This is a genomic window from Alteromonas sp. S005 (genome assembly GCF_036864475.1).
Lineage (GTDB): Bacteria > Pseudomonadota > Gammaproteobacteria > Enterobacterales > Alteromonadaceae > Alteromonas.
In genome coordinates, this window is sequence record NZ_JAZETN010000003.1 from 288,358 (window position 1) to 334,524 (window position 46,167).

The window sequence follows — 46,167 nt, forward strand, 5'->3', positions numbered from 1 at the left end:
CAAGTAGTCCGACCACTGCGTCTTCCATAGCAGTGACCAAATGACGTACGCCTAGTTTACGGCGCTTTATGTTAAGCATTAGATAAATGACTTGCTGGCCTGGGCCGTGATAGGTGACTTGACCGCCACGGTCAACCTGAACAACAGGAATATCACCAGGCATTAAAATATGCTCAGCTTTACCCGCTTGCCCTTGTGTAAATACCGCATCATGCTCTACAAGCCATATTTCATCTGGCGTATTCTGGTCGCGCTCATCAGTAAAGCGTTTCATCGCTTCAAATATTGGGGCATAAGGCTGACGACCTAGTTGGCGTACAATAACGCCATCTACGGTAGTCACTGTCGACTGCTCATTCACTTAAAGTACAACCCTTACAAGCTCTAACTTAGCTAATTCAGTGTAAATGGTTTCCATATGCTCTTTACTGGTAACTCGTACGCTCACAGACACCGAGTGGTAAGTACCTTTACTGCTTGGTTTTACTGTGGGTGAATAGTCGCCAGGCGCATGCTGCTGAAGACAGCCCACTACCTGTTGTGGTAGGTCTTCGTGGGCAACGCCCATTACTTTAAAGGTTTGGTTCGTTGGAAAATCTAGTAGTTCGTCGAAACGGGTATCCATGCGATATCCTTGGTACTTAAAATATCATATAAAAAAACGGCCAGATTGTAACAAATCTGGCCGCTTCACAACTAGCTTTTTAACGTTTTCAGTATAGTAACTTACTCGTCGTCAAAACCTAGCTGAAGCATAATGTAGTCTTTAGCGCGGTTAAAGAAGCTGCCTTCTTTGACTTCTTGAAGTGTTACCAACGGGTAACTTGCTACATCTTCACCATCTAGTTGTAGGTAGAGTTTCCCAACAACTTGTCCTTTTGCAAGTGGTGCTTCTAGCTTATCGTCAAGCTCAAAGTTAGCTTCTAAGTTTGCCGCCTGACCGCGTGGAATAGTAATGGGGGTAGATTGGTTGATTCCAAGGTCTACAGTTTCTCTATCGCCCATGTAGATACGATGTGCCACAAAACTATGGCCAGCTTCATATGGAGTAAGTGTTTCGTAAAAACGGAAGCCGTATTTAAGCAGCTTTTTGTTTTCAACTTTACGTGCACGTTCGCTGTCAGTACCCATAACTACAGAGATAAGGCGCATTCCGCCTTGCTCCGCTGATGTGATAAGGCTGTAACCTGCGTCTGACGTATGGCCAGTCTTGATGCCGTCAACGTTCAAGCTTTTATCCCATAACAGGCTATTGCGGTTGTATTGCTTGATGCCGTTATAAGTAAACTCTTTTTCGCTGTAAATTTTGTACATTTCTGGTGTCTCAGCAATAAGCGCGCGAGACAAAATGGCCATGTCACGTGGTGTAGTGTAGTGATCTGGGTCGTGCAAGCCGTGGGCGTTTACCCAGTTTGAACTTGTCATACCGAGTGACGCTGAGTGAGCATTCATCATGCTAGCAAACGCAGACTCTGAGCCCGCTACGTGTTCAGCCATTGCTACACAGGCATCGTTACCTGACTGTACGACGATTCCACGAAGCAAGTCACTTACAGAAACCTGTGTACCTACTTCAATGAACATTTTTGATGAATCTGGGAATTTTTTTGCCCATGCATTCTCAGAAATAGTAACTTCATCGTCCAGACTAATGTTGCCTGCTTGAAGCTCTTTACCAATGACATAAATAGTCATGATTTTGGTTAAGCTTGCTGGCGCAAGCTGCATATCTGCGTTTTTTGAAGCAATAACGTTACCGGTTTCATAGTCGGTAAGTAAAAAACCTTCTGCAGCTACAGTGGGGGCCGGAGGAGTAATTACTGCAGCGTTAGCCGTTTGTAGTAATGTCCCCATCACCACAAAGGCAAATGATAGTATTGACGGTTTAGCGCGTTGAATTATTCTGAGCATGGTTCTAATTTCTTTGACCGTTTTTCCGTGTAAGTTAAAGCTTACCCTGTTATTGCGATAACCGCGAAGCGAATACCCCAAAACATGGCTACCCAATTTTAGCTTTTATCCAGTTCGTAACCGAACTCTGACTATTTACCCATATCTTTGTGGGGCAATACGAGATCTTAACGAAAGGCTGTCTATAAGACTAGGTTTTATCAAAAAAGTTTACGGGATAGTAGGGATAAGACGAAGAAACCGTGATATTGCCTGCTGAATGACACAAAGCTGCCACAATATCGCTGATTTTATAAGCGGGTAATCAGATAAAGTTAATTAACCCCTGTTGTAAGTATTGTCGTGAGAAACATCTTGTGGGCTTGAATAAAGACAGATAAAACGGACTGGGTTATTAATAATTGCTACCGAAACTTATAGCGTTTGAGTAATCGCATAAGCGTTAGGGTAACCGTTTTGCTTTAATTGCTCGAGTACCTCAGCCACGACGGCTTCATCGTGAATAGGCCCAAGCTGGAGCTTGTAAATATTATTAGTTACCGGCAGGTGAGCGGGAACTTGATACAAAGCTGACAGTACGTTAGATATAGATTTTGCTTTTTCGGCATTTGAGAGCGCTGCAACTTGTATATAGACAGCATCGGAAACGGTATTGCTGCTCGGTTTAGTTGCTGTTTTATCAGCTGACGCTGGGTCAAGAGGAGGCTTAGGCGACGTACTGGCTATCTCAGGAGAAGGATTTACAGCTATGCCTAAGTATTCATCGTAGGTCACCGTTGGGTTATTACCTACGGTGACATTGTTTTGTTCGTCAAAATGGATAACTTCCAATTTAACTTTTGCAGTGCCTTTACTGTGATAGCCAAGTTTCACGGCGGCAGCGTAAGATAAGTCTATGATTCGGTTATCGTGAAATGGGCCGCGATCGTTAACGCGAACTATGGCTTGTTTATTGTTTTCCAAATTAGTAACACGTACGTAAGAGGGCAGCGGCAACGTTTTATGAGCGGCGCTCATAGCGAACATGTTATAAGTTTCACCATTTGAGGTTAAATGGCCATGAAACTTTTGACCGTACCAACTGGCATAACCTACTTCCTCGTAGCCTTTGCCGCTGTTCATAGGCGTATAATGTTTCCCCAATACTTTATATGGCCTGCTGTTGAACATACGGTAGGCTTCGTATTTCGGAACCGCGTCTAATGTTTCAGGCTTTTTTGCAACGTGTCTTGGTGCAGAATCTTGCTGTTGAGTGTATCGGCTAGATTGAGATGGTGCGCTTTGACATCCTGCTAGAACGAAGATGAAGAAAGCAGCCGTAGCGTAACCAAGTATGCGTTGGCTTGGGAAACTTGCGTTCGCCAAGCTCACTTTAGAAAAGCTCTCATAAACAAAATCAAATGTAGAAAAAAGGCGCTGCAACATACAAGTTATCGAGACATCAAACGTTTTTGAGTAGCAATGGCCATAAGAATGCCAAAACCTGCCATTAATGTCACCATAGAAGTGCCACCAAAACTGATTAATGGCAAGGGGACGCCAACTACAGGGAGCAACCCTGACACCATGCCCATATTAACAAACACATAAACAAAAAAGGTCAGCGTGATACTGCCGCCTAGTAATTTGGCGTAGGCGTCTTGTGCACGGCTAGAGATAATAAGTCCGCGTAAGATGATAAAGATGTAAATAGCCATAAGGCACATCACACCGTTAAGGCCAAACTCTTCACTGAAAACAGAAAAGATGAAATCTGTGTGTCGCTCTGGCAAAAACTCCAGCTGCGACTGGGTACCCTGCAGCCAGCCTTTACCGTCGACACCACCGGAACCAATGGCAATTTTAGATTGGATAATGTGGTAGCCAGAACCGAGGGGATCGCTTTCTGGGTTCAAAAAGGTAAGAACTCGTTGTTTTTGATAATCTTTCATTAAGAAAAACCACATGACAGGTGCGAATGCGCCAATAAGCCCGCCTACTATTGAAATAAGTCGCCAGCTCATACCTGCTAGAAATATGGCAAAGATTCCCGAACTCGCAATGAGCAGTGAAGTGCCTAAATCGGGCTGTTTAGCAATAAGAATGGTAGGCACCACCACTAGGCCAAATCCAACAATAATGTGAGTCGTGCGAGGTGGCATAGTGAATTTACCGATATACCACGCTACCATCATAGGTACGGCAAGCTTCATTAATTCAGAAGGCTGAAATCGAATAAACCCTAAATCGAGCCAGCGCTGTGCGCCTTTACCCATATCACCAAATAGCAATACGGCAACAAGCATGAGCAGACCTGCTCCGAATGCATAGGTCGAGAAAAACCTGAACACGCCCAAGGGAACTTGGGCTAAACCGAACATAACGATAAAGCTAAACCCCAGTCTGATAAACTGACGCTCCATTTGCTCCATGTCTTGGCCGGATGCTGAATATAACGTAAACAGTCCAACACAACTCAATACAAGTAAGCCGACGAACAGCCAGCCGTCAATATGAATGCGTTGAAGAAAACTCGTTTTATTAGGGTTTATCGTGGTTCGCTTCACTCGTTTGTCCCTAAATCATTACTGTTTGATGATGTGTCAGCTTTGACAGTTTCGAATACCCGGTCTCTAAAGTAAAAATCCATGATCTGACGGGCTACAGGGGCAGCGTTTTTACTTCCACCTCCTACATTTTCAAGAACAACGGTTACCGATATCTCTGGGTCGTCAAAAGGGGCAAAGCCCACATACATAGCGTTATCGCGAAGGCGTTCATCTATCTTACTGGCATCGTATTTTTCATTTTGCCCAACAGTAAATAGCTGTGCGGTTCCTGTTTTACCCGCAGAATCGTATGGCGTATCGGCAAACGCGTGACGCGCTCCACCTTCTTCGCCGCTTACCACATCACGCATAGCGTTCAACACGACATCCAAATTGTCTCGGTTTTTAATTTCTATGGGCCGAAGTGATTTTAGCGGGATCAAGTCGACAGAACTATCCGGGTTCATATAGCCGCGAATTATCTGCGGTATATAGCGTTCGCCAGCATTAATGAGAGTGTTGACTGATGTGTTTAACTGCACTGGGGTAGTCGTCCAATAACTTTGGCCTATACCAACAGGTATGGTGTCGCCAATGTACCAGGGTTGATTAAACCGAGCGCGTTTCCAGCCGCGGCTTGGCATATTTGCGTCAGACTCTTCGTACAAATCGATGCCGGTAAAATCGCCGAAGCCAAATTCATACATGGACTCGCTAATTTTATCGATGCCTAATTTATAAGCCAATTCGTAATAGTAGGTGTCACAAGAAACTTCTATGGCTTTTGATACATTGACTTTGCCGTGACCCCATCGACGCCAATCACGCCACACATGGGAAACATTAGGCAGTTTATAGCGCCCTGTGTCGTTTATCGTGTAGTCTTTCGTGATGACGCCTTCTTCGAGACCGACCAAACCTAAGTGGGGTTTAACGGTAGAGGCCGGGGGATACTGTCCTTGAGTTGCGCGGTTAATGAGTGGCCGGTCTGGAGAGTTCAAAAGCGCAGAGTAATTTTTACTGCTGATCCCGTGCACGAATAAATTTGGGTCATAGCTAGGGTTAGAATATAGGGCAAGAACACCACCGGTTTTTACATCGGTTACTACTACTGCGCCGCGCATGCCTTCTATTATTCGCTGAGCCTCTAATTGCAGCTCTAAATCTAGGTTTAGCACTATATCTTTGCCTGGTGTTGGTGGTTCAACACTCAATACACGAATAATACGGCCCTGATTATTCACTTCCACCTGCTGATAACCGACTTCACCGTGAAGCAGTTCTTCGTGATACTTCTCAATACCCAGCTTGCCAATATCGTGAGTGGCAGCGTAATTATCTTCTTGACCTGCTTCGACAAGCTTTTGCAAGTCGCGTTTATTGATACGTGCTACGTAACCGAGCGCGTGAGTAAGGGTTTCTTTGTACGGGTAGTGCCTAGCCAGACGGGCTTCAATTTGTACGCCTGGAAATTTATGCTTACTGGCAGAAAAAAGTGCTACTTCCTCTTCACTTAATTGTGTGCGAAGGGCAACGGGTTTAAATCTGCGGGTACCCTTAAGCGTGGATTGAAAGCGTTCTAACTCATCGCTTGTGATATCCATCAATTCAGTAAGGTCTGCAAGAGTTTGGTCGATATCATCGACCTGTTCGGGAATGACTTCTAGGCTAAAAACTGGACGGTTTTCAGCTAAAAGTACGCCATTTCGGTCGTAAATAAGACCACGGTTAGGCGCTATGGGTAAAACTTTTATTCGATTACCATTAGACCGAGTTTGGTAAGCGTCGAATTGGGTAACCTGCAAAGAATAGAGGTTGTTTAGTACAATGCCCAAAATGGCTACAACGATAATGAAAGCGATAGTCGCGCGGCGAGCGAACAAGTTCGCCTCAGCTGAATGATCGCGAATTGCTTGTCGTTTTCGTGGCATTGACATCCTTTGCATTAATGCAGCGATAATTTATTCACGGTGGTACGGGTGATTTTGCGTCACCGACCAAGCGCGATATAGGCTTTCTGTAAGAATAATTCGAACAAGAGGGTGGGGAAGCGTTAGCGCTGATAAGGACCATTTTTGTTCCGAAGCAGCAATGCACTCTGGCGCCAACCCTTCTGGGCCTCCAATGAGAAGGCTTACATCGCGTCCGTCCATTTTCCAATTGTCGAGTTGTTTAGCAAGCGTAGGGGTGTCCCAAGGCTTACCCGTCACCTCTAGTGTAACAATGCGGTTTCCTTTGGGAATAGCGGCCAGCATCAGCTCACCTTCCTTCTCTAAAATGCGCTTGATATCAGCGTTCTTACCACGTTTGCCGGCGGGTATTTCAGTAAATGACACAGGCATATCGCTGGGAAAGCGACGAATAAATTCTTCAACGCCTGTATTTACCCAGCTTGGCATCTTCGTCCCGACCGCGATAATTTGTATACGCACTTATTTTACCCTTACCGCTGGAATTATTATTTTGTTTATCTTATGAAGGCCATACGCTTAATAGGTATGGCCTTTGTCGACCGTATAGCGATGTATTTTTAGCCGGCGCTTAAATTATTGCGCCCAAAGTTTTTCTAACTGATAGAAATCACGGGTTTCATCCTGCATTACGTGCAAGATAACATCACCAAAATCCACAAGAACCCATTCGCCTGTTTCCTTACCTTCCACACTGCCAGGAGCGTGTCCTGCGTTTTTTGCTTCGACCATTACGTTTTCAGCAATAGAAGATACGTGGCGCTTAGAGTTACCCGAACAAATAATCATGGTATCTGTAATCGTTGATTTGCCGCGAACGTCTAATTCTATGACATCACGGCCTTTCATATCGTCAATTTTGTCTTTAACAAACTGTTTGAGCTGTTGACTCTCCAAGAGCTTTCCTCACTTACTTAACTTTTATATAACTGATGTTCGTTTATGTAGGCTAATACGCTTTCTTCTAACCAAGACTCGGCAGAAGTAGCTTTTGAAGCGTTTGGCGCATTCACTTTTTTAGACGTATCTGCACTTGCTAATACGTCACGAATTTCAGTAGATGAAACACTATACAGTGGCGTGCTAGTCAACACTACATGGCCTGAAGGCTTTGTGTGAATAACATTTTTATCGTTAGTCACATGACAATCTAACCAGGCTTGTATCGCAGGGGGAGGAGAAAATTTCTCGTCGTCTCTGCGCATAACCACTAAGTGACAATAATCGAGTAGGTCTTCCCACTCGTACCATTTGTCCAGATTATACAGTGAATCTGCGCCAATGAAAAAACAGATTGTATCATCGCTCTTCTCTTTTAACGCGCGCAGGGTTTTAACTGTATAAGAGGGTGATGGAAGCGCCAGTTCAATTAACTCTGGAATAAGTCTGTCATTGTTTTGGGCACAAAGTTCAATCATTCTTACCCGGTGGGTTTCTGAAACGCCTACCGATTTATGGGGGGCTAATTTACAGGGCATTAAATGAACATGCTCAATACCTACCTCATCAGCAGCTTTCAAAGCCGCACCAATGTGCCCTTTATGAGGAGGATTAAACGTGCCGCCAAGAATAGCCTTTACATGTTGGCTTGATTGAGAAGAACGTGATTGACTCACTTGTTTATTTACCTTGTCCGTGCCTTGTCCGTACTCTTATTTGGGGCTTTAAGCTTGCAACAGCGGAATGTCGCGAAGATCTATGCCCATGAACATCATGCAAAGGTGACACATTTCCACATAGGGCCGAGCGATTACATTCTGTTTAAATGCATGGTCAGCTTGCGTAAGTGCTTTTTGTATATCTTCGAGTTGCGCTAGGCTTAAACGATTTAACGCGCTTTGATAAAAGCCTTGTCTGTTACGCCATATACCAAACTTTTGCCACTGGATAGGTGTGCCGCTTTGTTGTGCCAGTTTTAGCTTCCACAACTGCTCCCATTCACGTACAAGCGCCCAAATAACAATGTTTGGCTCTAGACCTTCGCTTTCTAATCGATAAAGCATCTTGATACAGCGAGTACTGTCACCGCTAAGCATTACGTCAACCAGTTGGAACACGTTAAAGCGCGATTGGTCCACCATAGCCTGCTCAATTTGCTCATCTGATATAGATTGCTGCGGATAGAGCAGCGCGAGCTTGTCAATCTCTTGCTTGGCGGCCAGCATGTTGCCTTCACAGAAATCGGCAATCATTTTGGCGCCTGACGCGGTCACGGTAATCTGGTGAGCATTAAGCTGTTGATTTAACCATGCGCTTAGTTGCTTACCTTCCAATGGGTAGCACAAAACCGACACGCCAAGTTCATCTAGCACTTTAAACCACTTGCCGCGCTGTACGTCTTTACCTATTTTGGGGCCATGTACTAGTAATAAAATATCAGGGTTTAGCGACGCCGCTACTTCTTGCAGTATTTTACTGCCTTCAATACCGGGCTTTCCTGTGGGTAGCTCTAACTCAATAAACTGCTGGCTAGAAAAAAGCGACATGCTTTGTGTGGCTTCAATTAACTGGTTCCAGTTAAAGCCTGTTTCCGCAACAAGCACAGTGCGTTCTTCAAAACCATTGGCTTTTGCTTTAGCGCGAACTTGTTCAATAACATCAAACTTTTGCTGAGGTTCGTCTCCAAACACCAAATAGCATGGCCTTAATGCCTTCGAAATGTCTTGGCTAAATTGGTTTGGATAAATTTGCATTAAAAATTCTGATATCTATTGGGTTTATATTGATGAAGTGTTTGGCGCAGCCGCTGCCTGACTAGAAAGACGTCGAATCATAATATCGGCTGCCTCGTCGCGCATTTCGCTTAACATTAACTCAAGTTCACGAGACTTTGCCAGCACTTGGTCTGGGTCGTCTTGATAGTCTCGTACCACTTCAAATTGGGCTATTACCGCTTCTTTACCGGGAAATTGAACACGATAACGAACGACATATATAAGCTCGTACTCGGCAACTTGTCCCGAAGGGTAAACTGATAGCAATTGACGCTCTAATTTCTCAGGTAGCAAGTAAATATTTACGTGTTTATTGGAGCGGGTTGTTTTATCCACATTAACACTGGATAAACCATAAACGTTAAGGCGTTTATCGAGCGCACGCGCAAGGGGCGCGTGTGCTCGGGCACTTTCAATGGCAACCGTGTTAATGTCGTCAGGTAGGCTAGGGCTGCTCCGCAAGTGAAAACCACAGCCTGTTACCCAAACGGTAGCCAACACAGCGACTACAAATTGTAAGTGCTTTTTCATCACCATCTGACCTAGTTAGCTACAATGTTGACAAGCTTGCCAGGAACAACAATCACTTTGCGAATGGTTTTACCTTCGATAAATTGTTGAACGTTAGGCTGCTCTTTCGCTGACGCTTCAATTGTTTCTTTGCTTGCATCAGCAGCAATCGTCATTTTCGCGCGAACTTTACCGTTCACCTGAACAATAATCAGCTTCTCGTCTTCAACCAAAGCCGCTTTATCTGCCTGTGGCCATGGTGCTGAATCGATATCTTCACTGTGGCCTAGTACTTTCCAAAGCTCGTGAGCGATGTGCGGAGTAATAGGGTTAAGCAGCAATAAGATAGACTCACAGGCTTCGCGCATAATAGCGATGTCCTGAGCGTTTTCTTGTGGCGCTTTTTGCAGGTGGTTCAGTAGCTCCATCACTGCAGCAACCGCAGTATTGAAGGTTTGGCGACGACCCAAGTCATCAGACACTTTTTCAATAGTCTTGTGAACTTCACGGCGAAGTGCCTGCTGGTCTTTCGACAGTGACTTAACGTCAATAGCTTCTGGCGTGCCTTTTTCCACATGCTCTGTAACAAGCTTCCAAATACGACGTAGGAAACGGTTTGCACCTTCAACGCCAGAATCAACCCACTCTAGGGTTTGCTCTGGTGGCGCTGCAAACATAGTAAATAGACGAACTGTATCGGCACCGTATAGGTCAATAACTTCTTGCGGATCGATACCGTTATTCTTCGACTTAGACATTTTAGTCATGCCACCATGAATAACTTCTTCGCCATCGGCTGTAAGCCATGCTTTAACAATACGGCCCTTATCGTCTTTCTCTGTGCTTACTACAGTAGGCGAGAACCAGGTTTTTTTACCAGACGCGTCTTCACGGTAGTAAGAGTCGGCTAATACCATGCCCTGACACAATAAGCGCTTAAACGGCTCGTCAGAGTTCACCAAGCCTTCGTCGCGTAGCAATTTGTGGAAGAAACGCGAGTAAAGCAAGTGCAAGATGGCGTGCTCGATACCACCGATATATTGATCTACCGGTAGCCAGTAGTTGGCTGAAGTCGGGTCAAGCATGGCGTCGTTATTGGTGGCACTTGCATATCGCGCGTAGTACCAAGATGACTCCATAAAGGTATCGAAGGTGTCAGTTTCACGTAACGCAGCTTCACCGTTATATGTGGTTTTAGCCCACTCAGGGTCAGCTTTAATAGGCGAGGTTACGCCGTTCATTTCTACGTCTTCCGGCAACACAACCGGCAGTTGGTCAGCAGGAACCGGAACCGATTCACCATTTTCCAAATTCAGCATTGGAATAGGCGCGCCCCAGTAGCGCTGTCGGCTTACGCCCCAGTCGCGTAGGCGATAATTTACTTTGCGCTTACCACAGCCCTTGCTTTCAAGTTCATCAGCAATACCGTTAAACGCGGCATCGAATTCAAGCCCGTCGAATTTATCTGAATTGATCAAGCTGCCTTTTTCAGTAAATGCTGAGGCGGTAAGGTCGCACTTATCTTCATCACCCGCGTTCGGTGCAATAACTTGCTGAATAGGCAAGTCGTACTTTGTGGCAAACTCCCAGTCGCGCTGGTCGTGACCTGGTACTGCCATAACTGCGCCTGAACCGTAGTCCATCAAAACAAAGTTAGCGACCCAAATTGGAAGCTTTTCACCGGTTAGTGGATGGATAACTTCAAAGCCAGTGGCAAAGCCTTTCTTCTCCATAGTCGCTAATTCAGCTTCTGCAACCTTGGTGTTCTTACACTCTTCAATAAAGGCCGCTAAATCTGGGTTCGATTTTGCTGCGAATTCGGCAAGAGGGTGCTGCGCAGCCACTGCAACGTAAGTAACGCCGTAAAAGGTGTCCGGGCGCGTGGTGTATACCGTTAAATCGGCAATGTCGTTAACCGCTGATGCTAGGTCAAACGTAATTTCCACACCTTCAGAACGGCCAATCCAGTTTGCTTGCATGGCGCGTACTTGATCCGGCCATTCTTCAAGCTGTTCTAAATCTTGTAAAAGCTCTTCAGCGTAGTCAGTAATTTTAATAAACCACTGTGGGATCTCTTTTTGCTCAACCAGTGCACCAGAGCGCCATCCACGACCGTCTATTACCTGCTCGTTAGCTAAAACAGTTTGGTCTACCGGGTCCCAGTTGACAGTAGAGTTTTTCTTGTAAACAAGACCTTTTTCGTAAAGGCGTGTGAAGAACCATTGCTCCCAGCGATAGTAATCAGACTTACATGTTGTTACTTCGCGATCCCAGTCGTAACCAAAACCCAACGAGCGAAGCTGGTTTTTCATGTAATCAATATTTGAGTATGTCCATTTAGCCGGTGCAGTGTTGTTGTTAATTGCTGCATTTTCAGCCGGAAGACCAAAAGCATCCCAACCCATAGGCTGCAATACATTTTTACCCTGCATGCGCTGGAAACGGCTGATTACGTCACCAATGGTGTAGTTGCGCACGTGACCCATGTGAAGTCGGCCACTAGGATATGGAAACATCGACAGGCAGTAGAATTTTTCTTTATCTACATCGTCGTTTGCTTTAAAAGATTGGTTATCTTCCCAGTATTGCTGAACGCGTTGTTCAATGTCTTTCGGATTGTACTGATTATCGGCCATGAAACTTAGGCTTCCGCATTAAAAGTTAAAACGTTTATGGGGCGGCATAAGGCAAACGAGCTGCAAGAGTGTTTGTAATTTTTCTTGCATTATTGCCATTTAACCGCACGTGGGATGTTCCCACTTTACATACATATAGCCCAATAGAATAACCCAGCGCTAAGCCATGCCTCAATAGCTTAACACTGAACTAGGCAATATTTATTTCTGCTTGCATGAAAAGTGAGCATTAATGAAACAGTTTGAGCTAGATGACAATGATGAACTGCCTAAACTCTCGCGTAAAATATACATAGTGACCTATCTTAGGTCATCTCTATCATCGCTTGGCATTGTCTTTTGCCATTTCATTAAGCTGTCTGTCACTAAAAGCGGTTAATGCATTTAGCTGCTGTGCCTGCACTTTGTCGACGACCTTAACCAAATTGGCTGCGTCCTCGCTAGATGCTCTTTTACCGTTAAAGTGGATATTTCCAGAGGCGTGATAGGTAAGGGTAACTTTTGTCTTCGGTGAGAATTCGCGTTTTGTATTTTCATTTTCGGACTCACTTTCTTCTAACGCGCTGAATTCCCAAGTGAGCGCACCCGTTAAGCCCATTTCTTGAAGCGGTCCTAATCCGCCTGTCATTACTACTTTTTCGTTAGGCACAACATAGCTTATTTGCATGTGTGCTGCACTTGCTGCTCCTTTGACTTCGCAAAAGCAACCTCCGGCTTGTTCATCAATGCTAAGCGTACCCTTCCACCAGGTATGATCTTTTGGCCACCACATATCAACGCGTTGAACAAAGTGGGAATATACTGCTTCGATAGGGGCCGCGCTTTCACTTTCGTTAGTGATAGAAAACCCAGAATTGTCTGCATAGTTTATCTTAGCGAGACAAGATGGAGAAAATATAGCGCCCACCAGACTCGAAAAAAGAACGGCTTTACTAGCTCTCGTTATTGTCGTCATTGTTCTAACCTTTGGTTTTTATTATTCGTGTTGGCTGCTTGGTAATTTTAATTTCACTATTTATCGCACTTACTGCCATTAAAAAGCTACACCTTGTTTCCCCATGTATCAATATGATTAGAAGCCTAAGCGGTTGCTCGTTATGTGCTAATTAATACATTAAGACGCCAAGCTGGTTGTTTGTTGTGCAATTAACAGCGTAAAGCTAGGTTATAAGAGTTAACCGTTTGACAGTGCTGTTAATTAGGGTTTCACTTAAGTAAAGAAACGAAAATAGAACAAGCATGTCTGTAGACACTAATATTTATGCGTTAAATGTAGACGCGCTATCACCCACCATAAATCGCCGTGCGATAAATAGTGCCTTGAAAGACAGTGAAGCGCTAAATGCGACTTTTATTGGGCAAGAGCGAGCACGGGAAGCGCTCACATTTGGTTTAGGAATTAACACAAAAGGTTATAACCTATACGTGATGGGTGAACCTGCCACAGGCCGGTTTACTCTGGTAAAAGATTACATTGAGCGACAAGTTGCACAGCTTTGTGCACCCGACGATTGGTGTTATATCAATAATTTCGACGATGAACGCCAACCCGTAGCGCTAAAATTTCCGCCAAGTGGTGGCAAGGCATTTCAAAAAGATATGGCTGCACTTATCGATGATGTCTTGGATTCACTGCCTATCGCATTTGACAACCCTGGCTACCAGCGCCGCCGTACCTCTATCTCCAGAGAGTTTGAGCAAAAGTACGATGCAGCTATTGATGCTGTAGAGCGTTATGCGCAAGCCAACGACGTTGCGCTTTATGAAGAGGGTGGCTCAATTTCGTTTTCACCTATCATTAACGGCAAGCCAATTAGAGATACTGATTTTGCATCGCTCACAGATGAGCAACGTGAAGGCTTCTACACGCTTATCGACGATTTAGAAAACAGGCTGAGTGAAAGTTTGTTGAGTTTACCTACATGGAAGCGCGAAAACTCAGAGCGTCTGCGTGAGCTTGACAAAATGACCGCAGAGCACGTTATTAAGCCACTTATTAAAGTACTTGAGCATAAATATGCCTCTGAGCTTGGAGTCATTAAATATCTAAAGCAGCTTAAACCGGCTTTGGTAAACGCTATCTTGGTTATTCGTGGCGAAGAGCAGAAAGAGGAAAAGAGTGACGATTTTGATAAAAAGATATTCTTAGAAGAGCAGTTTCTTCCTAATGTCCTTGTATCGAACAAACTGGACGATGCGGCCCCCGTTATCTACGAACCAAACCCTACCTACCAAAACTTATTTGGTAAAATCGAATACACCAACGTTCACGGAAGCGTTTTTACTAATTACCGAATGATACAATCCGGTGCGCTGCACCGTGCAAATGGTGGCTACCTTTTATTAGATGTAGACCAGTTAATAGAACAGCCGTTCGTGTGGGATACTCTGAAGCTTGCTATTAAATCTCAGCGCTTACGTATGGACTTACCGCAGCAAGACGTGGGTATGGTAAATAACATCACGCTAAACCCGCAGCCTATCGACTTAAATGTGAAAATCGTTTTGTTAGGTTCGCGCGATTTATATTACACGCTGCAAGATTATGATGATGAGTTTGACGAACTGTTTAGAGTTTTGGTTGATTTTGACTTAGAAATTCCCGTTACCCGGCAGGCGCTTTTTGATTTTGTAGGCAAGGTGCGAGCGCATCTTATTACATTAGGGCTTGAAGGGGTAACGGCTAATGCCATGTGCAGACTTGTTGAGTATTCGCTTAGAATGGCCGAGCACAAAGAAAAGCTCTCGGCGCATTTTGCTGAAGTTATCGAGCTGGTTAATGAAGCCTACTATTTTTGTCAGAAGTCGAGTGCCGACACGCTAGAACTTGACCACTTAAAAACCGCGCTAAGTGCCAAAAAACGCCGCACAGGCCGTGTTAGTCAAACCCTTTTAAATGATATTAAAGAAGGGCATGTGCTTATTGCCACTGAAGGTAAAGCGGTAGGTAAGGTAAACGGGCTAACGGTATTGGACATTGGTGATACCGCATTTGGTACACCCGCACGTATTACTTCTACTGTGTTTGCTGGGGCTAGTGGGGTAGTGGATATCGAGCGTGAAGTAGAGCTTGGACAGCCTATTCACTCAAAGGGGGTTATGCTGCTGAACGGCTATTTAGGTAATAAATACGCTCAGCATTTCCCGTTAACACTATCTGCAAACATCGCATTAGAACAGTCATACGGCCACATAGACGGCGACAGTGCATCCCTTGGAGAACTCGTTGCGCTTATATCTGCTCTTACTGAAATCCCTTGCTTACAAACCTTGGCTATTACAGGTTCAATAAACCAATATGGTGAAGTGCAAGCGGTGGGCGGTGTGAACGAGAAGATAGAAGGCTTCTTTGACTTGTGCCAGCATCGCGGCCTCACTGGAACCCAGGGTGTGATTATTCCTAAATCGAATGCGATTAATTTGGTGTTAGACGCCACTGTTATCGATGCTGTGAAAAAAGGGCTGTTTCACATTTACACCGTTGAAACCGTCGATGACGCGCTAACTATTTTGATGGAGCAAGAAGCCGGTAAAATCAGCAGCAAGGGGCGTTATCCTAAAAACTCTATCAACTACCATGCAGTGAATCGTTTATACAATATCGCGCTTATTGTGAATGGTGGTGATGGCGAATAACTGTAATCGATAGTAGCGAGTACAAAAATCGACTCAAAAGAGAAAACCGCCTGAAGGCGGTTTTTTTGACTAAAGCGTTATTGTATTTATTTACTACTTAGGCGGCATGCGCAGCCCGCCGTCTAAACGGATTGTCTCACCATTTAGGTAGCTATTATTCGCCATATGAATAACTAATTTAGCAAATTCTTCAGGCAGGCCAAGGCGCTTAGGAAACTGAACGTTAGCGGAAAGGGCGTCTTGCACCTTTTCTGGCATAGCAAGCAGCATTGGCGTCCCCATTACACCAGGCGCTATGGTATTAACACGAATGCCCAGCGGTGCTAAATCTCGCGCCATTGGTAAAGTAAGGCCAATGATCCCACCTTTACTAGCGGCATAGGCAGTTTGACCTATTTGACCTTCATAGCCTGCGACTGAAGCGGTATTTATAATAAGGCCACGTTCGCCTTCTTCATTTATCGGCGACTGTTTAGCCATAGTGGCAGCAGCTAAACGACAAACGTTAAAGCTTCCCACTAAGTTGATATCGATAGTTTTCTGAAAATCGCCAAGTGGGGCAGGGTTGCCTTCTCTATCAAGTAAGCGCTTTGCCGGAGCAATACCGGCGCAGTTTACTACCAGCGAAATTGCACCAAATTTGTTAGTAGTAGCATCGATAGCGGCTTGTACTGAGGCCTCATCACGAACATCGGTTTTGGTGAAAAGTGTACTGTTACTACCTAGTTCTTCAACGCGTTGCGCGCCAAGTTCGTCGTTTAGGTCGAAAAGACTGACGTTGGCACCCGCTTCGCGAAGCCCAATCGCGGTAGCATGACCAAGTCCAGAGCAACCACCAGTAACAATGGCGGTAAGATTGTGTAGCGTCATAGTTTTTCCCTTAAACCCTATTTGTTCACTGTTATTAACGTGATGTTAACGGGAAGTAAGGAGAAAGACTATGGTGCCGAAAGGGATCGGCACCTTTAATTCAGTTATTTTGGCAACTGAATTTTACAGTCTTCGCTTTGGCGATAAATAATAAGCGTGTGGCCAATTACCTGAAGCTTAACTGAGTTGGTTTCGCGAACAATGGCGTCCATGATAAGCGCTTTTTCTTCGCGATCATCGGTTGGCACCTTAACTTTAATTAATTCATGGTGACTAAGTGCGTTGTCGATTTCTGCAACTACACCTTCCGTCAGGCCGTTCCCACCTAGCTGCACAACAGGTTTTAACGGGTGTGCAAGACCTTTAAGGAATTGTTTCTGTTTATTTGAAAGTTTCATTTAGTAATATTTCTTACAATTAATCTGTTAGTTTAAGCTTGAAATAACGTATTCTAACGCCATCTTCTCTACAATCCTAATGACATTGTACTGGAATGACAAAAAAGAAACACTCCGCCAGCAGTAAACGCTGGCTACAAGAACACGTCAACGACCATTATGTGCAAAAAGCAAATAAGGAAGGTTGGCGCTCGCGAGCTATCTATAAACTGGAAGAAATTCAGAAAAAAGATAAGCTTATTAAACCAGGAATGACACTTGTAGACCTTGGTGCTGCACCGGGGGGCTGGTCACAGCTAGCTGCACAGCTTGTTGGCGACAATGGTCAAGTTATCGCGTGCGATATTTTGCCCATGGACCCAATCGTGGGCGTAGACTTTTTACAAGGTGATTTCAGAGAGGACGCTGTTCTCGACGCACTATTGAACAGAATCGGTGGGAACACCGTAGATATTGTGTTGTCTGATATGGCACCGAACCTTGCAGGTAATGCTTCGGTCGACCAATCTCGCTCTATGTACCTTTGCGAACTAGCGTTAGATATGTGTCACCAAGTTTTAAAGCCAGGAGGGTCTTTTGTCATTAAGGTGTTCCAAGGTGAAGGTTTTGTTGAGTTCATGAACGCACTTAAACAATCTTTCACAACCATAAAGACACGTAAGCCTGACTCGTCCAGATCACGTTCTCGTGAGGTGTATTTGGTGGCTTGTGGGTATAAAGTGTAGTACGCTTTGGGTTAAGCGGTTTTCGTTGCGAGTTGTGGCGTTTATTCAATAAACAACTTGTTGAATATACAAGCAATTCGGGTTTATAGAGGTTAGTAGCATTGAGCGATATGGCAAAAAATTTAATCTTATGGTTAGTCATCGCCGTTGTTTTAATGTCGGTTTTTCAGAGCTTTTCACCGAGTGAATCGTCTCGTTCACAAACTGACTACACAACGTTTTTGAGAGAAGCAGAACAGGGAAATATTCGTGAAGTTCGCATTAATAATAGTGGCGAAATTCGCGGTACAAAGCGTTCAGGCGAAACTTTCCAAACATTCGTACCTTACTTCGATGACAAGTTAGTATCTGACTTAGTTAAGAACGATGTAAGAGTTTACGGCGAACCACCAGAAGAGCAGTCTCTTCTAACGTCAATTTTCATTTCATGGTTCCCCATGTTGTTGCTTATCGGTGTGTGGATATTCTTCATGCGTCAAATGCAAGGTGGTGGCGGCCGTGGCGCTATGTCTTTTGGTAAGAGCAAAGCTCGATTACTTGGTGAAGACCAAATCAAGACAACATTTGCTGACGTAGCAGGCTGTGATGAAGCTAAAGAAGACGTGTCTGAGTTGGTAGACTTCCTTCGCGACCCATCTAAGTTCCAGAAACTTGGTGGTAAGATCCCGAAGGGCGTACTAATGGTAGGTCCTCCAGGTACAGGTAAAACACTATTAGCGAAGGCGATTGCCGGCGAAGCAAAAGTGCCGTTTTTTACCATATCGGGTTCTGACTTCGTTGAAATGTTTGTGGGTGTGGGTGCATCGCGTGTTCGTGACATGTTCGAACAGGCCAAGAAAGCAGCGCCGTGCATCATCTTTATCGACGAAATTGACGCGGTAGGCCGTCAACGTGGCGCAGGTTTAGGTGGTGGTCACGATGAGCGTGAACAAACACTTAACCAAATGCTAGTTGAAATGGACGGTTTTGAAGGTCATGAAGGTATCATCGTTATTGCGGCAACTAACCGCCCTGACGTACTAGACCCTGCGCTACTTCGTCCAGGTCGCTTTGACCGTCAAGTAGTGGTTGGACTTCCTGACATCCGCGGTCGTGAACAAATTCTTAAGGTTCACATTCGCAAAGTACCTGTTGCCGACAACGTAGAGCCATCAGTTATTGCTCGTGGTACACCAGGTTTCTCAGGTGCTGACCTAGCTAACCTAGTTAACGAAGCTGCACTGTTCGCTGCTCGCGGCAACAAGCGACTTGTTTCAATGGAAGAGTTTGAAAAAGCGAAAGACAAAATCATGATGGGCTCTGAGCGTAAGTCAATGGTGATGTCTGAGCCTGAAAAAGAAATGACAGCATACCACGAAGCCGGTCACGCCATCGTGGGGCGCTTAGTACCAGAGCACGATCCGGTTTACAAAGTATCGATCATTCCACGTGGTCGCGCGTTGGGTGTAACCATGTACTTGCCGGAACAAGACCGTGTAAGTCATTCTAAACAACACTTAGAAAGCATGATTTCTAGTTTGTTCGGTGGGCGTATTGCTGAAGCCATCATTTACGGCGATGACAAAGTAACAACGGGCGCGTCTAACGACATCGAACGTGCAACTGAAATTGCGCGTAAGATGGTAACTCAGTGGGGCTTGTCGAGCAAAATGGGTCCAATGCTATATGCTGAAGACGAAGGTGAAGTGTTCCTAGGTAAGTCGATGTCTAAGGCAACGAATATGTCTGACGACACAGCACGTGCTATTGATGCAGAAATCAAATCATTGATTGACAGCAACTATGAACGCGCTCAAAAGATCCTTGAAGACAACATCGATATCTTACACTCAATGAAAGATGCACTGATGAAGTATGAAACCATTGATGCTAAGCAAATTGATGATCTAATGAACCGCACTGACGTTCGTCCTCCTGCAGATTGGGATGACAGCAAGCCGTCTGGTGGCGATAAGCCAAGCGGTGGTGCACCAGTTCGCGAAGGTGAAATTAAAAACGATGGTGTTGATAAACCGTCGGTAGGCAAGCCGGGTGATATTCCAAGCTAAGCCTTTACACTAATTAAAAAACGCCAGTTCAGCTGGCGTTTTTTGTTAGAGCAGGTTGATTTTAATCTAACGTTTATTTCTATCTCTGTGGGTTAAAACCAGTTTGCTTTATAGCTTCATCTTTAAAGAACAGTAATGCGAGTAATTCATGCAGTTTGGAAAGCACTTCATCGATTTATCACAGTCACATGTGATGGGCATTTTAAATGTAACACCTGACTCTTTCTCTGACGGCGGCAAACATGCCAGTGTGACGCAAGCCGTTGAACACGCCCTTCGTATGCTTGAAGAGGGCGCAACCTTTATCGACATCGGCGGTGAATCAACGCGACCTGGCGCCCCGGATGTGTCACTGCAAGAAGAGCTTGACCGTACAATACCTGTTATTGAAGCTGTCGCTAAAAGGAGCGAGTGCGTAATATCCATTGATACCAGTAAAGCAGAGGTAATGCGCGAAGCGGTAAAAGCCGGAGCAGGTTTGATAAACGATGTACGTGCTTTGCAAGAGCCCGGTGCACTCGAGGCGGCCGCCAGTACTAATGTCCCTGTGTGCTTAATGCATATGAAAGGACAGCCCCGAACTATGCAAAACAACCCTGAGTATAACGATGTAATTAAGGAAGTAGGTCACTTCTTAATGGAACGCGCTAGGGCATGTGAGCAGGCCGGCATTCCTCAAGAAACCATATTGTTCGACCCAGGCTACGGATTTGGTAAATCACTAGAGCACAATTATGCCTTGGTTAAACATCTTCCACGTATCATGTCGTTGGGCTATCCCGTGTTGGTTGGAATGTCGCGTAAATCGATGATAGGAAATTTGCTTAACAGAAAAGTCGATGAGCGCTTGGCGGGAAGCATAAGCCTCGCTACAATTGTCGCACAAATGGGCGCACAGATTATTCGCGTTCACGACGTTAAAGAAACAGCGGATGCTGTCAATATCGTGAAAATGCTGAATACGATTAAATAAGGAATAATAATGACCCAGCGCAAATATTTTGGTACCGATGGTATACGTGGAAAAGTCGGCGAAAGTAATATCAACCCTGAGTTTGTAACCAAGTTAGGTTGGGCAGCGGGTAAAGTACTGGCGGGCCGTGGCACGAATAAGGTACTTATTGGTAAGGACACACGAATTTCTGGCTACATGTTAGAGTCCTCTCTAGAAGCAGGTTTATCGGCAGCAGGCATCAATATTGGCTTGTTAGGTCCTATGCCTACACCAGCAATTGCGTATCTAACTAAAACGTTTCGCTCTGAAGCGGGTATCGTAATCAGTGCCTCCCATAATCCTTTTTACGATAACGGCATCAAATTCTTCTCTGCTCAAGGCTTTAAGCTAGATGACGACATTGAGCTAGCTATTGAGGACATGTTAGAGCGCCCAATGACTTGCGTAGCGTCTGACAAGCTAGGTAAGGCAACCAGAATTGATGATGCTGCTGGCCGTTACATTGAATTTTGTAAAGGCACATTCCCGTCAGAGTTATCGTTAACGGGTATTAAAATAGTAGTAGATTGCGCACACGGTGCTACGTACCACATAGCGCCAAACGTACTTCGCGAGTTAGGAGCAACAGTAGTTGAGCTGGGTACCACGCCGAACGGTTTAAATATCAATGACGGTGTTGGCGCAACCTCAATGGATGCGATAGTCAATAAAGTTAAAGAAACTGGCGCTGACCTTGGCTTTGCGCTAGATGGCGACGGCGATCGCATTATGATGGTAGACCACCTTGGTAATGTTTTAGACGGAGACCAGATTGTTTACATTATTGCTCGAGACGCGCTTAAAAATGGCAAGATGCAGGGCGGCGTAGTGGGTACATTGATGAGTAATCTTGGCCTTGAAAACGCACTATCGAAATTGGGCGTTCCATTTGCTAGAAGTAACGTCGGTGACCGATACGTAATGGAACTTCTTCAGCAAAAAGGCTGGTCTATTGGCGGTGAAAATTCAGGGCACGTTCTTAACCTAAATATGAGCTCTACTGGAGATGGTATAGTAGCCGGACTTCAGGTGCTTGCCGCAATGCTGCGTTCGCATATGGATCTGCATGATTTATCCAGCGGTTTTGATATGTATCCACAAACACTGGTTAACGTGCGTTACGCCAACCAAGAGGTGGATTACCTCTCACACCAAGACGTACAAAACGCCAAGAAAGAAGCAGAGTCTGCGTTGGGCAAGACGGGTAGGGTACTTCTGCGTAAGAGTGGCACTGAACCGTTAATTCGAGTAATGGTAGAGTCCAACGACGACGCACAATCTCACAAATGGGCAGAGCACATTGCAGAAACTGTTCGCAAACTCGCCAATTAGTTGGCGTAGCAGGAAATTTTGCTTTTTGTGCTTGTATCTTTTCAATTAAATAGTTAATATCACGCCCGCTTTAAAGACAGGGCTAAGGTCTGCGTTGTGAGTGAAAATGTAAGAAAGCCATTCGTGGCTGGCAATTGGAAAATGAATGGAAATTTGGCATTAGTTGCCGAATTTAATCAGAAACTCGCTGATGTGAAAGCTGAGTCGGAAATAGTAATTTGTGCTCCTTCTTTACTTTTACACGCATTTGAAACTCGTTCATTTGCTATCGGCACTCAAAACGTAAGTCATTTAGAGAATGGCGCTCACACAGGTGAGCTATCAGTCCAAATGCTTAAAGAAGCAGGTTGCGGTTACGCAATAGTTGGGCATTCTGAAAGACGCGAAGATCAAGGCGAGTCGAGTGAGCTTGTAGCGCTAAAGGCTAAGCAGTGTGTCGCATCTGGTATAGTTCCTATCATTTGCGTAGGTGAACCCCTAGATGTGAGAGATGCTGATAACGTAGAGTCGTTTGTCGGTGAACAACTAGACGCACTTGTTAATGCGATGTCTATAGACGAACTAAGCAATACGGTTATAGCGTACGAGCCAATTTGGGCTATAGGTACAGGTAAAACTGCAAGCCCAGAGCAAGCACAAGACGTTCACGAATTTATCCGTGGCTACTTTAGTAAGGTAGACACCGAACTGGCTCAGGGCCTACGTATCTTATACGGTGGTAGCGTTAAGCCAGATAATGCCGGCACCTTATTTGCGCAGAAAGACGTAGATGGTGGTTTAATTGGCGGTGCCAGTTTAAAGGCTGAAGATTTTATTTCAATTTGCCAAGCGGCAAACTGACGAGGTATTTATGATTTACGAAGTGCTATTAGTAGCATACCTAATTGTAGCGCTTTTACTTATTGGTTTCGTTTTGATCCAACAGGGTAAAGGTGCAGATATGGGCGCTTCATTTGGCTCAGGTGGTTCAAATACAGTATTTGGTTCATCGGGTTCAGGTAACTTTATGACGCGTACAACCGGTATTTTAGCTGGTCTGTTTTTCTTTATTAGCCTCAGCTTAGGCGCAATGACTGCAAATCGTGAAAGTGCTGAAGACGAGTGGAACAACCTAGAAGTTCCAGCGGCGGTTGAAGAGCCAGTACAGCTTCCGGCTGACCAAGATGTTCCAGTTATTGAAGATGCAGCACAAGGTGACGTGCCAGCTGGTGAAGTAGGTTCATCTGATGTGCCAGTAGCAGATGGTACTGATGTTCCTGTAGCTGATGGCTCTGAAGGTTCAAACTAAGCATATAAAAAGTTTCGCGGAAGTGGTGGAATTGGTAGACACGCCATCTTGAGGGGGTGGTGAGCATAGCTCGTGCGGGTTCAAGTCCCGCTTTCCGCACCAACTAGTAATAAAAGCCAGCGCTACGCTGGCTTTTTTTTTACGCCGTCTTCCTGTCTTGCTAGCTAAGGCTTAGCGAATATGTGTCGAGTGCAGAGTATTTGTAACAAAGCGTTAAAATCTAAAATTTACAGCATGTTATACCTGTCCCTATTATTATTAATCAGCTATTCTTAACTTCGACATTTATTTCGACTGCTTTACAATTATAACGATCTTTACGGGGCACTATAGTGCAAAAGACACTAAGTCAGACTTTATTCCAAACCTTGTTAATAGGGATTGTAATAGCATCACTTCTGATTATTGGCGCTGTTTGGCGTTCCGCGAACACTCTTGTTGTCCAAAATATTGATCACGATTTTCTTTTAGCTGAAAAAGTTTTTGATAAAGTCGTTGCCGACAGGCAAGCTGTCATTAAAAGTGTTTCCAAGGTCCTATCTCGTTCCTTTGATTTCAGACGTGCCGTTGGAACCGAGAATATTCCATCTATTGAAGCTGCATTTACGAGTTATGCTGATCGCCTCAATACACAAATTATCGCCTTAGTGAGCCTGGACCATAAGATTGTTGCAACCCACACAGACTTATTCGAAGTTGGTCAGGATGTAGAAAGCAGTTTGTCGCTTGTAGCACAAGGGCGAGACAGCGGCTTTTTTGTTGTAAATAATAAGTTAGTTCAGCTGAACCTACTTCGTGTAGAAATTCCTACACTTCGATATTACATGTTGATTGGTGTCGAATTTGACACCGCGCTACTTGAGCAGTTTAAGCAACTTGTCGATGCAGAAATCATAATTTCTGAGATAGGTACAGGCGAGGTAATAAAAGCAACATTAGATAAGGCCGAAGCGCAAAGAATAATATCATCTGAACAAGATCCATCTTGGTTAGACGTAACATTCAAAAACGAATTAACTTATTTTGCTCGCCAAGTCAGTATCGGGTCCGAGCAGAATTTGCCTGTTGCCATTACGTTAGCTGTAGATACAACTTCTTATTTCAACGCATTCACGCGTATACAATTAACCATATTGGCTTTTTGCCTATTAGCAATTCTTATCGCCATGGGTCTTTCTCTGTTATTGGCAAGAAATGTAAGCGAGCCTGTATCTAAATTGGTAAAAGCAGTAAACAAGGTGGCATCAGGAAGCTATGGGGCAACTCTTGAAGCACCGGCTAAACTGAAAGAAATAACTGAGCTTGCTAATGCAGTAGACAGCATGCAAGCGAGTATTAAAAGCCGTGAAAAGCACATACGCTACCAAGCAGAGCACGATGTGTTAACTGGGCTTTTTAATCGTAACTATGTTGAAACTTATTTTGAGTCTGAGCTTAGCCAAGGGCGAGCCGTTCAAGTTGTAGCGATAACCGTTATTGGGTTTAGAACCATAAACGACTTATACGGTTACTCAAATGGTGATAATACGTTAAAGGCTCTTGCTCAACGTTTGCAACGCTGGCCCGGAATATCTGCACGACTAGCTGGCGGCGAGATACTGTATATTTCACATGAGTCGCTGAATGATGATCAGCTAGAAACGCTAAAGCATATACTCGAACAACCTGTAGAGAGTAACCTTATTGCTATTCCCGTAAAAGTAGCCATGGCAATTATTGAGTGCCCTCAAGATGCTTCTTCGTCTGAAGAGCTTTTCAGAAAGATGAATATAGTAACCGATGAAGCGATTCATAGCGGTAGTTGGTTTGTGCGGTATCGAGCCGACCTAGAAGACAAGTATAACCGTCGCCTTTCAATTACAACGGAGTTGAAACGGGTACTTGCTAGTCAGCAAAACGAACTGTCTATGGTCTATCAGCCTAAGGTTGACTTACAAACTATGAAAGTTTGTAGCATGGAGGCGTTAATCCGCTGGAATAGCAGTACTCTTGGTTTTGTTCCACCAGACGAGTTCATTACCATCGCTGAGCAGGCAGGTTTGATTGAACAGGTAACGATGTGGGTAATGAAGCAAACCATTACTGACTTATCTTACTTTAGGTCGAAAGGTTATCAGTTTACCGTTGCAATGAATCTGTCTACGCAAGACATTCAAAATAAGGTGTTGCTGAGCAAGCTCGTGACATTGCTTACTCAAAAGGGACTGTCACCTGAAGCTTTAGAACTCGAAATTACCGAAAGCGATTTAGTTGCTGATGCGTCGCTGGCAATTGAAAACCTGAGCGAATTGACTGCTCGAGGCTTTCACTTCGCTATAGATGATTTTGGTACTGGCTATTCGTCATTGGCCTATTTAAAAAACTTACCGGTTAAAACTATCAAAATTGATAAAAGCTTTATACTTGCTCTGGCTAGCGACGAGAACGATCAGCAAATTGTTCACACCGTGCTTAGTTTAGCAAGCGTTTTCAATTTGAAAGTGGTGGCTGAAGGTGTGGAAGACGTTGCGTCTCTAAAGATCTTGAAAGATTGGGGATGCGATATTGCACAGGGCTATTATATAAGCCGTCCGCTGAACCGTTCAGACCTTGAAGATTGGCTTCAAAATACGCCTTTCGGTGAATAGCTTTATTATAAGGAAAAGTTTATTTTTTAGTGTACGCAATGCTTTAGTGCTGTGCATGTAGACATACCTCGCTGACTTGGCCTCGTTCACGCAGCTTGGCATTGTTCATGCTAAAAAACAGTAGTGAGACGTTAAAAAACGCTCCGCAGGCCTAAATTCATCACCGTGTGTGAGTATTTTGCCTAATGAGTTGTGAAATTACTTCAAAAACAAGGAATTTATTATGGACATCATTCGTATACTTTTATCAATTTTACTTCCACCACTAGGCGTATTTTTACAAGTTGGCCTAGGAGCACATTTCTGGATTAATATTCTGCTAACTATTCTTGGTTATTTCCCGGGTGTTATCCACGCAATTTACATCATTGCTAAAAAGTAATTAATCTAGGCACTTTAGCTGGACGGCTAAAGTGCGTAAGACGTTGTAACTAAGAGAAATCGGATACAAAAAAACCAGCTTTTTAAGCTGGTTTTTTTATGCTTTGCTAATAAATAAATGAAGCGCAGAGCGCGCTTCATTTTTGTAAACTATGCAGTAACTTTTTCTTCATCTAATTCTTGTCTCATCTCTTTTTGATATTCATCAGCAAGCTGTGTTTTTTGGCGTTCATTAAGAACACTGCCAGCAACTTGGAAAAACTCCTGTTCTTCGTCGGCAAGGTGGTGCTCTACTTTTTCTTGCAGGTTTTTTAGATGACGCAACCAAGCGGGTGAACTCATGTCAGTTTCATCTAGCTTTTCAAGTAACTCGTCAATCTCATGGTGTTCTGCAATACCGTGACGGGTTAAATCTACTGTCGAATCTTTCTTTAAAAGATGGGTATAGAAATGGCGCTCTTCTGCAATAGCATGACTTTCAAGCTGTGTTTTCAACTCTTCATAGTACTCACGACGGGCAGCAGTGTTACCGCTAGTTTCAGCCAAAATCTTTAACAGTAAACGTTGCTTTTCATGGTCTTGACGTAGTGCTTCAAAAATTTTCATGGGAAGTTCCTTTCGTAAATTTAAAAGTGTATGACGCTTTTAGCAATGCGATTTTTATTCCATGAACCTTATGTATCTAACTTAATGAATTTACTTACTTTATTGGTGTTACGGATACAAAGTAGGCAAGTTATGCCAAAGGTGGAGAGCAAATTTTACACTGAGGTTGCCGATAAATTCACGGCGGTGTTACCGTAAACTTATCGACAAGCTGTAATAAAGGGAGGGTTATACGCCTTGTGCGACCATGGCGTCAGCAAGTCGCCTAAACGATGCTATGTTAGCGCCTTTCATATAGTTAACGTAGTTAGTATCACCACTGTTGGCTTGTCCTTCTGCAACACAGCGCTGATGAATACTCTCCATAATAGAATACAATTGATCATCCAGCGTACTTGCGTCCCGTTGATTGAACATTGCATTTTGGCTCATTTCTAAGCCCGATAAAGCAACACCGCCAGCGTTTGATGCTTTACCCGGTACATAAACTATTTTGGCATCTAAAAAGCGTGCTTGAGCATCGTTTGTACATGGCATATTTGCACCCTCTAGTACCATTTGGCAGCCATTATCGAGCAATGCCTTTGCATCTTCTTCAAGCAGTTCGTTCTGAGTTGCGCAGGGAAGGGCAATATCACACGCTAAATGCCATGGCTTTTTATCGGCTACCCACTTGCCCAGGTTCTCTTCAGCCATATCTTCAAGAATATTATTACGATTTGCGTGGTTATCTATTGCCCATTTTAGCGCAGTATCACTTAGCCCATCTTCGTTGTGCAGAAGCCCTCGACTATTGGAAAGGGAGATAACCTTTCCACCTTTTTCCACCGCTTTGAGTGCAGCGTGCAGCGCGACATTACCTGCGCCTGATACAGCTATAGTCTGACCTTCAATTTGCGTATCACGGTGCTGACAGACGGCTTCTAGAAAGTATATTAAACCAAAACCTGTCGCTTCTGTGCGTACATAACTGCCGCCAAACTCTAGGCCTTTGCCCGTTAATACGCCCTCAAACCTATTGTTTAACCTGCGGTATTCACCATATAGATAACCGATTTCACGGGCACCCACGTTGATATCGCCAGCGGGTACATCGGTGTTAGCTCCTATATGCCGCTGTAGTTCCCGCATAAATGCTTGGCAAAAAAGCATAATGTCTCGGTTTGTTCGGCCTTTAGGATTGAAGTCTGAACCGCCTTTACCGCCACCCATAGGAAGGCCAGTTAGTGCATTTTTAAAACATTGCTCGAAGGCTAGAAACTTTAACACCGATAGGTTCACGGTAGGGTGAAAACGCAGGCCACCTTTGTACGGCCCCATTGCCGAGTTGTGCTGCACACGCCACCCTTGGTTAACTTCAATATTTCCTTCGCTGTTCATCCACGAGATAGTGAAATAAATCACTCGCTCGGGCATACAAATGCGTCTGACTATATCGAATGCTTTGTAGTCTTCATTTGCATTGTAGATGGGAACAATATCTTCAAGAACTTCATGTACAGCCTGAAGGTACTCGGTTTCATTTGAAAATTTCTCTTTTAGAAACGTAAAAATTTCATCAAAATTACTTTTTTGAGGCATGTACCATCAATCCTTATCTTCAAAGTTGGAGAGTACGGTGAGGCTTCTTGGGAAGGTTTTTATGATAAGTTTATCACCTTCATAGATTTCACCGTCTACTGCATAGGCAGTGGGCTTATCGAATGTTAGCGTTATGTTTGATGCACGTTCGTGACGAATGGTGTCTGAATTCTTTTTAGCTTCCGAAGGGCTTAAAACCAGTTCCGCGAGTGATGCGAACTGTCTGTCAGAGCTTGGCTGGGGCAATAACCAAGTAAGATCTAGCTTTCCATCGGTAATATCTGGCTGCTCAGCACCCTGTGCCAATGCGGTTGTCATAGGTGCAGCATTGGCTATAACAAAGCTAGGTGTTTCTAGCGTCTCAGCTGGGTTGCCATCCTTTGCTACTTCAAATGTCATGTTTTCATTATTAGAAATGGCATTCCACAGCCCTTTCAAGTAGGCAAACTGGCCGCCCACATTTTTCTCTTCTCTGTCAGCGGCAGAAATCATTTTCTCTTCAAATCCAACGGCTGCTACCAACAACATGACTTTATCGTTACAAGTTGCGGTATCAATTTTTAACGTGTTGCCATTAATGATGATGTCGCAAGCGGTGCTAATAGGCATAACTTTGCTTATATAACCGTGGAGTACTTGACTCAGCGCATTTGCCGTACCAAATGGGATAATTCCCATTGTGATGTCAGTATCAACTAGCGCTGATGCCACCTCAGTTAACGTACCATCTCCACCGCAGGCAATGACGATTTGTGCCTTCTCATCTTTAGCCTGTTCAGCAAGTGCCTTGCCGTCTATTTCTGGTGTGGTTTCTTTTACCGTTACCTTGAATTTTTCATTTAGCCTTGCAAGTACCTCACCACGGTACTGTTCCCACTTACCGCCGCCGGCTACCGGATTGACAATTAACGTTAAGTTCTTCTGTAAAGAGAGTAGGCCGCCATCTCTGACCTTTTGCAGTGATGCTAACTGGCGTTTATTAAGCCTTGCTGTTTGACGTATTTGATTAATCTGTCGCATAGCATCATCTACACTTAAATCTGGGTTTTTTGCCAGAAGATAAGCTGCCACTACTAGCACCGAACGTCCTCGACCAAGTGCGCAATGCACAACAACATTTTTGTTTTCAGATACCTGTTGATTGAGCCAATTGATAGCAAGCACAAGTTGCTCTGGGGTAGGGCTAGTATGGTCTAAGACTGGCACGTTTAGGTATCTAAAATCTTCTTGATACGCTGTCCAATCCAAGCCGTCAAACTCTGCAGTTACGTCGAGGATCGCATCGATATTATTCTCGTTAAGTAAATCAACATGCTGTCCAGACATGCGGCAAGCGAGAAAAAGGTTTGATTCAATTTTTTGAAGTGGAGGTACTTTGTCTGTTCTACGTGCGTACTCGTTATAAAGCCACGAGCCCAGCAGAAATGGAACAAAAATCCAGCGAATGTAGAATGGAATCGATCCATCTTCCCGTTTGCGAAATAAACTTGGGTAGTTGAGTAAATAGGCACTACTTACCGCAATAAGCGAAAAAGCAATCCATCCAAATACAATTTTGAGCAATAGCACAGGCACTGTTACCGTTAACACCAGCGCTAACAATGCTGCAAGTATGTAATACTTTACCATTTTCACGACGAACACATCCTTTGTAATTAGAAAAAGCAATTAGCTTAGGCATTTATACTTACACCCATTTGTTTTCGTTTACTTTTAAGACCCTTAATTTGAACTATCGCTAGGCAGTAAGCGTATATTTTTGTATGGAAAATATGAGCGTATGTAATGAATAAAACGGTAGTACTCAAAGTTGCTAATTTTGTCTGGTTTCAAGCAATATGGTGGTTGGTGATTCTGTTTCAAAACAGTGCCGTGCTTCCGGTATTGGGCCTGCTTTTGGTTTGGATTGCATTTTCCCCTAAACGCGTCGAAGACATAAAGCTTATGAGTGCAGTTTTTTTACTAGGCACTGTCGTCGATGCCTTACTTACATTAAGCGGTCTATTCATTTTCAATCAAACAGATGTGTTGGTGGGCTTTTGGCCAATTCCCATTTGGCTTAGTCTTCTTTGGGCTGCGTTCGCAGGTACTGTGTATCACAGTTTAACCGCCTTTAATGGCCGAACGGTTATTGCTGCAATTGCTGGTGCAATCTTTGCCCCACTTAGCTATATCGCCGGTGCCAATTTTGGTGCAGTAGAGTTTGGGGCCAGCATTATGCTTTCTTATATTTTCATCGCGTTAGTGTGGAGCGTAATTTTCCCGCTGTGTTTTTATTTATCCAATCGTTTTGAGGCAAAACAAGCCCAAGCGTAAATGCAAGGAGTGTATTGGCATGACGAAAAACGTATTAGTAACTGGTGGCAATCGAGGTATCGGCCTTGAAATAGTAAAAGGAATGCTGTCTAAAGGTTATAAGGTATTGATGGGATGTCGAGATGAAGAGTCAGGTCTTGAGGCTAAAAAGGATATTGTAGGAGGGGATTTACATGTTATTGAAATGCCCCTCGATAATGAAACGGCGATTGTAGATGCGTTTGTTCGAGCGGAAGCTGTTTATGGCCCTATCGATATTCTAATAAACAATGCAGGCATATTAGATGACACCGATTGGAAAGAGGTAAATAGTGAAAGCTTAGCAAAATCCGTACAGGTAAACGTGAACGCGCCATTAACGCTTATTCAACAAACCTTACCGCAAATGATTGAGCGAGGTTTTGGGCGCATTATTAACGTTAGTTCTAGTTACGGTAGCTTTGCCGAAGGTTTAAAAGGACCTTTATGCTACGCAGTAACCAAAGCAGCCATTAACGCCCTTACCGTGAAAATGGCTGCCGAAGTCGATAAAGCTGCAGAGTGCAAAAAGATTGATGTAACGATAAACAGTATGACGCCAGGCTGGGTACATACCCGAATGGGGGGCAGCGACGCACCAAAAACACCTGAAGAGGGTGCAGATACGGCAATTTGGCTTGCAACGATGGAAGAGGGCGGCCCTAACGGCAAATTTTTGAAAGACAGAGAGCCCATTGATTGGTAGCCCGATAGCCGGTCAACATATATTGGGCCACCAATAGTTTGTGGAACGCGAATAGCGGTATGATTAAAGCGAGAATCGCTCTCTTAAAAAGCGGGCGATTCCATCTTCATCATGATGCCCTATTACAGAAGTAGCAGCATCTTTAATATAAGGTTTGGCGTTTGAAGGTGCATAGGCTTCATCAGCAAGCTTAAACATGCTCAAGTCGTTGTCGCTATCACCAAAAACAATGACGTTGCTCGCGTCTAATTGATTTCGCAATAACTCAACAGCGCTGCCTTTGTTGGCGAGATTATGGTGAACATCCATCCAACGATATTCGTCACCCTCAATCGCAGGCCCTGAATACGCTATTAATTGCTCATGCATATTTAGTTGCTGGTACATATCATAGACAAGTGCCGCATCGCCGATCATACTGATATTAGTTATGTGCGCATTGGCAGGTAATGCTTCAATAGAAGCCAAGCGCGCTTTTGTGCGCGAAAAGTATTTTTCGATTAAATCAAATTCCACCTGATGCTTTGGGGCAGAGTGATAGATCACGTGTTCGTGGTCAGGGCTATCCATATTTACCGTGTTAATGAAAGGCGTAATGTTATTCTTAACCGCGTGCTCAATAATAAGATTGGCTTCACTAGGCGCGAGTAGGTTTTCCAGCGTTAGCGCATTTCCGCTTGGGTCCCAAATGGCTACGCCATTATTGTAAATATGCGGAAGCACAAAGGATTGACCCTGTAGCACAAATTGTGCTGAATGCATGGTACGTCCTGTTGCTACTGTGAAGGCAATGTCCCTCTCGCTCAATAAGTTCAAGGTATCTCTTGTGAAAGATGAAATTTCCGAAGACTTGTTTAACAAGGTCCCGTCTAAATCAAAAAATATTAAATCCATACAATTGGTGCCTAGTCTCTCTTTCAAATTACCACTGACCAAATACCAAAGGGCAATACATACGAAATTCGATGTATTGCCCTTGATTTTTATTGGAGCAGCTCGCTCGATTGTTCACTACTCTAACACATTCTAAATTTATGCATGGCTGCATGTAATGGAATTAATATTACTATCGAATTGACTCGACCACACTGTCACTGTGCTGTTTTAACACTTGCGATACTTTTGACGATGACTGAGATTTTTTAAGATTAATGACCAAGGCTACTTTGCCATAGCGGATTGCATGGCGTACTGTTTGTATCACTTCATTTCTATCTGGGCGCAAGCCAATTAAACCAGCTACAAAGAGCCCTATAAACAGCCCCGGACTTATTAACGCTATATAAGTAAATAACGGATTTTGCTGCGTAAGAGCAGGGCCGAACTGCGTTAGTAAAAAAGCGGCAATTAAGCCCATAATAAGCCCTAGTGAGCCAAGAAGAAGGTGTGAAGACCACATACTTTTTCCTATCGACGCACTGCTACGTTCAAGTTTTTCACTCATATTCGGGTCACCGGCTTCAATTATCTCAATTTGAGATGACTCAACCGATGTTTGGTCTTGCACTATTGCTAACGCTTCTTGCACTTTTTGCTTTGAGCTGAATACAGCGTCAACTTGAAGCTCATCACTAGATACTAAATTAGCTCGTAAATTTTCATGTTCATTATTTTTAGCGTTTTCTGAATCAATTTCGTTCGAATTTTGAATACTCATTTTTAAATCCTCGACTTCTTTCTTGGACTCACCAACTAAATCTTCTTAGTTTCTAAAACAGCTGCCTACAAGGATTTACTATTTATCAGAGCTTTGTAGGCACGTGACTTAAACGTCTTTATATAAGCACTATTCAATTTATATTCCGAAGGTTGTCGTCTAGGTCTTGTGCTTAAGTTTAAATAGTGATGCGAATATTTATATCTTTATGAAAGTTATAGTTATTTTCAAAATATTACATATGATTTAGTTTATAAAAAGGAGTGATGACCAGACTAATCATTGCTAAAAACTTCCCCTTTATCACCTTAATTAGTCGAGACTAGCGTTAGTACTGCGATTATTTTACAAAGTGTGTGAAAAATTGTTACGGCCTAACTTAATAGCCATAATCATTAGACAGATAAATGCTGTTCCAAGGATAAACGTCGAAGTGATCAATTCGTTTATTTCGGCTGTACCTTGTACTCATGAATAAGCGCTGTTGTTCTAAAATGGTTTCGCCACACCGATATGTAAGTAGTAGAGCGCAACGGCTCTTAACACGTGGCTTTACGGGCCTCAAACAGATACTGTTTAAGCCAAGTACGGAAAGGAGTGGGTAAAAATGAAAAGGACTAAAGGCTATTGCAACATGTATTCCGACGATAGCCACCTGACAATTAGGCGTATTTCTTGTGGGAATAAGCGGTTTTACTATCGTTACAGCAGTGGCAAAAAAGTAACGGGCGAGCGGGTGATTAAACGAATCAAAAAGCTCGTTATTCCGCCGAATTGGAGAGACACACTCATCAGTCGAGATAGCAAGGCAAGTATTCAGGCCGTTGGCTATGATGAAAAAGGACGAAAACAATACATATACCATGACAAATGGCACGAACAGCAGCAAGTCGAAAAATTTGAGCGACTGCTTGCTTTTGGCAAAGCCCTTTCTGAATTTCGAGAACACTGTCTTTCTTTGATTTCGCAACCAACGTGGACACAAGAACGAGCATGTGCGCTGGTGTGCCTTCTGCTCGATTACACAGGTGCGAGGGTAGGCAATGCTCAATATAGCAAAGAAAATGAAACGTACGGGCTAACAACCTTGCGGCGTAAACACGTGCAATTACAGTGTGAGGATAGCGTTGAACTTGCCTACACAGGAAAGCATGGTAAGCCGAGAACCTTAAAGGTCAATGATCCTGAGCTTGCATCACTCATTGGCGATTGCGCTCAGCAGCAAGGTTATTGTCTTTTCCGCTATCAGGATAAGAATAAGCAATGGCACGATGTAACCAGTGAAGACGTGAATGCGTTCATTCACGAAGAGTTAAGCGAGCAGTTCAGCTGCAAAGACTTTAGAACTTGGGCCTCGAGTCGGTTCGCGTTAACCAACATTCCTTACGTCTACGACCAAGTAAATAATTCCAGAACCAAAAAATGGGAAAGTACCTTAAGTAAGGTTGTGGCCGCAGAACTCGGAAATACGCCCACAGTATGTCGAAAATATTATATTCATCCGAAGCTATTTGCCGTTCAAAACGATAAAAAGTCATGTGAAAAGCTTATCGACAAGGTGCGTTTATTGAATAACGAAGATTGCACGCAATTAACTAACTTATTGCCTGTAGAAAAGCTTCTTTTGGATGTTATTTCGGCTGAGTGTGCCTAACAAAGCATTTTTAATGAAAATGTTTTAGTTGATAGTAAAGTTGTTGTTTTTATCGGCTTTTGGCGCCAAGTTAAATTGTTTCATGGTTTTTAGTATTTTTTTAAATCTCTGAAATTTAACAGTAATATCTATTTCTCTTTGTTAAAACTGCCGTGAAACATGGTTGGTGTTAATTTGGTCGTTAATGCTGTTTAAACTAAGTTGTTTAAAAATTAAACTTGAAATTTTTTACCAAATCCTTATATTGTTAGAGCTCTAATGATTATTGTTCGATATAAATAGCCGTATTAACTTCGGTTGCTGCAAGAATGTTGAGCACGTAGTCATTAACGAGTTTTCGAAGAGCAATAGAGGAAATAACGAACGTTATGCCAATGGAAAGTTACCTATCACTCGCCGTCTATTTTATAGCGATGTTGGGGATAGGGTTGTTTGCTTACCGACAATCTACCAGTGATATTTCTGGTTACATTTTGGGAGGGCGACAAGTAAGCCCTCAAGTTACCGCACTTTCTGCGGGTGCATCCGACATGTCAGGCTGGATGTTAATGGGTCTTCCCGGCGCGATGTATTTGACCGGTTTCGACGCGGTTTACATCGCAATAGGCTTAGTTGCAGGTGCTTTAGCTAACTATTTACTAGTAGCGCCGAAACTTCGTGTATACACAGAAGTGGCGAACGATTCACTTACTGTGCCTGAATTTTTCGCCAAGCGCTTTAATGAGCCAAATTCAAGCCTACGAATTGTTTCGGCAGTAATCATTGTGCTGTTCTTCACGCTGTATACGTCTGCAGGGTTAGTGGCGGGCGGTAAGCTGTTTGAAAGTGCATTTTCGGTCGATTACCAGCTGGGCTTATTCATTACGTTAGGCGTTGTGGTGTCTTATACGCTATTAGGTGGGTTTTTAGCAGTAAGCCTTACAGACTTTGTGCAGGGCTGCATTATGTTTGTGGCTTTAATCCTAGTACCAATAGTGGCCTTTACTGAATTTGATAGTGTGTCGCAAATGACAAGCGCCGCTTATCAATCTGTACCGAATTTTTCAGAATCGTTAGAGACCCTAACGATAGTCGGTTTGTTATCGAGTTTAGGATGGGGCTTAGGCTACTTCGGACAGCCTCATATCATTGTGCGATTTATGGCTATTCGCTCTGTTAAAGCGATTGGGACAGCAAGAAATATTGGCATGTCGTGGATGACGGTAACAATTATTGGCGCATTAGCGACAGGGTTTGTAGGCATTGCTTATGCTAACCAATTTGGTCTTGCAGTCGACGATCCAGAGACTATATTTATTATCTTCTCTCAACTGCTTTTCCATCCATTAATTAGCGGGTTTTTGATGGCAGCAATTTTAGCAGCCATTATGAGTACAATTTCGTCGCAGCTATTAGTTAGCGCAAGCTCGTTAACAGAAGATATTTACCGTGTAATGGTAAGTAAAAAGTCGCCACAAAAATCGTTAAGCGAAAAGCAAACGGTAACAGTTGGGCGATATGGTGTAGCAGGCGTGGCTGTGGTTGCATTGTTACTAGCCATGGATGCGTCGAATACAATTTTATCTTTAGTAAGTAACGCTTGGGCCGGTTTTGGTGCCGCATTTGGTCCATTAGTGCTGTTTTGTCTGTATAAAAAGGACCTGACGGCGAAAGCGGCAATGGCCGGTATGATAAGTGGTGCGGTAACCGTACTGTTTTGGATTTATGCGCCAGTTTTAGCTGACGGTAAAACGTTAAGCAGCGTTATTTATGAAATTATTCCAGGGTTTGCGGTAAGTACGTTAACGCTATACATGGTAAGTCGCCTAAGCGAAAACCCATCGTCAAACGTGCAAGCAACGTTCGTGCAAGCCAGTGAAGAATTAGCGAATCAACAATCTTAAGGTTAAAAAGTTTATTATGAGTCATCCTAATTGGGAACGCGTAGTCATCAAAGTAGGTAGTGCACTAATATCGCCCAACCAGCAAGGTTGTAGCAGCCATTACTTACTGAGCATTGCGCAATTTATCGTACGTTGTAGAGCTAACGGTACACAAGTGGTGCTTGTGTCTTCGGGCTCTGTTGCGGCGGGTGCGCACCTGTTTCCAGAGCAAGAAAAGTCAGATATTGCGGTTAAGAAAGCGATGGCAGCAGCGGGTCAAACCGAGATGATTGCCACATGGGACAGACTGTTTGATTTCCCGTCTGCCCAGATGCTGTTAACCCATGCTGATTTAAGAGACAGAGAACGTTACGTAAGTATTCGTGAAACAATATTCAGTTTGTTAGACAACAATATTCTGCCTATCGTGAACGAAAACGATACTGTGACTACTGATAAATTGAAGGTTGGTGACAACGATAATTTATCGGCCATGGTGGCGTCGGCGGCTGAAGCTGATGCACTGATCATCTGTTCAGACATCGATGGGTTGTACGACAAGAACCCACATGAACATGACGACGCAAAACTGCTTAAATCGGTTGATACCATCGATCAAAGCGTTTACGACATGGCTGGTGGTGCGGTTAAAGGCGGTGTTGGCACCGGCGGTATGCGCACAAAAATTGAAGCGGCCGAGAAAGCTGTTTCGCATGGTATAGATACATATATTATTAACGGCTTTACTGAGCTGTCGTTTAATATGCTGCTAGCAGGTGAAAACCCAGGCACGCATTTCAAACCTCACGCCAAGCCAATGCAAGAAAATGTGCATTGGATGCGCCATACGTCAAACGCGCAAGGTGAGGTGATAGTAGAGGGAGACTTCGACGACTCTTTACATACCGACGCAGAGCAACTAACAAGTAGCGAAATAATTGACGTGAAAGGCGAGTTCTCGGTAGGCGACACTATATTGGTACGTAAAGAAGACGGCACTAAATTGGTGAAAGCCAAGTCGAACTACAGTAGCTGTTTATTGAATTTTATTGCGAATCAGGAAAGCGAAGAATTTGCCCACGAGTTTGAGGAAAAAACAGGGCCAATTATTTCTGATCAGCACATAGCAAATCTGGAGAAAGAATGAGTATTATTACAGAGTTAGCACAACAGGCGAAAAAAGCTGCACGTACACTGGCAATCCTAAGTGAAAGCCAGAAAAACGCGGTGTTAACTGATATGGCCGCGGCAATTCGTGCAAACAAAAGCAAAATTATTGAAGTAAACGAAAAGGAAGTAGCGCGCGCAAAAGAAAATAATCTAGATGCAGCCATGGTAGACCGCTTAATCCTTGATGACGAGCGCATCGAGTCGATGGCTGAAGGCATTGAAGTTATTGTTGAGCTTGACGATCCGGTAGGTAAAGAGCGTGTGATTGGTACTCGACCTAACGGAATTGAAATTAAGAAAATGCGTATACCGCTAGGCGTTGTATGTATGATTTATGAAGCACGACCTAATGTTACTGCCGACGCAGGCGCGCTGTGTTTCAAATCGGGCAACGCTGTTATTTTACGTGGTGGTAAAGAGGCTCTTGATACCAGTTTAGCTATTGCTGAACTTATGCAAGAAGTGCTTGAAAAGCATAACCTGCCTAAAGCTTTGGTTACAGTAGTACCAAAACCAGACCGCGCGCTTATGCAAGAGCTGATGGAACAGCGCGACTATATCGACGTGATAATTCCACGCGGTGGTGAAGGCCTTATTAACTATGTAACCGATAACGCTAAGGTACCGGTTATCCAGCACTTTAAAGGTGTGTGCCACCTTTATGTAGATAAAGATGCTGATTTAGACAAAGCCATGGCAATCCTTCTCAACGGTAAAACCCAGCGTACTGGTGTATGTAATGCGCTTGAAGGTTTGGTTGTACACCAAGCCGTTGCTGGTGACTTCTTACCAAAAGTGGCCGATGCCTTTAAAGAAAAAGGCGTGAAGGTTCACGTAAATGAAAAAGGTAGTCAGTATTTCGATGGCGCTGACGTAATTGCAGAAGACGCATACGGTGAAGAGTACCTAGGTCTAGAAATTGCAATTCGCGTGGTTGACGACTTTGAAGGTGCAGTAGACCACATTGCTCAGTTCGGTAGTAATCACACCGAAGTTATCGTTACCGAAGATGCTGAGAAAGGTAAGCTTTTCCAACGCGCAGTTGATGCAAGTGTCGTAATGGCAAACGCCTCTTCACGCTTCTCTGACGGCAGCCAGCTTGGCTTAGGCGCCGAAATTGGTATCGCTACAACCAAGCTGCATGCGTACGGTCCAATGGGCTTAGAGTCGTTGACTTCAGAGAAATACCTGGTGAACGGTGAAGGCCAAATTCGCGACTAAATAATAGTGGTTGCAACTGGTCGGCATTGTGCCGCAGGTTTACATGCTTCATAATAAAAAGCGCTGACATTCGTCGGCGCTTTTTTATTTTTATTCAAAGATTTACCCTCGCAGCACAAACGGAGCATACATGGAGATTGTGATAGACCCCACGCAGTTATGGAATCAGCTTATTGCGTTTGCCAATGAGTATAAACTGCTGACATCACTACTACTTTTAATTGTATTGCACTTTATCAAAAAAGGTGTGCTGTTGCTGATAAGGCGCATCAGCTCTCAGCGCGGGGAAGATAGAAGAAACCAGATTAATATTTTAGAGCAGTTAGGGAACGCCTTTATCATCATTGTATTGATGATGGTGTGGAGCTCTGAAATACAAACACTCGCTATATCCATTGCTGCATTTATGGTTGCCATAGTGCTGGCTACTCGAGAATTTATTCAATGCTTTATGGGCTTCATTTACTACCTGGGCGCAAGGCCATTTAGGGTAGGGGACTGGATCCAAATGAATAATATCATTGGTGAAGTGGTAGAAATGGACTGGGCGAAAACTGCGCTTCTAGAAGTTGACCCAGAAAGCTTCAACTACACGGGTAAACACGTTTACGTACCTAACAGCCAGTTAGTTACACAAACCGTACGTAACCTTAACTTTATGCGCCGCTACCGTTTACACTCCTTTGAAATTGTTAACGAGCCTACGGTAAATGCATATAGCTTGTTACCCGCTTTTCATGCCCGAGCACAAGCGCACTGTGAATACTTTCGCGATGTAGCAGAGCGTTACAAAGGCTTAATTGAGCGTCACTTAGAACAAGAGTTTATTCGTATAGACCCAGAAGTTGAAATCAAAACAAATGAACTTGCAAAGGTGGTGGTTAAGGTAAGTTTATTCTGCCCGACAGCGGAAGCCCATGAGTTAGAGCACAAAATGTGCTCAGATTGGTTAAGCCTGTGGTTTAGAGCGCAAAAAGAAGAGCAAGCTATGCTAATGCAACAGCAAAGCGAGAATAACAACGCCAACCTTCAAGCGTCTGTTACAACAGAACAGCAAACAACAACGAGCACTGGGCTGTAAATTTCCGTCAACGAGCGATCTGTTTCTTAAATGACTGGTCGCTCGTTGCTATTCATTATACTTCATCCGTCACAATTTATTCGTTACACGTCCATTCCCGCTGATGGGAAAAATGCCCTTCTAAAAATGCCATCTGATCTGCCAGTATGCGTCTGTTCATTAAATAAAAGCGCTCGTAAACGTTGGGCCTAAAGGGCACAGCGAGTAAAGGCATATTTGCTTCTTCAGGTGTTTTAGCTGCTTTAGCATGATTACATCGCTGACAAGCCGTGGCTACGTTCGTCCAACTATCTTTTCCGCCGCGAGAGCGCGGAATAATATGGTCTCGGGTAAGTTGTTTAGGCGTAAACTTATTGCCGCAATACATGCACAAATAGCTGTCGCGTCTAAATAAATAGCGGTTGGTGAGGGCAACTTTGCCTGATAAATCTGTCACCTTGCCGTCGCAAGCGATAATGCTTGATAGGGTAAGTTCGCTTTGCAGCCCTTCGTGATTCCAGCCTCCTTTGAGGGTTATGGCATCACTGCCTAGCTCGAATAGCACCTTATCCTGACTGTAAAGCTTTGCGGCTTGTTCAACATCTATCCACTCTTGTGGCATGCCTGCTTTATTAAGTCGAAGTACCAACATGGTTATCTCCTTAGCACACTAATATTAGACGTTCTTGTTATGAAGAATTCTTATTGCCCGTTTATGGTTCAAAGCATTGTTTACGGGTTGTTTCTTTGTTCGCTTTTTGTTCTAGCATACGCTGTTTTGTGTCAGTATGATGAAAATATAGTCAATAATTGAAATTTCACAGATATTTCATATAGTCATGGTGCTATAGGTGATAGCGATTTTTCGTAAATTCACTAAATAAATTCCACGCGGGGCTGTATTTGGCAATGGCATTACAGCTACTTCAAAGCTATACTATGCGCCGCGTTTAAAAGCGATAAAATAAAGATTGAAATTAAAGGACAAATAGTGACTCCTATTACTAAATCATTTCAGTATGGACAGCATACTGTAACTCTAGAGACGGGTGTAATTGCTCGTCAGGCGACAGCTGCGGTTCTTGCGAGCATGGACGACACGTCTGTACTGGTAACAGTAGTTGGTAAAAAAGAAGCCAAGCCAGATCAAGATTTCTTCCCTCTAACAGTAAACTACCAAGAAAAAGCATATGCTGCGGGTAAAATCCCAGGTGGTTTCTTCAAGCGTGAAGGTCGTCCATCTGAAGGTGAAACATTGACTGCGCGTCTTATCGACCGCCCAATTCGCCCATTATTCCCAGAAGGCTTCAAAAACGAAGTACAAGTTGTTGTTACTGTAATGTCTGCTAACCCAGATATCCCTACAGACATCATCTCTATGATTGGTACTTCTGCAGCGCTTGCTATCTCAGGTATTCCGTTCAACGGCCCAATCGGTGCGGCTCGTGTTGGTTATAGCAACGGAGAATACATTCTAAATACACGCGCAGAAGAGCAAGCTGACAGCCAGCTTGACCTTGTTGTTGCGGGTACTGAAGGTGCAGTACTTATGGTTGAATCAGAAGCTGATGTGCTTTCTGAAGATACTATGCTAGGTGCGGTAATGTTTGGTCACGAGCAACTACAAACTGTAGTTAACGCGGTTAACGAATTTGCTGCTGAAGTTGGCACTGAGAAGTGGGACTGGGCACCAGAAGCTGAAAACACTGCACTTAAAGACAAAGTTAAAGCACTAGCTGAAGCTGAAATGACAGCGGCTTACCAGATTTCTGACAAGTTAGAGCGTAAAGACGCAGTAACTGCAGCAACTGACAAAGCACTAGAAGCTATCCTTGCTGAAGACGAAGAACAAGACAAGAAAGAAGTACTAGACCTACTTCATGATCTTGAGTCTGACGTAGTACGTTCACGCATCCTTTCTGGCGCGCCACGTATCGACGGTCGTGAGCCTGCAATGATTCGTGCTCTAGACGTAGCAACTGGTATTCTTCCTCGTACTCACGGTTCTGCACTATTCACACGTGGTGAAACGCAGGCAATTGTTGCTGCTACTTTAGGTACAGAGCGTGATGCACAGATGATTGACGAGCTTCAAGGTAAGCGCGACAGCCGTTTCATGCTTCACTACAACTTCCCTCCATACTGTGTTGGTGAAACCGGTATGATTGGTTCGCCTAAGCGTCGTGAAATTGGTCACGGTCGTCTAGCGAAGCGTGGTATTCAAGCAGTAATGCCAAGTGAAGAAGAATTCCCGTACGTAGTACGTGTGGTTTCTGAAATCACAGAATCAAACGGTTCATCTTCAATGGCGTCTGTATGTGGTACTTCACTAGCGCTTATGGATGCAGGTGTTCCAATTAAAGCGTCTGTTGCGGGTATCGCAATGGGCCTAGTTAAGAGTGACGACAACTTTGTTGTACTTTCAGACATCCTTGGTGACGAAGATCACCTTGGCGACATGGACTTTAAAGTAGCGGGTACTACCGACGGTATTACTGCACTTCAAATGGACATTAAGATTGAAGGTATTACTAAAGAAATCATGCAAATTGCGCTTAAACAAGCAAAAGAAGCACGTTTGCATATTCTTAACGTAATGGACGAAGCAATTGGCGGTCACCGTGAAGAGCTAAGTGAATTTGCTCCACGCATTTACACAATGAAGATTGACCAAGACAAGATCCGTGACGTTATCGGTAAAGGCGGTGCAATGATCCGTCAAATTACTGAAGAGTCTGACACTAACATCGAGATTGAAGACGACGGTACTATCAAAATCTTCGCGACAGAGCGTGCGAAAGCAGACATCGCTATTGGCAAGATTGAGCAAGTAACGGCTGAAATTGAAGTTGGTAAGACTTACAACGGTAAGATTACACGTATTGTAGACTTCGGTGCGTTCGTAGAAGTACTTCCAGGTAAAGAAGGCCTTGTTCATATTTCACAAATCGCTCACGAGCGTGTGAACAAAGTTACTGACTACCTTAAAGAAGGTGAAATGGTTGACGTTAAGGTTATGGAAATCGACCGCCAGAACCGTGTACGTTTAAGCATTAAAGAGCTTCTAGAAAAGCCTGCGCCTAAGTCTGACGACGCAGAGTAATATCAATTAGGCTTTAAACCTAATTAGTTATGTTTAAGTAAAAAAGGGAGCTTGGCTCCCTTTTTTCGTTTTAGGTTTTAAAAGCAATAACGGGTTGGGTTTTTACCTGTTAACCCACACGTTTAAGCCACATATTTAGGCCATAACGAAAAACGCTTTTTTAAAGGTAATAGATAATGGATAAGCAAACGCAAACCGAAGTAGAAGCAGCGGTATTCCGCCGCTTAGTAGAACACCTAGATGCAAATAAAGACGTTCAGAACATCGACCTGATGATTTTGGCGGATTTCTGCCGTAACTGCTTAGCAAAATGGTATTCGGCGGCTGCAAGCGAGCAGGGCGCTGATATCGACTACGAAGCCGCACGCGAAGTGGTATACAAAATGCCGTATTCAGAGTGGAAAGAGAAGCACCAGCTTCCGGCTACTGATGAGCAATTGGAGAAACTGGCTGCTAGGCAGGGGAAGTAGTTTTTAGTTCGAGTGACCTTGAATTATTTGTTTTAAAAGCCAGCGGAAGCTGGCTTTTTTGTGCTCGGCTTGCGTGAAATACACCAAATGCACCTACATACCGATTTGGTGTTTTTAATAAATGAGCGAAAAACGACATTATGGTTTTTTCTTTATTTCTCTGGTGGTTGTGGTTTAGAGTAATGACATATTAAAATGACAAGTACCCTAAAGTGGTGTGGAATAGCATGACGGTTTGGGGACGATTAAATTGTTAGTTTTCATAGAGAAATCGAATGGATTTGAATCTTTTTTTAAACGTTTTAATCATAGCTGGGATTGTAGGATTTGGCTTTTTCCTAAAAAATTACCTACCAAATTATTTCTCAGAGAAAGGTAAAAACTTAGCAACCAAAGAAGATATATCTGAGATAACAGAAAAAATTGAAAGTGTTAAAAACTCATTTGCTCTTTCACAAGAAAAAGTAAAAGCCGAATTACAAGTAAAGTCAGCGTTGCAGCAAGCTTTCCAGTCTAAGTGTTTGGAAGCACTGATTGCTATCAATGAACTGTTGGTTGAAATACACCTTTATTGCTGGAAACAGATAGCTACCCGTTCACCAGCTGAACATTATGTATGGTGTGCTGTAGATAACTCAACCGAAGGAAAAGGCCTACATTATTTCACTGTTGCTATCGATAAAATAGCGATGGAACATAGTCTTTATTTAACAAGTTCCTCAAATGCTGCACTATCTAGCCTATCTGTAAAAATTAGTGGCATCTCAAACTTGGAAACGCATTTAGATAAGAATGAACAAGATTCTATTTTTGAAAAATCTGCGGTTTCAAACTATCAGTCAGCAATCATGGCGGTACAAGAGTGTAGAAGAGCACTAAAGAAAGATCTGTTCTTCGAAAATGAAAACTAACAAAAAAATAAAGTCGCTCGCGGGCTCGCTGGGACACAAACATGGCGGCTGTGTCGCTTCGCTCCGATTATAGCCGCCATGTTTGCGCCCCTTATTTAAAAGTTATGTGCCATGAGTGAAACCAAAATTATTATCGTTTTATTAGCTGTACTTCTAGTTCATTTTGTTTTTGCAATTGTTGTCACATCACAGGTATCCAAGGTGATTTTGAGGCTTCAGAAAATTAAAAATAATAGGTACGCTTCAAAGAAAATAAATGAATTAGAACGTTATAGAGTATTCGCTTTGTTCGCTCCAATTTTTGGCCCAATAGTGGCGTATGGAATACTTAAAGGAATTAAGCCTGGTATTTCAGAGAAAGGTTATATGGCAAATAACCCAAACTCACCTAATGTAAATTCGGAAGGAGATTGAGGCTTGGCACATAACAAAAAAATTAAGGCACTCACTTCGTTCGCTGGGACGCATACACGCGGGGCGGCTTCGCCATTATGCCCCACATGCCTGCGCCCCTTATTTAAAAGTTAGGCGTCATTCACTTACAGCATTAAAATGTGGGTTCAGACGTGACATTTCAGCATCAAGGTTGTTTCGCTAGGTTGTCTTTACGGCTTGCTTTTTCGGTAGTTTCATCGGCTTTAGCAACGCCCTTTTCATCAACATCGCAACGCCAACATTCAACATCACCAGTTTTCTAAACTCGCTCTTTTATCCATCAATGCCGTTAACATCTGGCATTTCGCACAGGGTTGTTTTATCTTAAATTCAATTATTTAAACACGCGGTCTATTTGGCTAGTGGTGGCAGCAAAGCTGCGTACTTTCAGTTGTACGCCTAACAAAACGCTGTTGGCACTCCCTTCGGTCGCTGGGACGCTAACACGTGGGCTGACTCACTTCGTTCGGATTTTAGCCCACGTGCTAGCGCCCCAAAGCTTAGCGTTATACGCCATGGAGTTTTTAGCTTTTGCAATTTGAGCAGGTACATTCCCGAATCAGCATTGATTCAGCTATTTTCACATTTGGCGTTCCGAAGGAATCACCAAACTCATTTTGCTACAGGATCTTTTGCGCAGGAGAAAGCTCGTACTCAGCAGAACGGTTTGATCCTAGTAGCCTTAAAGAATTGAAAATCATCGTCAACCAATTAAGCCAGCTAAGCCCTGGCAAGCCACGAGCAACCGTAAAAATAAAAGTTAATAGGTTTATGTCAGTACGTCTAAGTTTCAAAAAATATAACGTAGACAAAGGGTTTAAAGTTAAAG

Annotated in this window: 42 protein-coding genes and 1 tRNA gene (1 of these 43 only partly in view); 22 read left to right on the forward strand and 21 right to left on the reverse strand. The window is 43.7% G+C overall.

Going from position 1 to position 46,167, the window contains the following annotated elements:
* The 13 genes from lipB to V7R55_RS06580 all read right to left on the reverse strand — a co-directional run.
* Positions 1 to 343: the 5' portion of a lipoyl(octanoyl) transferase LipB gene (gene lipB / locus V7R55_RS06520; RefSeq protein WP_438823581.1), read on the reverse strand. The gene continues 311 nt to the left of window position 1, outside the view; the window shows 343 of its 654 coding nt (coding positions 1-343); its start codon is at positions 341 to 343; the stop codon falls past the left edge of the window.
* Positions 344 to 361: 18 nt separating this feature from the next.
* Positions 362 to 625, reverse strand: a complete 264-nt coding sequence (ybeD, locus tag V7R55_RS06525; RefSeq protein WP_118495092.1) for a DUF493 family protein YbeD — start codon at positions 623 to 625, stop codon at positions 362 to 364.
* 101 nt (positions 626 to 726) lie between these two features.
* On the reverse strand, positions 727 to 1,911 hold the full coding sequence (locus V7R55_RS06530; protein ID WP_334058384.1) for a D-alanyl-D-alanine carboxypeptidase family protein: 1,185 nt from the start codon (positions 1,909 to 1,911) through the stop codon (positions 727 to 729).
* Between the two features lie 414 nt (positions 1,912 to 2,325).
* Positions 2,326 to 3,336 (reverse strand): septal ring lytic transglycosylase RlpA family protein, encoded by a 1,011-nt coding sequence (locus tag V7R55_RS06535; RefSeq protein WP_334058386.1) that lies wholly within the window; start codon positions 3,334 to 3,336, stop codon positions 2,326 to 2,328.
* A gap of 5 nt (positions 3,337 to 3,341) precedes the next feature.
* On the reverse strand, positions 3,342 to 4,457 hold the full coding sequence (gene rodA / locus V7R55_RS06540) for a rod shape-determining protein RodA (RefSeq protein WP_334058388.1): 1,116 nt from the start codon (positions 4,455 to 4,457) through the stop codon (positions 3,342 to 3,344).
* On the reverse strand, positions 4,454 to 6,370 hold the full coding sequence (gene mrdA, locus V7R55_RS06545) for a penicillin-binding protein 2 (RefSeq protein WP_334058390.1): 1,917 nt from the start codon (positions 6,368 to 6,370) through the stop codon (positions 4,454 to 4,456). Before mrdA ends, rodA begins: the two co-directional genes overlap by 4 nt.
* Positions 6,371 to 6,400: 30 nt before the next feature.
* Positions 6,401 to 6,871, reverse strand: a complete 471-nt coding sequence (gene rlmH / locus V7R55_RS06550) for a 23S rRNA (pseudouridine(1915)-N(3))-methyltransferase RlmH (protein ID WP_334058392.1) — start codon at positions 6,869 to 6,871, stop codon at positions 6,401 to 6,403.
* 114 nt (positions 6,872 to 6,985) lie between these two features.
* Entirely contained in the window at positions 6,986 to 7,306 is a 321-nt protein-coding gene (gene rsfS, locus V7R55_RS06555; protein WP_118495087.1) for a ribosome silencing factor, read from the reverse strand.
* Positions 7,307 to 7,323: 17 nt separating this feature from the next.
* Positions 7,324 to 8,025 carry a nicotinate (nicotinamide) nucleotide adenylyltransferase gene (gene nadD, locus V7R55_RS06560; protein ID WP_334058394.1) on the reverse strand — a complete coding sequence of 234 codons (702 nt, stop codon included), beginning with the start codon at positions 8,023 to 8,025 and terminating at the stop codon, positions 7,324 to 7,326.
* 48 nt (positions 8,026 to 8,073) lie between these two features.
* The gene (gene holA, locus V7R55_RS06565; protein ID WP_334058396.1) at positions 8,074 to 9,102 is read right to left on the reverse strand and encodes a DNA polymerase III subunit delta; all 1,029 of its coding nucleotides are present in this window, start codon (positions 9,100 to 9,102) and stop codon (positions 8,074 to 8,076) included.
* A 24-nt stretch (positions 9,103 to 9,126) separates the two neighbouring features.
* On the reverse strand, positions 9,127 to 9,654 hold the full coding sequence (locus V7R55_RS06570; protein ID WP_334058398.1) for an LPS-assembly lipoprotein LptE: 528 nt from the start codon (positions 9,652 to 9,654) through the stop codon (positions 9,127 to 9,129).
* 11 nt (positions 9,655 to 9,665) lie between these two features.
* Positions 9,666 to 12,269 carry a leucine--tRNA ligase gene (gene leuS / locus V7R55_RS06575; protein WP_334058400.1) on the reverse strand — a complete coding sequence of 868 codons (2,604 nt, stop codon included), beginning with the start codon at positions 12,267 to 12,269 and terminating at the stop codon, positions 9,666 to 9,668.
* A 319-nt stretch (positions 12,270 to 12,588) separates the two neighbouring features.
* Positions 12,589 to 13,224 (reverse strand): SRPBCC family protein, encoded by a 636-nt coding sequence (locus V7R55_RS06580; protein ID WP_334058402.1) that lies wholly within the window; start codon positions 13,222 to 13,224, stop codon positions 12,589 to 12,591.
* A 284-nt stretch (positions 13,225 to 13,508) separates the two neighbouring features.
* On the opposite strand from V7R55_RS06580, the gene V7R55_RS06585 reads away from it, so the two are divergent.
* Positions 13,509 to 15,905, forward strand: coding sequence for a Lon protease family protein (locus tag V7R55_RS06585; protein WP_334058404.1), 2,397 nt, complete (start codon positions 13,509 to 13,511; stop codon positions 15,903 to 15,905).
* Between the two features lie 93 nt (positions 15,906 to 15,998).
* Here V7R55_RS06585 and V7R55_RS06590 read toward each other — a convergent pair whose 3' ends face one another.
* Together V7R55_RS06590 and yhbY are read right to left on the reverse strand one after the other, a co-directional pair.
* Positions 15,999 to 16,775 carry a 3-hydroxyacyl-CoA dehydrogenase gene (locus tag V7R55_RS06590; RefSeq protein ID WP_334058406.1) on the reverse strand — a complete coding sequence of 259 codons (777 nt, stop codon included), beginning with the start codon at positions 16,773 to 16,775 and terminating at the stop codon, positions 15,999 to 16,001.
* Positions 16,776 to 16,879: 104 nt separating this feature from the next.
* The gene (gene yhbY, locus V7R55_RS06595; protein ID WP_014949363.1) at positions 16,880 to 17,173 is read right to left on the reverse strand and encodes a ribosome assembly RNA-binding protein YhbY; all 294 of its coding nucleotides are present in this window, start codon (positions 17,171 to 17,173) and stop codon (positions 16,880 to 16,882) included.
* A 95-nt stretch (positions 17,174 to 17,268) separates the two neighbouring features.
* Between yhbY and rlmE the strand changes: the two genes are divergently transcribed.
* The 9 genes from rlmE (at position 17,269) to V7R55_RS06640 (ending at position 26,569) form a co-directional block, all read left to right on the forward strand.
* Positions 17,269 to 17,898, forward strand: coding sequence for a 23S rRNA (uridine(2552)-2'-O)-methyltransferase RlmE (gene rlmE / locus V7R55_RS06600; RefSeq protein WP_014949364.1), 630 nt, complete (start codon positions 17,269 to 17,271; stop codon positions 17,896 to 17,898).
* Positions 17,899 to 17,999: 101 nt separating this feature from the next.
* Positions 18,000 to 19,946, forward strand: a complete 1,947-nt coding sequence (gene ftsH / locus V7R55_RS06605; protein ID WP_179983328.1) for an ATP-dependent zinc metalloprotease FtsH — start codon at positions 18,000 to 18,002, stop codon at positions 19,944 to 19,946.
* Positions 19,947 to 20,094: 148 nt separating this feature from the next.
* Positions 20,095 to 20,919, forward strand: a complete 825-nt coding sequence (folP, locus tag V7R55_RS06610) for a dihydropteroate synthase (RefSeq protein ID WP_334058407.1) — start codon at positions 20,095 to 20,097, stop codon at positions 20,917 to 20,919.
* Between the two features lie 9 nt (positions 20,920 to 20,928).
* A complete protein-coding gene (gene glmM / locus V7R55_RS06615) occupies positions 20,929 to 22,272 on the forward strand; it encodes a phosphoglucosamine mutase (RefSeq protein ID WP_334058409.1) in 1,344 nt (447 codons plus the stop codon).
* A 96-nt stretch (positions 22,273 to 22,368) separates the two neighbouring features.
* The gene (gene tpiA / locus V7R55_RS06620) at positions 22,369 to 23,112 is read left to right on the forward strand and encodes a triose-phosphate isomerase (RefSeq protein ID WP_334058411.1); all 744 of its coding nucleotides are present in this window, start codon (positions 22,369 to 22,371) and stop codon (positions 23,110 to 23,112) included.
* 10 nt (positions 23,113 to 23,122) lie between these two features.
* Positions 23,123 to 23,560 carry a preprotein translocase subunit SecG gene (gene secG / locus V7R55_RS06625; RefSeq protein WP_334058412.1) on the forward strand — a complete coding sequence of 146 codons (438 nt, stop codon included), beginning with the start codon at positions 23,123 to 23,125 and terminating at the stop codon, positions 23,558 to 23,560.
* Between the two features lie 16 nt (positions 23,561 to 23,576).
* Positions 23,577 to 23,662, forward strand: a tRNA-Leu gene (locus V7R55_RS06630).
* A 230-nt stretch (positions 23,663 to 23,892) separates the two neighbouring features.
* Positions 23,893 to 26,187, forward strand: coding sequence for an EAL domain-containing protein (locus V7R55_RS06635; RefSeq protein ID WP_334058414.1), 2,295 nt, complete (start codon positions 23,893 to 23,895; stop codon positions 26,185 to 26,187).
* Between the two features lie 223 nt (positions 26,188 to 26,410).
* On the forward strand, positions 26,411 to 26,569 hold the full coding sequence (locus V7R55_RS06640) for a YqaE/Pmp3 family membrane protein (protein ID WP_015067141.1): 159 nt from the start codon (positions 26,411 to 26,413) through the stop codon (positions 26,567 to 26,569).
* Positions 26,570 to 26,718: 149 nt separating this feature from the next.
* On the opposite strand, the gene V7R55_RS06645 is transcribed toward V7R55_RS06640, so the two are convergent.
* The 3 genes from V7R55_RS06645 to V7R55_RS06655 all read right to left on the reverse strand — a co-directional run bounded on the left by V7R55_RS06645 (position 26,719) and on the right by V7R55_RS06655 (position 30,390).
* Complete coding sequence (locus V7R55_RS06645; protein WP_334058416.1) at positions 26,719 to 27,174, reverse strand: hemerythrin domain-containing protein; 456 nt, start codon at positions 27,172 to 27,174, stop codon at positions 26,719 to 26,721.
* Positions 27,175 to 27,402: 228 nt separating this feature from the next.
* Positions 27,403 to 28,755: an NADP-specific glutamate dehydrogenase gene (gene gdhA / locus V7R55_RS06650; RefSeq protein WP_334058417.1), complete on the reverse strand. Its 1,353-nt coding sequence runs from the start codon at positions 28,753 to 28,755 to the stop codon at positions 27,403 to 27,405.
* A 6-nt stretch (positions 28,756 to 28,761) separates the two neighbouring features.
* Positions 28,762 to 30,390, reverse strand: a complete 1,629-nt coding sequence (locus tag V7R55_RS06655; protein ID WP_334058418.1) for a diacylglycerol kinase family protein — start codon at positions 30,388 to 30,390, stop codon at positions 28,762 to 28,764.
* A 150-nt stretch (positions 30,391 to 30,540) separates the two neighbouring features.
* Between V7R55_RS06655 and V7R55_RS06660 the strand changes: the two genes are divergently transcribed.
* Positions 30,541 to 31,071, forward strand: coding sequence for a DUF2878 domain-containing protein (locus tag V7R55_RS06660; protein ID WP_334058419.1), 531 nt, complete (start codon positions 30,541 to 30,543; stop codon positions 31,069 to 31,071).
* Positions 31,072 to 31,090: 19 nt separating this feature from the next.
* Positions 31,091 to 31,795, forward strand: a complete 705-nt coding sequence (locus V7R55_RS06665; RefSeq protein ID WP_334058420.1) for an SDR family NAD(P)-dependent oxidoreductase — start codon at positions 31,091 to 31,093, stop codon at positions 31,793 to 31,795.
* A 63-nt stretch (positions 31,796 to 31,858) separates the two neighbouring features.
* On the opposite strand, the gene V7R55_RS06670 is transcribed toward V7R55_RS06665, so the two are convergent.
* Together V7R55_RS06670 and V7R55_RS06675 are read right to left on the reverse strand one after the other, a co-directional pair.
* Positions 31,859 to 32,689 carry an HAD family hydrolase gene (locus V7R55_RS06670; RefSeq protein WP_334058422.1) on the reverse strand — a complete coding sequence of 277 codons (831 nt, stop codon included), beginning with the start codon at positions 32,687 to 32,689 and terminating at the stop codon, positions 31,859 to 31,861.
* A gap of 172 nt (positions 32,690 to 32,861) precedes the next feature.
* Positions 32,862 to 33,452, reverse strand: coding sequence for a hypothetical protein (locus tag V7R55_RS06675; protein WP_334058424.1), 591 nt, complete (start codon positions 33,450 to 33,452; stop codon positions 32,862 to 32,864).
* Between the two features lie 607 nt (positions 33,453 to 34,059).
* Between V7R55_RS06675 and V7R55_RS06680 the strand changes: the two genes are divergently transcribed.
* The 5 genes from V7R55_RS06680 (at position 34,060) to V7R55_RS06700 (ending at position 40,440) form a co-directional block, all read left to right on the forward strand.
* Positions 34,060 to 35,106, forward strand: coding sequence for a DNA topoisomerase IB (locus V7R55_RS06680; protein WP_334058426.1), 1,047 nt, complete (start codon positions 34,060 to 34,062; stop codon positions 35,104 to 35,106).
* A 368-nt stretch (positions 35,107 to 35,474) separates the two neighbouring features.
* Complete coding sequence (putP, locus tag V7R55_RS06685; protein WP_334058428.1) at positions 35,475 to 36,989, forward strand: sodium/proline symporter PutP; 1,515 nt, start codon at positions 35,475 to 35,477, stop codon at positions 36,987 to 36,989.
* 16 nt (positions 36,990 to 37,005) lie between these two features.
* Complete coding sequence (gene proB / locus V7R55_RS06690; RefSeq protein WP_334058430.1) at positions 37,006 to 38,115, forward strand: glutamate 5-kinase; 1,110 nt, start codon at positions 37,006 to 37,008, stop codon at positions 38,113 to 38,115.
* Positions 38,112 to 39,359 (forward strand): glutamate-5-semialdehyde dehydrogenase, encoded by a 1,248-nt coding sequence (locus tag V7R55_RS06695; RefSeq protein ID WP_334058432.1) that lies wholly within the window; start codon positions 38,112 to 38,114, stop codon positions 39,357 to 39,359. Before proB ends, V7R55_RS06695 begins: the two co-directional genes overlap by 4 nt.
* A gap of 130 nt (positions 39,360 to 39,489) precedes the next feature.
* Positions 39,490 to 40,440 (forward strand): mechanosensitive ion channel family protein, encoded by a 951-nt coding sequence (locus V7R55_RS06700; protein ID WP_334058434.1) that lies wholly within the window; start codon positions 39,490 to 39,492, stop codon positions 40,438 to 40,440.
* Positions 40,441 to 40,516: 76 nt separating this feature from the next.
* Here the strand turns inward: V7R55_RS06700 and V7R55_RS06705 are convergent, their stop codons facing one another.
* Positions 40,517 to 41,071 (reverse strand): HNH endonuclease, encoded by a 555-nt coding sequence (locus V7R55_RS06705; protein WP_334058436.1) that lies wholly within the window; start codon positions 41,069 to 41,071, stop codon positions 40,517 to 40,519.
* A 339-nt stretch (positions 41,072 to 41,410) separates the two neighbouring features.
* Here V7R55_RS06705 and pnp point away from each other — a divergent pair, with 339 nt between their 5' ends.
* From pnp to V7R55_RS06730, 5 genes are all read left to right on the forward strand, one after another.
* On the forward strand, positions 41,411 to 43,522 hold the full coding sequence (gene pnp / locus V7R55_RS06710; protein WP_334058438.1) for a polyribonucleotide nucleotidyltransferase: 2,112 nt from the start codon (positions 41,411 to 41,413) through the stop codon (positions 43,520 to 43,522).
* Between the two features lie 176 nt (positions 43,523 to 43,698).
* The gene (locus V7R55_RS06715) at positions 43,699 to 43,992 is read left to right on the forward strand and encodes a DUF1244 domain-containing protein (protein ID WP_012518312.1); all 294 of its coding nucleotides are present in this window, start codon (positions 43,699 to 43,701) and stop codon (positions 43,990 to 43,992) included.
* Between the two features lie 275 nt (positions 43,993 to 44,267).
* Positions 44,268 to 44,903: a hypothetical protein gene (locus V7R55_RS06720; RefSeq protein ID WP_334058440.1), complete on the forward strand. Its 636-nt coding sequence runs from the start codon at positions 44,268 to 44,270 to the stop codon at positions 44,901 to 44,903.
* Between the two features lie 111 nt (positions 44,904 to 45,014).
* The gene (locus V7R55_RS06725) at positions 45,015 to 45,317 is read left to right on the forward strand and encodes a hypothetical protein (RefSeq protein ID WP_126874042.1); all 303 of its coding nucleotides are present in this window, start codon (positions 45,015 to 45,017) and stop codon (positions 45,315 to 45,317) included.
* A gap of 552 nt (positions 45,318 to 45,869) precedes the next feature.
* Positions 45,870 to 46,167: hypothetical protein (locus V7R55_RS06730; RefSeq protein WP_334058442.1), on the forward strand; the 298-nt coding region annotated here is incomplete at its 3' end.

Excerpts from the sequence above, each read along its gene's own strand:
- putP (WP_334058428.1), top strand. The coding sequence starts at position 35,475 with ATGCCAATGGAAAGTTACCTATCACTCGCCGTCTATTTTATAGCGATG.
- V7R55_RS06645 (WP_334058416.1), bottom strand. The coding sequence starts at position 27,174 with ATGAAAATTTTTGAAGCACTACGTCAAGACCATGAAAAGCAACGTTTA.
- V7R55_RS06695 (WP_334058432.1), top strand. The coding sequence starts at position 38,112 with ATGAGTATTATTACAGAGTTAGCACAACAGGCGAAAAAAGCTGCACGT.
- gdhA (WP_334058417.1), bottom strand. The coding sequence starts at position 28,755 with ATGCCTCAAAAAAGTAATTTTGATGAAATTTTTACGTTTCTAAAAGAG.
- leuS (WP_334058400.1), bottom strand. The coding sequence starts at position 12,269 with ATGGCCGATAATCAGTACAATCCGAAAGACATTGAACAACGCGTTCAG.
- V7R55_RS06580 (WP_334058402.1), bottom strand. The coding sequence starts at position 13,224 with ATGACGACAATAACGAGAGCTAGTAAAGCCGTTCTTTTTTCGAGTCTG.
- V7R55_RS06665 (WP_334058420.1), top strand. The coding sequence starts at position 31,091 with ATGACGAAAAACGTATTAGTAACTGGTGGCAATCGAGGTATCGGCCTT.
- rlmE (WP_014949364.1), top strand. The coding sequence starts at position 17,269 with ATGACAAAAAAGAAACACTCCGCCAGCAGTAAACGCTGGCTACAAGAA.
- V7R55_RS06535 (WP_334058386.1), bottom strand. The coding sequence starts at position 3,336 with ATGTTGCAGCGCCTTTTTTCTACATTTGATTTTGTTTATGAGAGCTTT.
- V7R55_RS06585 (WP_334058404.1), top strand. The coding sequence starts at position 13,509 with ATGTCTGTAGACACTAATATTTATGCGTTAAATGTAGACGCGCTATCA.
- secG (WP_334058412.1), top strand. The coding sequence starts at position 23,123 with ATGATTTACGAAGTGCTATTAGTAGCATACCTAATTGTAGCGCTTTTA.
- V7R55_RS06700 (WP_334058434.1), top strand. The coding sequence starts at position 39,490 with ATGGAGATTGTGATAGACCCCACGCAGTTATGGAATCAGCTTATTGCG.
- proB (WP_334058430.1), top strand. The coding sequence starts at position 37,006 with ATGAGTCATCCTAATTGGGAACGCGTAGTCATCAAAGTAGGTAGTGCA.
- V7R55_RS06725 (WP_126874042.1), top strand. The coding sequence starts at position 45,015 with ATGAGTGAAACCAAAATTATTATCGTTTTATTAGCTGTACTTCTAGTT.
- V7R55_RS06720 (WP_334058440.1), top strand. The coding sequence starts at position 44,268 with ATGGATTTGAATCTTTTTTTAAACGTTTTAATCATAGCTGGGATTGTA.
- V7R55_RS06680 (WP_334058426.1), top strand. The coding sequence starts at position 34,060 with ATGAAAAGGACTAAAGGCTATTGCAACATGTATTCCGACGATAGCCAC.
- V7R55_RS06675 (WP_334058424.1), bottom strand. The coding sequence starts at position 33,452 with ATGAGTATTCAAAATTCGAACGAAATTGATTCAGAAAACGCTAAAAAT.
- V7R55_RS06590 (WP_334058406.1), bottom strand. The coding sequence starts at position 16,775 with ATGACGCTACACAATCTTACCGCCATTGTTACTGGTGGTTGCTCTGGA.
- V7R55_RS06715 (WP_012518312.1), top strand. The coding sequence starts at position 43,699 with ATGGATAAGCAAACGCAAACCGAAGTAGAAGCAGCGGTATTCCGCCGC.
- V7R55_RS06640 (WP_015067141.1), top strand. The coding sequence starts at position 26,411 with ATGGACATCATTCGTATACTTTTATCAATTTTACTTCCACCACTAGGC.
- yhbY (WP_014949363.1), bottom strand. The coding sequence starts at position 17,173 with ATGAAACTTTCAAATAAACAGAAACAATTCCTTAAAGGTCTTGCACAC.
- V7R55_RS06705 (WP_334058436.1), bottom strand. The coding sequence starts at position 41,071 with ATGTTGGTACTTCGACTTAATAAAGCAGGCATGCCACAAGAGTGGATA.
- V7R55_RS06660 (WP_334058419.1), top strand. The coding sequence starts at position 30,541 with ATGAATAAAACGGTAGTACTCAAAGTTGCTAATTTTGTCTGGTTTCAA.
- ybeD (WP_118495092.1), bottom strand. The coding sequence starts at position 625 with ATGGATACCCGTTTCGACGAACTACTAGATTTTCCAACGAACCAAACC.
- glmM (WP_334058409.1), top strand. The coding sequence starts at position 20,929 with ATGACCCAGCGCAAATATTTTGGTACCGATGGTATACGTGGAAAAGTC.
- V7R55_RS06670 (WP_334058422.1), bottom strand. The coding sequence starts at position 32,689 with ATGGATTTAATATTTTTTGATTTAGACGGGACCTTGTTAAACAAGTCT.
- V7R55_RS06530 (WP_334058384.1), bottom strand. The coding sequence starts at position 1,911 with ATGCTCAGAATAATTCAACGCGCTAAACCGTCAATACTATCATTTGCC.
- V7R55_RS06570 (WP_334058398.1), bottom strand. The coding sequence starts at position 9,654 with ATGAAAAAGCACTTACAATTTGTAGTCGCTGTGTTGGCTACCGTTTGG.
- mrdA (WP_334058390.1), bottom strand. The coding sequence starts at position 6,370 with ATGCCACGAAAACGACAAGCAATTCGCGATCATTCAGCTGAGGCGAAC.
- folP (WP_334058407.1), top strand. The coding sequence starts at position 20,095 with ATGCAGTTTGGAAAGCACTTCATCGATTTATCACAGTCACATGTGATG.
- holA (WP_334058396.1), bottom strand. The coding sequence starts at position 9,102 with ATGCAAATTTATCCAAACCAATTTAGCCAAGACATTTCGAAGGCATTA.